40 protein-coding genes (1 of these 40 running past the window's edge) are annotated in these 42,028 nt (G+C 66.4%); 14 read left to right on the forward strand and 26 right to left on the reverse strand.

Annotation, left to right across the window (positions count from 1 at the left end):
* Positions 1–597, reverse strand: the 5' portion of a protein-coding gene (locus tag AB4Z46_RS17465; RefSeq protein ID WP_442284777.1) for an ABC transporter substrate-binding protein. The gene continues 411 nt to the left of window position 1, outside the view; 597 of the gene's 1,008 nt are visible here — the first part of the coding sequence; the start codon lies at positions 595–597; the stop codon falls past the left edge of the window.
* A 95-nt stretch (positions 598–692) separates the two neighbouring features.
* Between AB4Z46_RS17465 and AB4Z46_RS17470 the strand changes: the two genes are divergently transcribed.
* The 6 genes from AB4Z46_RS17470 (at position 693) to AB4Z46_RS17495 (ending at position 6,064) form a co-directional block, all read left to right on the forward strand.
* On the forward strand, positions 693–1,346 hold the full coding sequence (locus AB4Z46_RS17470; RefSeq protein WP_442284778.1) for a TetR/AcrR family transcriptional regulator: 654 nt from the start codon (positions 693–695) through the stop codon (positions 1,344–1,346).
* Between the two features lie 90 nt (positions 1,347–1,436).
* Positions 1,437–2,246 carry an ABC transporter permease gene (locus AB4Z46_RS17475; protein ID WP_442284779.1) on the forward strand — a complete coding sequence of 270 codons (810 nt, stop codon included), beginning with the start codon at positions 1,437–1,439 and terminating at the stop codon, positions 2,244–2,246.
* Positions 2,243–3,307 (forward strand): NAD-dependent epimerase/dehydratase family protein, encoded by a 1,065-nt coding sequence (locus AB4Z46_RS17480; RefSeq protein WP_442284780.1) that lies wholly within the window; start codon positions 2,243–2,245, stop codon positions 3,305–3,307. Before AB4Z46_RS17475 ends, AB4Z46_RS17480 begins: the two co-directional genes overlap by 4 nt.
* Complete coding sequence (locus AB4Z46_RS17485) at positions 3,294–4,145, forward strand: GNAT family N-acetyltransferase (protein ID WP_442284781.1); 852 nt, start codon at positions 3,294–3,296, stop codon at positions 4,143–4,145. The genes AB4Z46_RS17480 and AB4Z46_RS17485 overlap by 14 nt, the downstream gene beginning before the upstream one ends.
* Positions 4,146–4,172: 27 nt before the next feature.
* Positions 4,173–5,240, forward strand: a complete 1,068-nt coding sequence (locus AB4Z46_RS17490; RefSeq protein WP_442284782.1) for a dihydrodipicolinate synthase family protein — start codon at positions 4,173–4,175, stop codon at positions 5,238–5,240.
* Positions 5,237–6,064, forward strand: a complete 828-nt coding sequence (locus AB4Z46_RS17495) for an ABC transporter ATP-binding protein (RefSeq protein ID WP_442284820.1) — start codon at positions 5,237–5,239, stop codon at positions 6,062–6,064. The genes AB4Z46_RS17490 and AB4Z46_RS17495 overlap by 4 nt, the downstream gene beginning before the upstream one ends.
* A gap of 53 nt (positions 6,065–6,117) precedes the next feature.
* Here AB4Z46_RS17495 and AB4Z46_RS17500 read toward each other — a convergent pair whose 3' ends face one another.
* The 9 genes from AB4Z46_RS17500 to AB4Z46_RS17540 form a co-directional block, all read right to left on the reverse strand.
* The gene (locus AB4Z46_RS17500; RefSeq protein WP_442284783.1) at positions 6,118–7,452 is read right to left on the reverse strand and encodes a DUF5666 domain-containing protein; all 1,335 of its coding nucleotides are present in this window, start codon (positions 7,450–7,452) and stop codon (positions 6,118–6,120) included.
* On the reverse strand, positions 7,449–8,270 hold the full coding sequence (locus AB4Z46_RS17505) for a DUF6502 family protein (RefSeq protein ID WP_442284784.1): 822 nt from the start codon (positions 8,268–8,270) through the stop codon (positions 7,449–7,451). Before AB4Z46_RS17505 ends, AB4Z46_RS17500 begins: the two co-directional genes overlap by 4 nt.
* Before the next feature lie 220 nt (positions 8,271–8,490).
* Positions 8,491–11,964 carry a pilus assembly protein gene (locus AB4Z46_RS17510; RefSeq protein ID WP_442284785.1) on the reverse strand — a complete coding sequence of 1,158 codons (3,474 nt, stop codon included), beginning with the start codon at positions 11,962–11,964 and terminating at the stop codon, positions 8,491–8,493.
* A 28-nt stretch (positions 11,965–11,992) separates the two neighbouring features.
* Positions 11,993–12,625, reverse strand: a complete 633-nt coding sequence (locus AB4Z46_RS17515) for a pilus assembly PilX family protein (protein WP_442284786.1) — start codon at positions 12,623–12,625, stop codon at positions 11,993–11,995.
* On the reverse strand, positions 12,622–13,713 hold the full coding sequence (locus AB4Z46_RS17520; RefSeq protein WP_442284787.1) for a PilW family protein: 1,092 nt from the start codon (positions 13,711–13,713) through the stop codon (positions 12,622–12,624). The genes AB4Z46_RS17515 and AB4Z46_RS17520 overlap by 4 nt, the downstream gene beginning before the upstream one ends.
* Positions 13,710–14,324 carry a type IV pilus modification PilV family protein gene (locus AB4Z46_RS17525; protein ID WP_442284788.1) on the reverse strand — a complete coding sequence of 205 codons (615 nt, stop codon included), beginning with the start codon at positions 14,322–14,324 and terminating at the stop codon, positions 13,710–13,712. Before AB4Z46_RS17525 ends, AB4Z46_RS17520 begins: the two co-directional genes overlap by 4 nt.
* A 35-nt stretch (positions 14,325–14,359) precedes the next feature.
* Positions 14,360–14,887 carry a GspH/FimT family pseudopilin gene (locus tag AB4Z46_RS17530; RefSeq protein WP_442284789.1) on the reverse strand — a complete coding sequence of 176 codons (528 nt, stop codon included), beginning with the start codon at positions 14,885–14,887 and terminating at the stop codon, positions 14,360–14,362.
* A 4-nt stretch (positions 14,888–14,891) separates the two neighbouring features.
* Entirely contained in the window at positions 14,892–15,359 is a 468-nt protein-coding gene (locus tag AB4Z46_RS17535; protein ID WP_442284790.1) for a type IV pilin protein, read from the reverse strand.
* A 277-nt stretch (positions 15,360–15,636) separates the two neighbouring features.
* Entirely contained in the window at positions 15,637–16,170 is a 534-nt protein-coding gene (locus AB4Z46_RS17540) for a hypothetical protein (RefSeq protein WP_442284791.1), read from the reverse strand.
* A 186-nt stretch (positions 16,171–16,356) separates the two neighbouring features.
* Between AB4Z46_RS17540 and groES the strand changes: the two genes are divergently transcribed.
* Both groES and groL read left to right on the forward strand, forming a co-directional pair.
* A complete protein-coding gene (gene groES / locus AB4Z46_RS17545; protein WP_442284792.1) occupies positions 16,357–16,647 on the forward strand; it encodes a co-chaperone GroES in 291 nt (96 codons plus the stop codon).
* A 48-nt stretch (positions 16,648–16,695) separates the two neighbouring features.
* Entirely contained in the window at positions 16,696–18,351 is a 1,656-nt protein-coding gene (groL, locus tag AB4Z46_RS17550) for a chaperonin GroEL (protein ID WP_442284793.1), read from the forward strand.
* A gap of 64 nt (positions 18,352–18,415) precedes the next feature.
* Here the strand turns inward: groL and AB4Z46_RS17555 are convergent, their stop codons facing one another.
* Together AB4Z46_RS17555 and AB4Z46_RS17560 are read right to left on the reverse strand one after the other, a co-directional pair.
* Positions 18,416–19,882 (reverse strand): HAMP domain-containing sensor histidine kinase, encoded by a 1,467-nt coding sequence (locus AB4Z46_RS17555; protein ID WP_442284794.1) that lies wholly within the window; start codon positions 19,880–19,882, stop codon positions 18,416–18,418.
* Positions 19,879–20,595 carry a response regulator transcription factor gene (locus tag AB4Z46_RS17560; protein ID WP_442284795.1) on the reverse strand — a complete coding sequence of 239 codons (717 nt, stop codon included), beginning with the start codon at positions 20,593–20,595 and terminating at the stop codon, positions 19,879–19,881. The genes AB4Z46_RS17555 and AB4Z46_RS17560 overlap by 4 nt, the downstream gene beginning before the upstream one ends.
* A 98-nt stretch (positions 20,596–20,693) precedes the next feature.
* On the opposite strand from AB4Z46_RS17560, the gene AB4Z46_RS17565 reads away from it, so the two are divergent.
* The 4 genes from AB4Z46_RS17565 (at position 20,694) to msrA (ending at position 23,337) form a co-directional block, all read left to right on the forward strand.
* On the forward strand, positions 20,694–21,320 hold the full coding sequence (locus AB4Z46_RS17565) for a cytochrome b/b6 domain-containing protein (protein WP_442284796.1): 627 nt from the start codon (positions 20,694–20,696) through the stop codon (positions 21,318–21,320).
* Positions 21,317–22,117, forward strand: a complete 801-nt coding sequence (locus AB4Z46_RS17570) for a molybdopterin-binding protein (RefSeq protein ID WP_442284797.1) — start codon at positions 21,317–21,319, stop codon at positions 22,115–22,117. The genes AB4Z46_RS17565 and AB4Z46_RS17570 overlap by 4 nt, the downstream gene beginning before the upstream one ends.
* A 91-nt stretch (positions 22,118–22,208) precedes the next feature.
* Positions 22,209–22,460, forward strand: a complete 252-nt coding sequence (locus tag AB4Z46_RS17575) for a pentapeptide MXKDX repeat protein (protein WP_442284798.1) — start codon at positions 22,209–22,211, stop codon at positions 22,458–22,460.
* 121 nt (positions 22,461–22,581) lie between these two features.
* A complete protein-coding gene (gene msrA, locus AB4Z46_RS17580; RefSeq protein WP_442284799.1) occupies positions 22,582–23,337 on the forward strand; it encodes a peptide-methionine (S)-S-oxide reductase MsrA in 756 nt (251 codons plus the stop codon).
* 4 nt (positions 23,338–23,341) lie between these two features.
* Here the strand turns inward: msrA and AB4Z46_RS17585 are convergent, their stop codons facing one another.
* The 3 genes from AB4Z46_RS17585 to tal form a co-directional block, all read right to left on the reverse strand.
* On the reverse strand, positions 23,342–23,692 hold the full coding sequence (locus tag AB4Z46_RS17585) for a DUF805 domain-containing protein (protein ID WP_442284800.1): 351 nt from the start codon (positions 23,690–23,692) through the stop codon (positions 23,342–23,344).
* 75 nt (positions 23,693–23,767) lie between these two features.
* Positions 23,768–25,324 (reverse strand): glucose-6-phosphate isomerase, encoded by a 1,557-nt coding sequence (pgi, locus tag AB4Z46_RS17590; RefSeq protein WP_442284801.1) that lies wholly within the window; start codon positions 25,322–25,324, stop codon positions 23,768–23,770.
* Positions 25,324–26,271 (reverse strand): transaldolase, encoded by a 948-nt coding sequence (gene tal, locus AB4Z46_RS17595; protein ID WP_442284802.1) that lies wholly within the window; start codon positions 26,269–26,271, stop codon positions 25,324–25,326. Before tal ends, pgi begins: the two co-directional genes overlap by 1 nt.
* A 112-nt stretch (positions 26,272–26,383) precedes the next feature.
* Here tal and AB4Z46_RS17600 point away from each other — a divergent pair, with 112 nt between their 5' ends.
* On the forward strand, positions 26,384–27,052 hold the full coding sequence (locus AB4Z46_RS17600) for a lipocalin family protein (protein ID WP_442284803.1): 669 nt from the start codon (positions 26,384–26,386) through the stop codon (positions 27,050–27,052).
* Here the strand turns inward: AB4Z46_RS17600 and AB4Z46_RS17605 are convergent.
* From AB4Z46_RS17605 to AB4Z46_RS17620, 4 genes are read right to left on the reverse strand one after another with little or no spacing between them, the layout of a single operon-like run.
* Entirely contained in the window at positions 26,998–27,660 is a 663-nt protein-coding gene (locus tag AB4Z46_RS17605; RefSeq protein WP_442284804.1) for an HAD family hydrolase, read from the reverse strand. The two genes, AB4Z46_RS17600 and AB4Z46_RS17605, sit on opposite strands and share 55 nt — an antisense overlap.
* Positions 27,657–28,703 carry an ABC transporter ATP-binding protein gene (locus AB4Z46_RS17610; protein ID WP_442284805.1) on the reverse strand — a complete coding sequence of 349 codons (1,047 nt, stop codon included), beginning with the start codon at positions 28,701–28,703 and terminating at the stop codon, positions 27,657–27,659. Before AB4Z46_RS17610 ends, AB4Z46_RS17605 begins: the two co-directional genes overlap by 4 nt.
* Before the next feature lie 16 nt (positions 28,704–28,719).
* A complete protein-coding gene (locus AB4Z46_RS17615; protein ID WP_442284806.1) occupies positions 28,720–30,930 on the reverse strand; it encodes an ABC transporter permease in 2,211 nt (736 codons plus the stop codon).
* Positions 30,931–30,936: 6 nt separating this feature from the next.
* Positions 30,937–31,956 (reverse strand): ABC transporter substrate-binding protein, encoded by a 1,020-nt coding sequence (locus AB4Z46_RS17620; protein ID WP_442284807.1) that lies wholly within the window; start codon positions 31,954–31,956, stop codon positions 30,937–30,939.
* Positions 31,957–32,095: 139 nt separating this feature from the next.
* On the opposite strand from AB4Z46_RS17620, the gene zwf reads away from it, so the two are divergent.
* A complete protein-coding gene (gene zwf, locus AB4Z46_RS17625; protein ID WP_442284808.1) occupies positions 32,096–33,565 on the forward strand; it encodes a glucose-6-phosphate dehydrogenase in 1,470 nt (489 codons plus the stop codon).
* Between the two features lie 141 nt (positions 33,566–33,706).
* On the opposite strand, the gene AB4Z46_RS17630 is transcribed toward zwf, so the two are convergent.
* From AB4Z46_RS17630 to AB4Z46_RS17660, 7 genes are all read right to left on the reverse strand, one after another.
* Positions 33,707–34,699 carry an ABC transporter ATP-binding protein gene (locus tag AB4Z46_RS17630; protein ID WP_442284809.1) on the reverse strand — a complete coding sequence of 331 codons (993 nt, stop codon included), beginning with the start codon at positions 34,697–34,699 and terminating at the stop codon, positions 33,707–33,709.
* Positions 34,696–35,688 (reverse strand): ABC transporter ATP-binding protein, encoded by a 993-nt coding sequence (locus AB4Z46_RS17635; RefSeq protein WP_442284810.1) that lies wholly within the window; start codon positions 35,686–35,688, stop codon positions 34,696–34,698. Before AB4Z46_RS17635 ends, AB4Z46_RS17630 begins: the two co-directional genes overlap by 4 nt.
* 16 nt (positions 35,689–35,704) lie before the next feature.
* Positions 35,705–36,616, reverse strand: a complete 912-nt coding sequence (locus AB4Z46_RS17640; RefSeq protein ID WP_442284811.1) for an ABC transporter permease — start codon at positions 36,614–36,616, stop codon at positions 35,705–35,707.
* Between the two features lie 58 nt (positions 36,617–36,674).
* Entirely contained in the window at positions 36,675–38,258 is a 1,584-nt protein-coding gene (locus AB4Z46_RS17645; protein ID WP_442284812.1) for an ABC transporter substrate-binding protein, read from the reverse strand.
* A gap of 27 nt (positions 38,259–38,285) precedes the next feature.
* Positions 38,286–39,542, reverse strand: coding sequence for a M20 aminoacylase family protein (locus tag AB4Z46_RS17650; RefSeq protein WP_442284813.1), 1,257 nt, complete (start codon positions 39,540–39,542; stop codon positions 38,286–38,288).
* Between the two features lie 19 nt (positions 39,543–39,561).
* Positions 39,562–40,542: an ABC transporter permease gene (locus AB4Z46_RS17655; protein WP_442284814.1), complete on the reverse strand. Its 981-nt coding sequence runs from the start codon at positions 40,540–40,542 to the stop codon at positions 39,562–39,564.
* Between the two features lie 163 nt (positions 40,543–40,705).
* On the reverse strand, positions 40,706–41,974 hold the full coding sequence (locus AB4Z46_RS17660) for a porin (protein ID WP_442284815.1): 1,269 nt from the start codon (positions 41,972–41,974) through the stop codon (positions 40,706–40,708).
* Positions 41,975–42,028 lie beyond the last annotated feature (54 nt).

Genomic DNA, 42,028 nt, shown 5'->3' on the forward strand with positions numbered 1-42,028 from the left:
GGGGCCGAACTCGCGCACCTTGAGGTCATGCTCGTTGTAGAAGTCGCTGATGATGTCGACCGACTTGCTCTTGAGTGCGCCGACCTTGGCCTGCGGACTCAGGTTGACGAAGTTCACGGCCGCCGGGTCGATGCTGGTCTTCTTGGCGAACGCCGGCCACATCAGGCGCGCCGCATCGCCGGGGGGATTGCCGATCTTGCGGCCGGCAAAGTCCTTCGGCCCGTTGATGCCGGAGGACTTGAGCCAATAGAAGCCCTGCGGGCTGTTGGCGTAGATCACCATGATGGCCTTCAGGTCGGCGCCCTTGCCGACCGCCTGGATCGCCGTCGGAAGGTCCGCGATGCCGAGGTTGGCGCCGCCCGAGCCCACGCGCTGCGCCGACAGCGCCGAGCCCTTGCCGGCCTCGATCGTGAGGTCGATGCCGGCCTCGGTGTACCACCCCTTGGCCTTGGCGAAATAGATCGGCGCGTGGTCCGCGGTCGGCGTCCAGTTGAGCATCAGGTTCATCGGCTCGGCCGCCGTTGCGGCAGTGCCGGCGGTCGCGAGCAGCGCGGCGGCGGCCAGGGCGGAAAGAACGGCGGGTGGTCGGATTCGCATGGGCTCGCTCCAGAATGGGAAGATTGACAGAGGCGTAGAATTTATATTACCAACTGTTTGGTTGACACGCAACCTGCACGAACGAAGAACCCGCCATGGCCTCCACCTCCCGCACCGCTCCCGCCGCAGTCACCGCCCGCCGGGATGCAGCCGCCACGCGCGCGGCGCTGACCGAGGCCGCCGTCGGCGAGTTCTCGCGCAACGGCTTCGCGGGTGCGCGGGTCGACGAGATCGCCCGCGTCGCGGGCGTCAACAAGCAGCTCGTCTACCACTACTTCGAGAGCAAGCAGGGGCTCTATCTGGTGGCACTGGAGTCGGTCTACGCCGAGATCCGCGAGAAGGAACAACGCCTGTCCCTCGGCGAGCTGGAGCCGGTGGAGGCGATGACGCAGCTGATCGCCTTCTCCTTCGACTACCTGGCCGAGCACCCGGAATTCATCGCGCTGCTGACCGACGAGAACCGCAGCCAGGGCAGCCACATCCTTGGCTCGGAGCGGCTGCAGAAGATGCACTCCCCTTTCATCGAGATGCTGGAAGCGACGCTGAAGCGCGGCGTGGCGCAAGGCGTGTTCCGGCCCGACTTCGACGCCATCAATCTCTACATCTCGATCGCCGGCATCTCGTACTTCTTCTTCTCCAACAACCACACGCTGTCGGCCATCTTCGGCAAGTCGCTGGGGTCGCGCGGCGCGTTGGTGCAGCGCCGGCGGCATGTGATCGAGTTCGCGCTGAACGCCCTGCGGCCCTGACCCCTCCATTTAATCAACTGGTTGGTTGACACCTGGGGGTCGCCGTCCTATCATTTCCTCACGACCGCTCCTCGTGAGAAAGAAACCGATATGACGGCAATCGCCCCTGCGGCCACCGGCCACCAGCCCGCCGCCTCCGCCGAACATCCCGCATGGCAGCGCTGGGCCGCGGTGGTCGGCGTCCACGTCGCGTGCATCGTGCTGTGGGAACTCGCGGTGCGCGTGTTCAAGATCCAGACCTTCATCCTGCCGGCGCCGTCGCAGGTGCTGGCCACGCTGGCCAACCCCAACTACCACTGGCTGCACAACACCGGCGTGACCGCGCTCGAGGTGTTCGGCGGCTACGCGCTGGGGCTGGTGCTCGGGATCCTCAGCGCGCTGCTCTTCATCACCAGCCGCCGGCTGATGCTGCTGGCCTTTCCGCTGCTGGTGACCCTCAACATGATCCCGAAGGTCGCGCTCGGGCCGCTGATCATCGTCTGGTTCAGCTACGGCATCGGGCCCAACATCCTGATCACCTTCAGCCTCTGCTTCTTCCCGATCCTCCTGACCACGATCCGCGGGCTCAACGAGACCGAGCCCGACCTGCTGAACCTGGTGCGCGCGCTGCGCGGTTCGCGCTGGCAGCTGTTCCGCTACATCCAGCTGCCGGGCTCGCTGCCCTACGTGTTCTCGGGCATGAAGGTCGCCACCATCCTGGCGGTCGCGGGCGCCGTGGTGGGCGAGTTCATCGCCTCGGACAAGGGTCTGGGCTATCTGATGATCCAGGTGCAGGCCTCGCTCGACACCCCCGCTGTTTTCATGGCCGTGCTGCTGATCACCGGCCTCGGCGTGCTGCTCTATCTGCTGGTCTTGCTGATGGAACGGTACTTCATCACCCAGGACGCAAGAATCCAATGAACACCTCCGCGCACACCCCCGCGCTGCTCGACGAGCGCCATTTCCCTTCGCATTTCGAGACCGAAGACGCGCTGGAGGAATTCCTCGCCACGCCGTCGCGCGAACTGGTCGAGGACCTGGCGCGCCTCGAGGGCGACCTCATGATCCTCGGCGTCGGCGGCAAGATGGGCCCGACCCTGGCGCGGCTGGCGCGCAATGCGATGCCGCAAGGCCGCAAGGTGATCGCGGTGGCTCGCTTCAGCGAGCCCGGCATGCGCGAGATGCTCGAAGGCCATGGCATCGAGACCATCGCCTGCGACCTGCTGGACCCTGCCGCGCTGGCCGCGTTGCCGCAGTGCCCCAACGTGATCTTCATGGCCGGCCGCAAGTTCGGCGCCGATGCCGACAACCCGCTGACCTGGGCGATGAACGTGCATGTGCCGGCGCTGGTGGCGCAGGCCTTCAGCCGCTCGCGCATCGTGGCTTTTTCCACGGCCTGCGTGTACCCCTTCGTGCCGGTGACCGGCCAGGGCGCATCGGAAGACATGCAGCCCAGCCCGCCCGGCGAGTACGCCAACTCCTGCGTCGGGCGCGAGCGCATGTTCGAGTACTTCTCGAAGCTGCACGGCACGCCGGGCCGCCTGTTCCGGCTCAGCTACGCGATCGACCTGCGCTACGGCGTGCTGGCCGACGTGGCGATCAAGGTCTGGCGCGGCGAACCGGTCGACGTCACGATGGGCCACGTCAACGTGATCTGGCAGGGCGACGCCAATGCGCAGGCGCTGCGCTGCCTGGTGGCGGCCACCGTGCCGACCTCGCCGCTCAACGTGAGCGGCCCGGAGACCACCTCGATCCGCTGGCTGGCCGAGGAGTTCGGCCGCCGCTTCGGCAAGCCGGTCGAGATCACCGGCAGCGAGGCGCCGACCGCCTGGCTCATGAACACCGGCGAAGCCGAGCGGCTGTTCGGCTATCCCAAGGTACCGCTGTCGCGACTGCTCGGCTGGGTGGCCGACTGGATCGCCCGGGAGCAGCGGCTCTACGGCAAGCCGACCAAGTTCGAATCGCGCGATGGCAAGTACTGAGCCGAGCGCGATCGTCGTCGAGACACTGCCCGCGCTGGACGCCGGCAGCCTTGCGATGCTCGACGCGCTCGTGGTCGCCAGCGGCTGGAACCAGACGGCGGACGACTGGGCCCTGTTCTCGCGTCACGGGACCGTGCATGGGGTGCGCGATGCCGAAGGCCGCATCGTCGCGAGCGGGGCGGTGCTGCCGATGGGCGCCCGCGCCGCCTGGATCAGCATGATCCTGGTCGCCCCCGAAGCGCGCGGGCTGGGACTCGGCCGCAGCGTGTTCGAGCAGTGCCTGCAGACGGTGAAGGCCACGGGCCGCGTCGCGATGCTCGATGCGACGCCGTCCGGCGAGCGGCTGTACCGCCAGTACGCCTTCGCGCCGCTGTGGGGCCTCTCGCGCTGGCACCGCGAGGCCGTGACGGGCGCATCGACGGCGCCGATCGCGCACCAGGACCCGGCAGGCCTCGACGCCCTCGTCGCGCTCGATGCCGAAGCGCTGGGCCTCGCGCGCGGCGCCGTGCTGGGCGAGCTCATGCGCCGAGAAGACTCGCGCGTCGTGCGCCATGCGCGGGCCTTCGCCGTCGTGCGAAGCGGCCGCATCGCCCACCACATCGGCCCTCTGGTCGCGACCGACGAGGCCAGCGCGGCGGGGCTCTTGCGCGAGTTGAGCGACGGCATCGCGCAGCCGCTCTTCATCGACGTGCCCGACGACCGCCCGCTGCTGCGCCGCCAGCTCGCCGACGCCGGCTTCGTGCTGCAGCGCGGCTTCACCCGCATGGCGCTCGGCGAGCCGGTGCCCGGCGGCCAGAACGCCTTCATCCACGCCATCGCCGGTCCGGAATTCGGCTGAGGCGCCCCCCTCTCTTCAGGAGCATTCATGCCGTTGCAACGATCTGATCTTCCCGCGCAGGTGCTGGACCTGTTGGCGCAGGGCACCGTGATTCCCGCGCATCCGCTCGCGCTCGACGCAGAGCGCCAGCTCGACCGCCGGCGGCAGCGCGCCCTGACCCGCTACTACGTCGATGCCGGCGCCGGCGGCCTCGCGGTGGGCGTGCACACCACGCAGTTCAGCATTCGCGAGCGCGGCCTGTACGAGACCGTGCTGCGCGCCGCCATCGACGAGCAGCGTGCCTGGACCGAGCGGTCGATGGCGATGATCGCCGGCCTCTGCGGCCCCACCGCGCAGGCCCTCGCCGAGGCACGGACCGCGGTCGGCCTCGGCTATCACGCCGGCCTGCTGAGCCTCGCCGCCGTCGCGTCGGCCTCGGAAGACGAACTGATCGCGCACTGCGAGGCCGTCAGCCAGGAGATTCCGCTGATCGGTTTCTACCTGCAGACGGTGGTCGGCGGACCGGTGCTGTCGAGCGACTTCTGGCGCCGCTTCGCGCTGATCCCGAACGTGCTGGCGATCAAGGTCGCGCCCTTCAACCGCTACCGCACCATCGACGTGGTGCGCGGGCTGGTCGATGCGCGGGCCGAGGAGCGCGTGTTTCTCTACACCGGCAACGACGACCACATCGTGCTCGACCTCGCCCTGCCCTTCAGCGCGATGCGCGACGGCGCGCCGGTCACGGTGCGCTTTCGCGGCGGGCTGCTCGGCCACTGGTCGGTCTGGACCTCGAGCGCGGTCGCGCAGCTCGCGCAGATCAAGGCCGAGCTGTCCGCCAACGGCGGCGCCCTGAGCCCGGCGCTGCTGGCGCTCGACTCGCGGGTGACGGATTGCAACTCGGCCTTCTTCGACGTCGCCAACAATTTCCATGGCTGCATCGCCGGCTGCCACGAGGTGCTGCGCCGCCAGGGCCTGCTCGAAGGCATCTGGTGCCTGGACCCGGCCGAGGGTCTCGGCAAGGGCCAGGCCGAAGAGATCGACCGCGTGTATCGCCTGCACGGCGACCTTGGCGACGATGCTTTCGTGCGCGACAACCTGGCGCGGTGGCTGGCATGATCCGCGGGGCCGTTCCCAAGGCGAATACCGAAGCGCCGCTGCGCGAAGGTCTGGCCATGCCCGAGCCGCTGATCCGCATGCGCCAGCTGCGCAAGGTCTACCGCAAGAAGAACGAGGAATTCCTCGCGGTCTCGGATGTGTCGATGGACATCCACGAGGGCGACATGGTGTCGCTGGTCGGGCCGTCGGGCTGCGGCAAGTCGACGCTGCTCAAGATCCTGGCCGGACTGCACGGCCATGACGGCGGTCTGCTGCAGATCGGCGGCAACGACGGCGCCGCCTTCAACCCCGGCCGCGATGTCGGCATGGTCTTCCAGCAGCCGGTGCTGCTGAAGTGGCGAACCATCCTGGACAACGTGCTGCTGCCGGCCGACATCCTGGGCCTGCCGCGCAAGCCCGCCATCCAGCGCGCGCACGAGCTGCTCGAAATGGTCGGCCTGACCGGCTTCGCCGACAAGCTGCCCTACGAGCTCTCCGGCGGCATGCAGCAGCGCGCGGCCATCGCCCGAGCGCTGATCCACGACCCGAAGCTGGTGCTGATGGACGAGCCCTTCGGCGCGCTGGATGCGCTCACGCGCGAGAAGATGAACCTCGAGATGCTGCGCATCTGGGAGGAGACCGGCAAGACCTTCGTGGTGGTCACGCACAGCATCCAGGAGGCCGTGTTCCTCGGCTCGCATTGCGCGGTGCTGACGGCAGGGCCGGCGCGGATGGCGGACTTCTTCCCCATCGAGCTGCCCGCGCCGCGCCGGCTGCACATCAAGACCAATGCGGAGTTCGGCGGCTACGTGCGCCGCATCTACGACCTGCTCGGCGTGGAATAGCCAAGGCAGGTCGAGCGAGGCGCGAGCGATCGCCAGGGCCTGTTCACAGACCCCTAGTCGAAACTGACGTGGGTGGCGATCAGCACGCCATTCACGACCTGCGCGCCCAGCACGGTGACCTTCGTGCCATTTGCCAGGCCGGCTTGCGTGCCGTTGACGAACACGACGCCGGGCCTGCTGGCGTCCACCGGTTGCCCGCGCACGCGGAAACTCGCCGGCGAAGCGAAGTTGCCCACCGTGCCGATGAGCGTGTAGGACGGCAATGCGCCGCCGCCGGGGATGTGCACGATCTTGAGCTTCGTCGCGACCAGCACGCCATTGACGAGGGTCCCGCCGACCGCCACCGTGACCCCGTTTCCGATCTTGGCGGCGGCGCCGCCGGTGACCTGGGCTGCCGAAGCGTCGATGGTCGTCCCCAAGAGCTGGAACGAACCCAGCGCCGTGTAGTTCCCGATCACGCCCTCAAGCTGAATCGGCGTGCCGCCCGCCTTGGGGATCGCGTACCAGTTCTCCACCGACGTGGCGTCGAGCAGGCCGGCGGCGGCCTGGGTGTTGGCACGGACCCGCACGATGGCGCCATTTGCCAGCGTGCCGGCATCGATGCCGGCGGCGAAAGCTGCCGAACCGTACGCGACGCTCAGGGTGCCCAGTGCGAATGTGCCTCTGGCCCTGTCCAACTGCTCCACGGTGCCCGTGACGACGGGCGCGGCATTCGCGGCGGCTTGCTCCACGCGTGTCGCGCGCAGCACGCCGGGGCGCGAAGGCAAGCCCCAGACCTGAACCGTGGTGCCGGCAACCAGGCCGGCGAGGCCAGGCACGTCGGCCCAGACGGTGGTTTCGTCGATGGTCACCGTCGTGCCCAAGACCACGAAGCTGCCGCCGATCGGATCGATGGCGGAGACCGCTCCGCGCAGTTCCACCGCGGAGACCACCTGCTTGGCAACGCCATTCGCAAAGGCGGCGTCGACCGGACCCGTGACCTTGGCGGTCATCCCGATCTGCAGAGTCGCGGCATCCGCCAGAGTCACGACGGCCTGGTCGATGTCGTAGCGCAGCCCATTGACGATGATGCTGCCCATGCCATCGACTGCGCCTACGCTGGTTGCGGCATCCGCGGTGCCGATGCCGGTGCCGCCCGACCCGACGCCGGAGTTGTCTCCTCCATTCGAGGCCGTGCTCGTCGATCCCCCGGTGGAGGCTGCTCCCCCTGTGGCGCCGGTGCCGTCGCCCCCCGCATTGCCGCTCGATGGCACGGCGGCGGACGCGCCGTCCGCTCCCTGGGCCGAAGTGGCTCCGCCCACCGGGCTGCCGCCCCCGCCGCCGCCGCACGAAAGAAGCAGCGCGATCAACAACGGCGTCAGGCTGACGAGCCATGGTCTGGTCTTCATGATTTGCTCTCGGTCGCGCCCGGTGTTCCCTTGGCGTCTTCGTAATAGGTGTAGATGCCGACGCGGATCCGGCCTGATGCGCCCGGGTCCGCCGATTCGACAGCGCGCGTCATCTGCGCGGTGAGTTCGTGATGCAGGCCGCTCCACCGCTCTCGAACGATCTCGTGGATATCTTCGCAGTCCTGCATCGTCACGCCGCCTGCATACACTGCGCGTTCGAGCAGCGGCGGTCGGTTCCCCAGGATGTTGGAGACCGCCGCAAGCAAGTGATCGCGGGAGTTGTCGCCGAGGAATGCGAGCATCGACTGCAGGTCCCCCGAAGGAACGAAGCCCTCGGCCTTGAGTTCGGCGTAGCCGTCGTCCTCGGTCACCATGTTGAGCCGAACCAGCTCGTCCAGGATCGCTCGATGGTGCAGGTTGCCGCGGCTGCCCTGCCGGGCCAGTTTTTCGAACGACTGGATATCGCCGTCACCGACGATCGGCAGTCGCCGATCCTCGGGGTTGTCGGAAACCACCTGCAGCCACATCGTGAATGTCTTCGCTGCCGCCGATACGTCGGTGCTCGCGAGATGATCGTTCGGCTCCCGGACCTTGGCCGTGACCGCCTTGCGGTTCAGCCCCGTCGCGACCGAGAGCTGGCTGATGTTGGGCTCCTTCACGCCCTCGGCGCGCCACAGACGGCGCGCCTCGTCCAGGAGGAGGTCGCGCAGCAGCTCTTCGAGGTGAGGGTGCTTGAGCCCCATGGCCAACGCGAGCCTCACCACCGGACGCAAGATGCGTGAGCAGGCGGCTTGGACCCAGGCGAGTTGGTTTTCCATGGCGGGTGATCGGGACGTGCTGATCGTTCGAGCCCTGTCGAGCGGGTGCTAATCTAACAAAGGCTAACAAAAGATAACAAAGGCGCGATCATGCCTCCAAATTCGGCCGGACCGGGCCGAACGGTCTGGCCGACGTCGACTGACCTGACTGCTGGTGGCCGATTCGGGTTGACGGGATCGGCCACCGTCCATGCACCGGTGGTGACCGGCGTCGAGCAGGTCAGCTGTCGATCTTCTGGCTGCGATAGACCGGCTTGCGATCAGGTTTGACTTTGGGAACGATCTTGTTCGGAGACAAGACGGTGGGACCTGTGCATCCAATGCAGAATGGCACGGTCTTGCCATCGATGGACACCAGTCCGCCGACGGGCGAGGGTGGAATGCCCTCGGACTTGAACGTGTCCGGCAGATAAGCCCCATCCGAGTTCGGCGAGATCACGCCCGTCTGGAAATCCACCTTGTAGGCCCGCCCGGTACCCAGCGAGCACTTGTTCGTGCTGGTGCTCGATTTGGCCTGGAACGTGCTGAAGTAGGTCTGGCCGCCGATGGTCAGCGGCGTGGTCACGACTTGCTCGAACGGCGTGCTCGAGGTGGACAGATTCCTGTACCAACCATTCGGCGCCAAGGTCGTCGGTTCGATCAGCGTGGTGACGTTGGTCACGTTCGTCAATTTGTTGGCGGTGGCCAGTTCGGCATCCGTCCCGGCGCCGTTCACGACCGTGGGGGTGTTGGCCACCGCCGAGCCACTCGTGTCAAGCGCGCCAACCTTGGTGATGTCGTCCCGAATGCCGTAGAAGCGGTTGTTGACCGATGCGGCGCTGCCCGAAGCCAGGGGCTTTTCCCGGTCACCCGTGCCGACCAGAACGCTGGCCTGCGTGCCGAGCATGACGACGCTCGGTGCGTACATGAACTTGCGCCGTTCCGAGGCCGTGGTCCAGTCACTCACCGTCGCGATCTTGTGGATCGGCCAGTCTGCGACGCTGCTGTAGCCCGTGAAACCGCTGTTCGGGTTGGTGGTGTTGATGCGCCAGATATTGCCGCGCGTGTCCACCGCATACAGCAGGTCGATGATGCCGTCATTGTTGGCGTCGACCGCCGTCATGTCGGCGACGAAGCGGCCTGCCGTCGAACCCGGATCGAAGAATCGATAGTTCGCCGCTTTGCCGGTTGCTGCGTCCATCACGAAAATACCGCGCCCTTGCGTGACGCCGTCGCAGGCGTTGGCGGCGCCGTCCTCGCAGTTGTCGTAGCCGGCACCGAAGGCAACCATCGTGGTGGTTGCCGTTCCGATCTTCACGCGCATGGCGACCGGCGTGGACCAGCTCTGGCCCAGGCTCGGCTCGTCGGCGTCGCTGAACTTCCACATCAGCGTCGGTTGATTGACGCCGGTACCAGGCTTTTTCGTTGCATCGAACGCATAGACGGCGCGGCCGCCGCGGCGCATGGTCGGATAGATCCACAGCTTGCTCAGTGCGCCGCCGGTCACTTCCTGGTAGCCGCCGATGGAGCCGTCGAAGAAGTAGGTCTTCGGCGCGGCGCCGGGGACCGTCACTCCGGGATAACTGATCACCGGAGTGTTCGAATGCACCCGATCCAGCAGATTCCAGGAGCCCGTGCTGTCGGTGCGTTTCCAGTGTTCCGGCGCAATGAAGGCCCAGAGCTCGTTGCCGGCGCCGGAGCCGGTCTGATTGCCGCTGACCGCGTGCAACATGCCGTCGCCGGCGCCATAGAACACCACGACGTCGTTCGTGCTGCCCGAGCCGTAGTTCACCGCGAGGGGCCGCGAATGAACCACTTCGCCGTGCACCGTCGGCCGAGTGGTGGGCCCGGCTGTCACCGTGCCCGTGATCGGGTCCTTCGTCGAGTAATCCGTGGTGACCAGATTGCCGCTGGTCTTGTCGAAGGTGCTGTGGCCGTCGCCGACATTCTGGCCTCGTGCCCAGTTGACCAAGGTCGCGCTGGTGGTGCCCTTGCTCAGGCCCGCGGCGATCGTCACGTTCGTCGTGTTGAAGTCGACCACGGAACTGCAAGCGATGTCTGTGCAAGTCCGGATGTTGCGGGCGGCATGCCCGAGAATGCGCAGCCGCTGAGCGCTGCCTCCCCGTTCGACAAGCGGACCGTCGGGCGCATCGGAGTACTTGCTGAAGTCAGCATAAGTCGTGTTGTTTCCGCAACTCGACGTGGTCCCCGGGGTGACGCTCTGCCAATAGGTGTTGCTGTCTTCCGTCCAGTAGCTCTTCGCGCAATTCTGGATGAAGCCGCTCGACGTATCGACAGCAGGCGCGCCGACGGCATCGACGAGGGAGAGCGCGTTGCCGCTGAGCGCGAACTGGTACTGTTTCATGTTGCCGGCCCAGCGCTGATAGCCGTCTTCCTGCGGCCTGAAAACGCCCATGAACACCTGGTTCAGGAAGGTGCCCTGCGCATTCACGCTCACCGGCAGCGAGGCGGACGCAAACACGCTGTTGACCGACGCGATCTGCGTCAAGGTCTCCTTCAGTGCGTTGATCAGCGCCATCAGGTCGCCACCCACGGAATAGTAGCCGCCGGCGTAGTCGTCGGGCGCATGGCCTCGGCCGACCGCCGCCATGGTCTGAAGCAGCTTTGACTGCTGGAGGTCCTGCTTGTCGTTGAAGACGTCGATCGTGAAGGTCTGGACGTTCTGCTGGCCGTCGATGGGGCTTACGTCGGTGCTGAAGAGGAATCTGGCCCACTCGTCGGCGAAGCGGACTTCGGACTTCTGATTGCTGGGCAGGGGAACCGGGTAGATCTGGTAGCCCGGGTCATAGCCCAGCCGCGTCATCAGGGTTTCCTTCGGATACGGCGATGCGTTGGTATCCACATCGCCTTCCCGGTTGGGCATGGAATTGCCGATCAAGATGATGAAGTTCTTGCCGCAACTGTTCGAGTCGGTGATCGGGCTCTTGTATGTTGTCTTCGAGGCAGTCGTGAACGCATTGACATCCTCCAGGGAGGTCGGCTTGCTGTAGCGTATGGGGCCAAACCCGGTGGCGCCCGTTGGCGAGCCGGCCGTACCGCCGGAACCTGAAGCGATCAGACCTGGCCGCGAATGGCCGCCGAAGTACTTGAAGGCTTCGTAGAGGGCAAAGCCATAGGGGACCGATGAGCTGGCTTTGTAAGCCGGGGAGTTGGTGTTGGCGACGCTTAGATCGGCAACGATCGATGTCAACGCACTGGTGTCCTTGCACTGCACACTCAGTGGCTTGACCTCATGCCGGATATACCCCGATATGTAGCTGTTGCTGTCTACCGAGCCTTCGCTGTTGAACATCATCAGACCGACATTGATGTCCAGTGGCTTGCCGTCCGGCGGGTTGCACGCGAGTTCGTTGAGCACGAGTTGCAGAGCACGAATTTCGACGTCCCCTTGCACGAGAGTCAGCTTCGTCCCGCTGCAGGCCGAGGTCGAACCGCAGAAGACCTGATTGACATAGCGCTGGCAGGTCGTCTGCGCCGAACCGGTGTAGCTGCTGCATTTCGCGAGGACACTGGAGTACGCCCATGCTTGGGCGTTATTCGACCAGTTCGAGCTGTTGTCGAGATAGAAGAGAACATTGGGCGCTGACGCGCTCCCGCCGCCCACATACAGGTCAATGTCTTCGGCCGCTGCCCGCGAATGCAGCACGAGGGCGGCGAGGATCGCCAGGACAAGTCGGAAGGCAAGGGTGTTCATCGGTGACCTTTTTTTCTGGCTATCGCGATCAAGAGCAGCTGCCGGCGAGCGCCGTGATGTCCGTGCGAACCTCGACGCCCTGCTGGACGACCGGCACGGCGTTGAGCAGCTTCGGATCGTTTGCTTGCGCCTGCAAGTCGTACAACACGGTCGCACAAAGCGAATCGTCGGAGGGGGAACCTGCCTTCGACGGATCGACGATCGTCAGGCCGGTGGAGCCCCCGCCGCCGAAGCAGGAGACGTCCGTCGCGGCCACGTAGGAGATACCAGCCGCATCTTTCTTGATGAGCTCCGCATTCTTGAGCACGCGGGCACGTTTGCATTCGAGGCTCCTGACCGTGACCTTCGTCGAAGCGCCCTTGCTGTCGGCGGTGCTGTCGTCTGTCTGGCTCGTGCCGAGATTGACGGTGACGGTCGTGCCTGCGGCCTTGAACGGATCCCAGGTGGTGTAGGGCTGGTTCAACACCGTGTCGAGCGCGTAGTTCGCTGCCGCGACCGCCTCGGTTCGCACCTGCTCATTGCTGACAATCTGGGTATGGCGCGTGGACAGCCTGATCACGCTGACCGCGACGAGGCTGACCATCAGCAGCATCACCATGCCGATCATCAAAACGGCGCCGGACTGGGCACGGCGCGCTCGGCGGACAGAGGGCATCTTCATGATTCGCGGCGCGCCTTCGGGGTGACGAACGAGATATAGGTGCTGTAGACGCGGCGCTTCGGGTTGCCGGCGGCGTTTGCGGCAACGCTGACGGTGGTGTCCGCGCCGAGCACGAAGCTCGCGGCATTCCTGGTGTTCTGGCTCGGATCGCTGGAGCGGGCCAGCAGCCAGATTCGTACGCCGATGACTTGCGTCCATTCCGTATGAGGCGGCGGAGCCGGCGACCCGATGAGCGCAGGCGCGAACACGTCGGGTGTTCCGTCTGGGGGGGTGCTTGTGTCGAACGCGTACTCGATTTGCAACTGCTCGATGTTCTCGACCAACACCACCGGATCAGGGAGCGCGCCGCTGATCGGGATCTCTTGATAGCTCAGCGCGTTCGCGGCGCTGACATAGTAGATGCGGCGAATGAGTTTGCGCTTCGGTGCCGCCGTGCCGGCGCAGGTTTTGGTTTGAAGCGTGAAGCCTGACGAACCGCCCTGCAAGAGCTTGGTCGGCGTCGCGCTGTATTCTTCGCCGCACTCGGACACCTGCAAATAGGCATCTTTATCCGACTCGAGCGGGCAACCCGGCTCTCCGATGGCACAAGTACTGGCCCGCTGAACGAAAAGCGCATCGGTACCGGCTTTGCGCGCAATGCAAGTCGGATCGGCGTTGACATTCGCCTCTGCTGCACTGCCAAGCCCCAGGACGTAGTAGGTCAACGAGTCGTTCCAGGAAAGGCCGTTTGCGTTGGGGGCGACGAGGTTCGCGACCCCGGTCTGGCACATCGCCTCCGCAGCCAGGGCAGACGTGTTGATCGGCGTAGCGGCGGCCGCCGGTGTGACCAGCGATCCGTAGTAGCCCGTCTGCGACAATTCGCGGCTCAGAACGTCAAGGGCATAGCGCCCGTTCTCGTTCACCTCCGCACTCCGTTCGACCTCGGTTCGGGACCGGCTGCTGCCAGCAAGAAGGACACTCATTGCTGCGACGATCAGCAGGCCGATGACCAGCGCGATCATCAACTCGATGAGCGTGAGCCCTCGCTGGCGATGGCAGCGGGCTCCCGAGGTCGACGCAAAGGCTCGGTGGTGCATGTCGGTCCTCAAGATGACTTGGTCAGGTTCGGCACCAGCACACGGACCGTGACGCCACGCCGCAGCCCCTTGCCGAAATCCACATCCTTGGCGCAGAAGTTCTTGCCCGCCGGAGAATCCTCCACGGGATCGGCACTCGGCGACTTGCCTTGCCACACGACCGTGACGTAGATGTCGGCCAGTGCGTTGCCCTCCGCCGGGACGACCCGGATCAGGCAGCCGCGGGCGCCGACCATGGCGCCGACCTTCGAGGTGCCCTCCAGGGCCGCCGCGCCCTGCAGTGCTTGCCCCCACTGGCACATGTCGAACTTTGCCTCCGCCAGCGGAACGCCGGCTCCCCCGACGCAGACGGAACCGGTGCTGAAGTCCTTGGCATTCGCGCCCGAACCCACGTAAACACTGCCGTCGGTGGAACTGACGGCAGCATCGAGATAGCCGCCGATGATGGCCCGCGAATCGGTCAGACGGCCCTGCATTTCACGGACCAGCGAAAGCGCCTCGCCACGCTGGTAAGACTCGAATTCCATGACGGCCGACCTGGCTTGCATTCCGATCACGCCCAGAAGGCCCAGCAGCATCACGGCGATCGTCACCAGCACTTCGATCAGCGTGAAGCCGCGCATGTCGGTCGCTCTGGCACGGAATCGATGAAGGTCAGCTAGAACGAACATGGTGTCGATTGGGTGACGGCCCGGCCACTGGCAAAAATGCAGACCCAACGATTGACGTTGGCAGACGGGACGCTGAGCTTGATCGAGGACGAACCGCCAGAGGTCAGCCGGCCGGAAGAGTTGAAGACGAACAGCAAGTCGCCGCTCGGCGAGGTGGTGGACACCACGGAGGGGGAGCCCGACTGTTGATGGAGCGCGGTACCCGTTCCGTCGCTGCTTTGGGTGATCTTCCAGTCCCCGACTACGGTGTCGTCCCCCGAATTCGTGAATTTGAATGCCACCTTGTCATTGCGCTTGAGTGCCTCGCTGCGAGCGACCCACAGCGACTCATTCAGCGCCGAGGCGATGGACTTGATGCGCTGCGTTGCAATCAGCTGCTGGAACGAGGGCGCGGCCAGCGCCGCCAGGATGGCGACGACTGCCAGGGTCATCATCAGCTCGATGGCCGTGAAGCCGCCCTGGCGAACGCGCCGCGTGGCGCGCCGAACTGGGGTCAATGCCTCCGGGTTTGCCATCGCGTCACTTGCCCCAGTAGCCCGAGGCGTCCGGCGTCTTGACGCCGGTGTCGGTGATCGTGATCTCCTGCTCGTTCGACACCCTCTGGCTCCCTGCCGGAATGGCCTTTGCCGTGAAGCCGCCGGACTTGCAGTCAACCGGAGAGCAGACGACCTCGATCGTGTAGGCCCCCTGGATTTCGGCAGGCATCGTGAAACCGATATCCGCCTGCGAGTTGGTGTACACACGCCGGTCAAGGAGGTAGGTTTGCTCCTTGCTGACGAGGTCCATCAAGGCCGCCTGCGCGGTCGCCCGCTTCCCCTTGCGGATGTACGACGCATAGGACGGGTATGCGATGGCCGCCAGGATCGCGACGATCGCGACGGTGATCATCACCTCGATCAACGTGAAGCCGCGCACCCGCCCGCCCCAAGGGACGTTCGAGCTTGCCGACATCGACCCCATCGGCATCTGTTCCAGAGACTGAACCATCGGGCTGCATCCTTCATCGCGCGGCCCTCGACCCTTCGATCGGATCAGAGGCACGCTGCGGGAAATAATTTCAAAATGTCACAAAGTACAAGTGGATGTGAAATTATCACATTTGGTAGATATCGAGCTTTTCCTATGCCGCTGTTTCGTGGGAAAAGTGACGAAAGGCTTATTTCGACCGACAGGCGGTGTGTCTTCGTCCACATCGAGGGCGGCGGACGTACCGGGCGGAACCCGGCGCCATCGCATCAAGCCTCGACCGGCGCACCGGCCGCACTCACCGATGGATTCGCAAGGTGTCCGGCGTCCTGAGCTCGAACGCAGGCACGTCGAGATCGGCCACCCGCATCCATTCGCCCTGATCCGGGTACTGCCGGATCGCGCGCCCCGCATAGTCCCATTCGGCAAAGTGGCAAGGGTCGTAGAACCCCCCTTGCCACAGGCGCTCGGGCGCGAAGCGGAAGGCCCCCTTGGGGGCGTGCCGGGCCACGCACCCAAGGACCGGACTCACCAGGGAATAGACAAAGAACGCGGGACGATCCGCCGGGATCGGGTGCTGACTCCAGGTGTGGGGCGTTTGCGCCTGAAGGTCGTCGAGCATCTCGCCGGACGTGCGCACGAGGGCGAAGGGCACATCGTTCCAGAGGAAGAACTTGGGGACACCGGCAGGGACGTCGCCCACCCGAATGTCCAGGTAGGGCAGGTCCTTGTGCGACGTCGGCAGGGGATATTCCGTCACCAGGAACACCACGCCAACACTGAGCCCCACCCCGACCAACAGGGCGGCGAGAAGGGCCCGGCGTCTGTTCATCGAAGCAATCTAGCACCGCGCAGCCTTCAGCAGGCGAAAAGTCCGGCCCGCCTTGAAATGCCCTAAAACACCCTTATCATTAGCACTCGTTGGAGTTGAGTGCTAACAGCAGCCGCTTCACAACGAATGTGGCGTCGGCACCACGCCGTCGCCCAGACCAAACCCCCGTTCCTATCAGGAGATGCAATGAAACTTCGTCCTTTGCACGATCGCGTGATCGTCAAGCGCATTGAAAGCGAAACCAAGACCGCCTCGGGCATCGTGATCCCCGACAACGCCGCCGAGAAGCCGGATCAAGGCGAAGTTCTGGCCGTCGGCCCTGGCAAGAAGAACGACAAGGGCGACCTGATCGCAATGAACATCAAGGTCGGCGACCGCGTCCTGTTCGGCAAGTACAGCGGCCAGACCGTCAAGGTCGATGGCGACGAACTGCTGGTCATGAAGGAAGACGACCTGTTCGCAGTGGTTGAGAAGTAACTTCTCGCCCCTTCATTCCCCTATCAAACTGAATCTCGGAGAAATCTCATGGCAGCAAAAGACGTAGTCTTCGGCGGTGAAGCCCGCGCGCGCATGGTCGAAGGTGTCAACATCCTCGCCAACGCAGTCAAAGTGACCCTGGGCCCCAAGGGCCGCAACGTGGTTCTGGAGCGCTCGTTCGGCGCCCCCACCGTGACCAAGGACGGTGTGTCCGTGGCCAAGGAAATCGAACTCAAGGACAAGCTGCAGAACATGGGCGCCCAGCTCGTGAAGGAAGTGGCCTCCAAGACGTCGGACAACGCCGGCGACGGCACCACCACCGCGACCGTGCTGGCACAAGCCATCGTTCGCGAAGGTTTCAAGCTGGTGGCTGCCGGCATGAACCCGATGGACCTGAAGCGCGGCATCGACAAGGCGGTCACCGCCCTGGTCGCCGAGCTCAAGAAGGCTTCCAAGCCCACGACCACCTCGAAGGAAATCGCGCAAGTCGGCTCGATCTCGGCCAACAGCGACGAAACCATCGGCAAGCTCATCGCTGACGCGATGGACAAGGTCGGCAAGGAAGGCGTGATCACCGTCGAAGACGGCAAGTCGCTGGACAGCGAACTCGACGTCGTCGAAGGCATGCAGTTCGACCGTGGCTACCTGTCGCCCTACTTCATCAACAACCCCGAGAAGCAATCGGCGTTGCTGGACAACCCCTTCGTGCTGCTGTTCGACAAGAAGATCAGCAACATCCGCGACCTGCTGCCGACGCTCGAGCAAGTCGCCAAGGCCGGCCGTCCGCTGCTGATCATTGCCGAAGAAGTCGAAGGCGAAGCCCTGGCGACCCTGGTCGTCAACACGATCCGCGGCATCCTGAAGGTCGTGGCCGTCAAGGCGCCTGGCTTCGGCGACCGCCGCAAGGCCATGCTCGAAGACATCGCCATCCTGACGGGCGGCAAGGTCATCGCTGAAGAAGTGGGCCTGACCCTCGAGAAGGTGACGCTGGCCGACCTCGGCCAAGCCAAGCGCATCGAAGTGGGCAAGGAAAACACCATCATCATCGACGGCGCCGGCGCCGCTGGCGACATCGAAGCCCGCGTCAAGCAAGTGCGCGTGCAGATCGAAGAAGCGACCAGCGACTACGACCGCGAAAAGCTGCAGGAACGCGTGGCCAAGCTGGCCGGCGGCGTTGCAGTGATCAAGGTCGGCGCTGCCACCGAAGTCGAAATGAAGGAAAAGAAGGCCCGCGTCGAAGACGCCCTGCACGCCACCCGCGCTGCAGTGGAAGAAGGCGTGGTTGCCGGTGGTGGCGTGGCCCTGCTGCGCGCCAAGCAAGCCGTGGGCGACAAGCTCAAGGGCGACAACGCCGACCAGGACGCCGGCATCAAGCTGGTGCTCAAGGCCATCGAAGCGCCCCTGCGCGAGATCGTCAACAACGCCGGCGGCGAAGCCTCGGTGGTCGTGAACGAAGTGTTGGCCGGCAAGGGCAACTACGGCTTCAACGCCGCCAACGACACCTATGGCGACATGCTCGAGCTGGGCATCCTGGACCCGACCAAGGTGACCCGCACCGCACTGCAGAACGCAGCCTCGGTCTCCTCGCTGCTGCTGACGACCGAAGCCATGGTCGCTGACGCACCGAAGGACGAAGCCGGTGCTGGCGGCGGCGGCATGCCCGACATGGGCGGCATGGGTGGCATGGGCGGCATGGGGATGTAATTCCCCCGGCCCCGGCTCCACAGCCAAGCCAAAAAGCCCCGCAGTGCAAGCTGCGGGGCTTTTTTCATGTCAGCAGAAACGAGAACACGGCCCCCTTCTCGGGCCGGGGCAAGAGCCGGATGTCGCTGCCGTGCAGCTGCAGGATGCGCTGCACGATGACCAGCCCGAGTCCGCCGCTGCGGCCACCGGCCGACGAGAACACCGGCCGCGTGAACAGCGCCGTGCGCAGCTCGTTAGGAATACCTGGCCCGGTATCGCTGATCTCGACCCGCACGCCCTCCTTGTCCTGCCGCAGCCGCACCTCGATCTCGCCGCCGGCAGGCGTATGGCGGATCGCGTTGTCCAGCAGGTTGGTGAGCACGCGCTCGATCATGCCGAGATCGGCCGTCACGCCCGGCAGGTTCGGCGCGATGTCGGCCACCAGCCGCTGCTGCCGCGCCTCGGCCGCCAGCTCGAACTTCTGGAACACGTCCTGCACCAGGTCGGCCAGCGCGAAGCTCTCCTTCTCGGGCTTGACGACGCCGTATTCCAGCCGCGCCAGTTCGAACAGCTCCTGCGACAGCCGCGAGACCTTGCGGCTTTGCGCCAGCGCGATCTCCAGATAGCGGCGGCGTTCGACGAGGTCCAGCGTGTCGGCCTTGATCAGCAGCGTTTCGAGATAGCCGTGCAGCGAGGTCAACGGCGTGCGCAGGTCGTGCGAGATGTTGGCGAACAGTTCGCGCCGCTGCTGGTCCTGCTGCGTAATTTCGCGCCACTGTTCGGCGATGCGCTGCGTCATCCGCGCGAAGGCCTGGCCCAGCGTGGCGATCTCGTCGCTGCCGCGGCTGGCGCGCTCGAAGGCCGGCGCGGCGTCGTGCAGCGCCGCCACGCCGTCGTTCTCGAATTTGCGTACCGCGCCGGTGAGCTCGCGCAGCGGCCGCGTGATCAGATGAAATGCGGCCAGCCCGGCGATCAGGCCCAGCAGGGCCACCAGCGCCACCGACCACAGCGTCGTGCGCAGCACGTTGCTGGCGGCGGCATCGGCCAGCAGCGCATCGCGCTCCTCGCCCGACAGCACCACGTAGACGTAGCCGACCTCGCGGCCATCGATGCGCAGCGGCGCCGCGCTGAAGACCTTGCGAACGCCGTCGCTGCGCGGATCGTCGCCGACGACCGGCAACGGCGCGCCCTCGAGCAGCCGCCGGATCGGCGCCAGGTCGACCCGGTCCCGCTTCAGGTGCCCGGGCGGCGCGGCCTGCGCCTGGATCCGGCCATCGAGGCCCAGCAGGTAGACCTCGACGCTCGGATTGACGGCCATCAGCTTGTCGAACAGGTCGCGCACGGCGGCCTGATTGAGCCCGTCGCGCGCCATCAGGGTCGAGTTCTCCGCGATGTGCGCGGCCAGCCCGCTGGAAAGACGCTGCGTCACCTCCTGCTCGTAGCGCCCGGTGGCCTGCATCTGAAGCCAGATCGAGGCGCCGCAGCAGGCAAGCAGCAGCACGGCGAACACCACCGAGAGACGGCGCGACAGGCTGCGGCGAAAGAGGCTCATGCCCCACCTTCCTGCGCGGCCAGCTTGTAGCCGCGCCCCCAGACCGTGAGGATGCGGCTCGGCTGCGCCGGATCGGCCTCGATCTTCATGCGCAGCCGGTTGATGTGGGTGTTGACCGTGTGCTCGTAGCCATCGTGCTGGTAGCCCCAGACGTGGTTGAGCAGGTCGAGGCGCGAGAACACACGGCCCGGATGGCGGGCGAAGAAATGCAACAGGTCGAATTCGCGAGGCGTGAGTTCGACCGGCTTGCCGTCGACCTGCACCTCGCGCGCGACCGGATCGATGCCGAGGTTGCCGATGTCCAGGCGCCCCGCCTCCATCCGCGCGTTGCGCGCCAGCGCATCGCTGCGCCGCAGCAGCGCCCGCACCCGCGCCACCAGTTCCAGTACCGAGAAGGGCTTGGCCAGGTAGTCGTCGGCGCCGAGCTCGAGGCCCAGGATGCGATGCACCTCGCTGGAGCGGGCGCTGGTGATGATGATCGGCGTGTAGCGCGTCATGGCTCGGGCCCGGCGGCATATTTCGAGGCCGTCGACGCCCGGCAGCATCAGATCGAGGATCAGCGCATCCCAGCTGCCGCGCTCGAGCTCGCGCATGCCGGCGTCGCCATCGACCGCATGGGTGATGGCGTAGCCCTCGTCCTGCAGGTGCATGCGCATCAGCTCGGCGATGTGGGCATCGTCCTCGACGATCAGAACGCGTTTGACGGAGTCCATGGAATCGGATTGTGCGGCGATATCGACGGCGCATTTGTCACGATTAATTGAACTCTTCGTGATGAATCGGCCATCGGGTGCGGCCAACAATCCGCCCCATGCCACGCGAAATCCCGCCACCGAAGCACGCACCGATCCATCCGCTGTGGATGCGCATCACGCATTGGCTCAACGCCCTCGCGGTGCTGGTGCTGGTCACGAGCGGCTGGCGCATCTACGACGCATCGCCGCTGTTCGGCTTCGAGATACCGGCCTCGATCACGCTCGGCGGCTGGCTCGGCGGCGCACTGCAATGGCACTTCGCCGCGATGTGGCTGCTGGCGATCAACGGACTGGTCTATCTCGCGCTCAACGTGGCGAGCGGGCGCCTGTGGCGCAAGTTCTTCCCGCTCTCGCCGGCAGGCGTCTGGCAGGATGCGCTTGCGGCCCTGCGCGGCAAGCTCTCGCACGCCGACCCGCGCCGCTACAACAACGTGCAGCGCCTGGCGTACCTGTTCGTGATGGTCGACATCACGGTGCTCGTCCTCTCCGGCCTGGTGCTCTGGAAGTCGGTCCAGTTCGCGAACCTGCGCGACCTGCTGGGCGGCTACGAGCTGGCCCGCCGCATTCACTTTTTCGCGATGGCCGCGCTGGTGGCCTTCGTCGCGGTGCACCTCGTGATGGTCGCGCTGGTGCCGCGCACGCTGCTCACGATGCTGAGCGGCCACGGCAAGGAGACAGCATGAAGATCTTCAAGCGCCCCGCCTCGACCGCCCTGCTCGACGTGGACGGCGACGCGGTGCTGGCCGAGGCCCGCAAGCTGGTCGGACGCCGAATCGCGCAACCCGCGCGGCGGGCCTTCCTGCAGCGCTCGCTGACGCTGGGCGGCCTGTCGCTGCTGGGCGGCTGCAGCATCAGCGACAACGCCACGGTCGAGGCGGCGCTGGCCCGCATCTCGCGCTTCAATGATGCTGCGCAAGCCTGGCTGTTCGATCCGAACCGGCTGGCGCCGACCTATCCCGAGTCGATGATCACGCGGCCGTTTCCGTTCAACGCCTACTACGGCGAGGACGAGGTCCGCGAAGTCGACGAAGCCGGCTACAGGCTCGAAGTCACCGGCCTGGTCGCCGACAAGCGCCGCTGGACCCTGGCTGATTTGCGCGCGATGCCGCAGCGGGACCAGGTCACGCGCCACATCTGCGTCGAGGGCTGGAGCGCGATCGGCAAATGGGGCGGCGTGCCCTTCGCCGATTTCCTGCGCAAGGTCGGCGCCGACACCAGCGCAAAGTACGTCGGCTTCAAGTGCGCCGACGACTACTTCACCAGCATCGACATGCCCACGGCGCTGCACCCGCAGACCCTGCTCACGCTGACCTACGACGGCCAGCCGCTGCCGCCGAAATACGGCTTCCCGATGAAGCTGCGCATGCCCACCAAGCTGGGCTACAAGAACCCGAAGCACATCCAGGCGATCTTCGTCACCAACACCTACCCCGGCGGCTACTGGGAAGACCAGGGCTACAACTGGTTCGGCGGCAGCTGAGTCGATCCCGACTCGGCGCTGTTGAAAGCGCGCGGCCGTGTTCTCTCGAACCGTGCCCATTGAAACTTCATCCACTCACCAGGACACTGAAATGACCAAGCTCACCGCAACACTCCTCGCCGCTTTCATGGCCGTCGGCGCCGCGTCGGCCTTCGCCGCCGACGACATGAGCAAGGATGCGATGTCGAAAGATGCCATGGGCAAGGACGGCATGAAGAAAGACTCGATGGCGAAAGACTCGATGGCGAAGGACGGCATGAAGAAGGACGGCATGAAGAAGGATTCGATGGCCAAGGACGGCATGTCCAAGGATGGAATGACCAAGGACGAAATGAAGAAGTAGCCGCGCCGGCGTTTCGACCCAAGCCCGCTCGGACACGGAAGATCACGCGGGCGAGTACGATCGATCGGCCCCCGGCGGCTCGTCCCGCCGCAGCAGGCCTCCTGCAAGGAGCGACACCGATATGAACCCCCTCTCATCGACACCCGCGAACCCACGCGGCGCGCAGTTCTCCAAGCTGTCGCGACGCCCGGTCCTGACCCTGCTGGCACTCGCCGCGGGCGCGGCGCTTTGGCCCGTCGGGCCCTCGTTCGCGGCCGAGGCGGCCGTGGTGATCCCACCGGCGGCCGAGGACGCGCCAGCCGCGCCAGGCGCCGGTACGGAGACCGCAGTGATCGCGGGCGGCTGCTTCTGGGGCGTTCAAGGCGTCTTTCAGCACGTCAAGGGCGTCACCAGCGCGGTCTCTGGCTATGCCGGCGGCCAGGCCTCGACGGCCTCCTATGACGAGGTCGGATCGGGCCGCACCGGCCATGCCGAATCGGTCCGCATCACCTACGACCCGAAGCAGGTCAGCTACGCGCAGCTGCTCCAGATCTACTTCTCGGTCGCCCACGATCCGACCCAGCTGAACCGCCAGGGCCCCGATACCGGCACCCAGTACCGCTCGACGATCTTCGCGGCCAACCCCGAGCAGGCGCGCATCGCCAGGAGCTACATCGCGCAGCTCGACCGCGCCAAGGTGTTCGGCAAGCCGATCGCGACCACCATCGAGCCGCTCAAGGCCTTCTACCCGGCGGAGGCGTACCACCAGGACTTCATGACCCGCCACCCCGACCACCCCTACATCGCGATCAACGATCTGCCGAAGGTCGACAACCTGAAGAAGGTGTTTCCGGCCAGCTACCGCCCGAAGGCGGTGCTGGTGGGCGCCGGCGCCTGACGGGTCAGACGTTGGCCGGCACGGGCGCGGCGGGCGGCCCGTAGGCGTTCGATTCGGGCTGGCCCGGCTGAACCATGAAATAGAGCAGCACCAGGGTGCCGATCACCGGGATCAGCCCGAGCAACAGGAACCAGGCGCTTCGGCCGACGTCATGCAGGCGGCGCGCGCCGGCCGCGAGCAGCGGCAGCAGGAAGACCAGCACCACGAGGTAGTAGACGAACTCGTGGATGAAGCCCGCCACGAAGGCCGCGGCCACGTAGGCCAGGATGAACCACCAGTATTCGGGCCGGGTCGCCCGGCCTGAAAAGTCGGTGTACTTGCGAAAGCAGGTCTGGACGGCCTGTTGAAAGTTCATGAACAACTCCTCTTGATGGTCCCACGGGAAAATCCCGTGGTCATCATAGCCAGAGGATGGCGCTCCTCGATGACCCTATGCGCGCGGGCGCAGTCGCGCCAGCAGGCCGGCCGTGGAGGCATCCAGCCCCGCGACATCGCCCGAGGCCAGGCGCGGCTCGATGTCCCTGGCCAGCACCTTGCCGAGCTCGACGCCCCACTGGTCGAAGCTGTTGATGCCCCACAGGGCGCCGCTGGTGAACACGCGGTGCTCGTAGAGCGCGAGGAAGGCGCCCAGCGACTCCGGCGTCAGTTGCTCGAAGACGAAGAAGGTGCTCGGCCGGTTGCCCGGGAAATCCTTGTGGCCGCCGGCGTCGGCCTGGCCGACCATCAGTGCCTGTGCCTGCGCCAGCGCATTGGCCAGCAGCTTGGCATGGTGGCCCGGCAGGTCGTGCGCGGCGTCGCGCACCGCAATGAACTCCAGCGGCGTCACGTCGGTGCCCTGGTGCAGCATCTGGAAGTAGGCGTGCTGGCCATTGGTGCCCGGTTCGCCCCACAGCACCGGCGAGGTGCCGAAGGCCAGCGGCGCGCCGGCCATGTCGACCCGCTTGCCGTTGCTTTCCATCTCGAGCTGCTGCAGGTAGGCCGGCAGGCGCTTGAGCGCACTGTGGTACGGCGCGATGCTGCGGCTCGTGAACCGGTGGAAGTTGCGATACCAGACATCGAGCAGGCCAAGGCGCACCGGCAGGTTCTGCGCCAGCGGCGCGGTGCGGAAGTGCTCGTCCATCGCGTGAGCACCGGCGAGCAGGCCGCGAAACCCCTCGGCACCGATCGCCAACGCGATCGGCAGCCCGATCGCCGACCACAGCGAATAGCGCCCGCCGACCCAGTCCCAGAAGCCGAAGGTGGTCTCGATGCCGAAGGCCCGTGCCGCTTCGACGTTGGTCGTGAGCGCGGCGAAATGGCGCGCCACGTCGACGCCGCCCGACTGCTCGAACCAGCGCCTGGCCGACTGCGCGTTGGTCATCGTCTCCGCGGTCGTGAAGGTCTTCGAGGCGATCAGGAACAGCGTGTGCTCGGGCGCCAACCCGCGCAGGATGCCCGCGAGCTCATGGCCGTCGACATTCGAGACGAAATGGAAGCGCTTGCCCGGCGCCGCGAACTGCTCGAGCGCCAGCACCGCCATCTGCGGCCCGAGGTCGGAGCCGCCGATGCCGATGTTGACCACGTCGGTGATCGTGTGGTCGGCGCGAATCTCCTCGGCATAGGCAAGCATCGCGGCCAGCGTGGACTGCACGTCGCCGAAGGGGCTCGCCAGCGCCCCGGTCGCCGGCTCGGAAGCCGGCCTCCGGAGCAGTGTGTGGAGCACTGCGCGGTCTTCGGTGGCGTTGATGTGCCGGCCTTCGAACATCGCGTCCCGGTGCGCCTCGAGCCCGCACTCGCGCGCCAGCGCCAGCAGCAGCGCTTCGGTCCGGGCGTCGACGAGGTTCTTCGACAGGTCGGCGAAAACGAAGGGCGCGGACTGGCTCAGCGCCTCGAAGCGCTTCGGGTCGGCGGCGAAAGCCTCGCGCAGCGTGAAACGCCGGCCCGCTTCGTCGTAGTGCGCCTGCAGCGCACCCCAGGCCTTCGTCTGGTCGCAGCGAACGCGGGTCATCACGCCTCCATCAGTTTTTCGAGCTTCACAGCGTCGGCGGCGAAGGCCCGGATGCCTTCGGCCAGCTTCTCGGTGGCCATCGCGTCCTCGTTCAGGGCGAAGCGGAAGGCTGCCTCGTCGAGCAAGATCTTCGGCAGCTCCAGGCGTTTCGCAGCTTCGGCGTCGAGCGCATGCACGAGCGGCGCCTCGCTGGCGGCCAGCTCGGCCAGCAGCTCGGGGCTGATGGTCAGCAGGTCGCAGCCGGCCAGCGCGGCGATCTGGCCGACATTGCGGAAGCTGGCCCCCATCACCTCGGTCGCGATGCCGTTCTTCTTGTAGTAGTCGAAGATCTGGCGCACCGACTTCACGCCCGGATCGTTGGCTCCGGCGTTGGCGGCCTCGTCCCACCGGCCGCCCTGCGACTTCTTGTGCCAGTCGTAGATGCGGCCGACGAAAGGCGAGATCAGCTGCACCCCGGCCGCACCGCAGGCCACGGCCTGGGCGAACGAGAACAACAGCGTCAGGTTGCAGTGGATGCCCTTCTGCTCGAGCTGGCGAGCCGCCTCGATGCCTTCCCAGGTGGAGGCGATCTTGATCAGCACGCGCCGGCCGACATCGATGTCCTGCGCCCGGTAGAGCGCCACGATGCGCTCGGCGCGGGCGATGGTGGCCTGCGTGTCGAAGCTCAGCCGCGCATCCACCTCGGTCGACACCCGGCCCGGGATGATCGACAGGATCTCGGTGCCGAAGCGCACCAGCAGGCGGTCGATCACCTCGTCGATCGGCGCACCCTGGTGCTTCTTCACCACCTCGTCCAGCAAGGGACGGTAGTCGGCCTTCTGGACCGCCTTCAGGATCAGCGACGGATTGGTGGTCGCGTCCCGTGGCTTGAACTGGGCGAGCTGGCGGAAATCACCGGTGTCTGCGACCACGGTGGTCCATTGGCGGAGGGCATCGAGTTGGTTCATCCGGCCATTATCCCGCCGCAGCACTACGTGGCGTGTGGTCCCCGGCTGACGCGGCGCCGGCCGGCAGGCGTCTAGGCTCGCCTTTCGATTGGTTACCTCCCGGAGGAATCCCATGCCTTTTCGCACCCACCGTGCACCACCCCCCGCCGCTTTCGACGATCGCGCCCGCAGCGCCTCGATCGGTACCCTGGCGGCGGCCTTTTGCGCCGGTGGCGCCCTGACGCTGCTGGCACTGTCCAGTGCCCGCACGGCGCGCGCCGGGACGATCGCCGGCCCGGCAGACGGCGCGCCACTGATGCGCGCGCCGCTTCAGGTGGTCGCCCCGGTCGATCTCAAGCGCTATGCCGGCCTGTGGCACGAGCAGGCACGCCTGCCCAACCGATTCCAGGCACGCTGCACCGGCCCCGTGACGGCCGAATACACCCCGCTCGCCGACGGCACCATCGAGGTGCGCAACCGCTGCATCCTGGCGGATGGCCGTTTCGACGAAGCCGTGGGGTCTGCGCGGGTGGTGCCGGTCGCCGGCCAGCCCGGCGCCGGCCGATTCGAAGTGCGCTTCGCGCCCGAGTGGCTGGGCTGGCTGCCGCTGGTGTGGGGCGACTACTGGATCCTGAAGCTCGATCGCGACTACCAGGTGGCGCTGGTCGGCACGCCGAACCGCCAGTACCTGTGGGTGCTCTCGCGCGAGCCTCGGCTCGACGACGCCACCCTCCAGGCCGAGCTCGACTACGCCCGCACGCTGGGCTTCGACGTCGACAAGGTCGAACTGACCGGCAGGTAGGCGGCGAGCTGCCCCGGCAAGGCGCTCGGCCGCTCGCAATGGATCGCCCGCCAGCCGAGTTCCCGCGCCGCGAGCACGTTGGCCAGCGAGTCGTCGATGAAGATGGTCTGCGGGGCCGCCAGCCGGTACCGCGTCGCGAGCAGCTCGTAGATCTCGCGCTGCGGCTTGATCATGCGCACATCGCCCGAGAAGATGCCACCGTCGAACCACTGGAAGAACGGATGGCGGTACTCCAGCACGCGCGCATAGGGCGAGGGCATGTTCGACAGGTAGTACAGCCGCAGGTCCTCGCCAGCATCCCGGCGCGCCCGCAGCCCCGCCAGCAGTTCCACCGTGACCKCGATCGGTTCGAGCCGCTCGCCCATCGGCGCCAGCACCTCGCTGAGCCGGTCGGCCGGCAGCGCGAGGCGCAGCGCCATGCGGCCGATGGCGTCGTCGAGGCTGTGGGTGCCGCGATCGAAGCCCAGCCAGTCCTCGTGGTGGAACATCTGTCGCGCCAGCGCGTGCGCGGCTTCCGCCGTGGGGGCGTGGTGCGGCAGTTGGGATTGAACCAGGGCCACGGGCTCCCAGCTCAGGAGCACGGCTCCCAGATCGAAAACGACATTCATGCGGTCACGGGTACGACGGAAACGCCATGGCTGGCGAGGGACAGGGTGGTCTGCGCGCCGGCGGCCAGGGGTCGAGCGAGGTCGCTCGACACCACGAACACCGGGCCCAGCGCGGTGTCGAAAGCATATTCGTAATAACTGCCGAGGTAGGCCGCCTTGCGCAGCGTCGCGGGCAGGCCGATGGCGGCGCCGATCAGCCAGGCCTCGGGCCGCACCGCGACCTTGACGAAGCCCGGCGGCAGGTCGTAGCGCGGCGTCAGGGTCAAGGGGCCCAGCTCGACCCGGCCGTCGGGCTGAGCGAGGGCCGGGAACACCATCGCCTCGCCCATGAAGCCGGCCACGAATTCGCTCGACGGGTGGCCGTAGAGCTGCTCGGGCGTGCCCTGCTGCGCAATCACGCCGTGGTCCATCACGATGATCTGGTCGCTGACCGCAAGCGCCTCGCTCTGGTCGTGCGTGACGTAGGCGACGGTCAACCTCAGGCGCTGCTGCAGGCTGCGGATCTCCTCGCGCATTTCGCGCCGCAGCCGGGCGTCGAGGTTGGAGAGCGGCTCGTCGAACAGCAGCACGGCCGGCTCGAGCACCAGCGCGCGCGCCAGCGCCACGCGCTGCTGCTGGCCGCCCGACAGCTCGCTCGGCAGGCGCTCGTCGAAGTCGACCAGGCCCACGCCCCTGAGCGCCTCGCGGGCGCGCGCGGCGGCCTCGGCCTTGCGCACGCCGCTCATCCTCAGGCCGTAGCCCACGTTCTCGATCACGTTCATGTGCGGGAACAGGGCATAGCTCTGGAACATCATGCTGACGTTGCGCTCGGCCGGCCCCAGCGTGGTGACGTCGCGGCCGCCCATCAGGATCGCGCCCGAGGTCGGCGACTCGAGCCCGGCGATCATGCGCAGCGTGGTCGTCTTGCCGCAGCCCGAGGGCCCGAGGATGGTGGTCAGCGTCCCTTCGGGGACCTCGAAGCTGATGCCCTTGACGGCCAGCGGTGCGCGCGCGTCGCTGCCGTAGCGCTTGGTGACGTTGCGCAGTTCGATGCCTTCGCTCATGTGCTTGTCCTTGTTTTCAGTGCGCCGCCACCGCAATGCTCGGCACGCCCGCCCTGCGTCGCCCCAGCTTGCGCTCGCCCACCAGCATCTGCACCGCCGCGATCGCGACCGACATCAGGATCATCAGCACGGTGCAGTAGGCCAGTGCGACGCCATAGTCGCCGTTGCCGACGCGGCCGATGATGTAGGTGGTGGCCAGTTCGTTCTCGGCCGTGACCAGAAAGATCACCGCGCTCACCGTGGTCATCGCGCGCACGAAACTGTAGACCAGCGCGGCCACCAGCGCCGGCTTCAGGAGCGGCAGCACCACCTTGAACAGCGTCTGCGAGGTCGAGGCGCGCAGCATCAGCGAGGCCTCGTCGAGCGAGCGGTCGAGCTGCTTGAAGGCCGCCGTGCCGGCACGCACGCCGACCGGCAGGTTCCGGAACATGAAGCACAGCACGATGATGAGACCGGTGCCGGTGAGTTCCAGCGGCGGCACGTTGAAGGCCAGGATGTAGCTCACGCCCAGCACGGTGCCCGGAATCGCGAAGGCCAGCAGCGCCGCGAACTCGAAGGCGCCCTGCCCCTTGAACTCGTTGCGCGCCAGCAGCCAGGCGATCAGCAGGCCGAGTCCCGCGGTCAACGGGGCCGAGATGCCGGCCAGCTTGACCGTGGTGATCAGCGAGTTCCAGGCCGTTCCCGCCCACACCAGCCCGAACTGCCCCCATTCGAGCGCGAACGCGGTCTTGAAGTGGTTGAGCGTGAAGGTGTAGTCACGGCCCCAGGTCTGGACGAAGCCGCCCGCGAAGGCGAACAGGTAGACCACCACCGTGAATGCGATCCACGGCAGCGCGATGCAGTAGATGGTGCGCCGCACGCCGTCGGGCAGCGCCATCGCGATGCCGGCGTCGCCCTTGCCGCTGACCGTGGTGTAGCTCTGCTTGCCGAGCACCGCGCGCTGGAGCGCGAAGACGCCGAGCGCGAAGATCGTCAGCACCCAGGCCAGCGAGGCGGCGCGGCCCTGGTCGTACTGCGCGCCGACGATGGCGAAGAAGATGTCGGTCGACAGCACCGAGAACTGGCCGCCCACCACCACCGGGTTGCCGAAGTCCGCGATGCTCTCGATGAAGCCGACCAGGAAGGCATTCGCGAGCCCCGGCTTGATCAGCGGCAGCGTGACCGTGAAGAAGGTGCGGCGCCGGTCGGCGCGCAGCATCTGCGCGGCTTCCTCGAGGCTGGGCGAGACGCCCTGCACCACCCCGCGCATGATCATGAATGCGATCGGCGTGAAGGCGAAGAGCTGCGCCACCAGCACGCCCGGCATGCCGTAGAACCAGCGCGTCGGTTCGATGCCGAAGGCGCTCTCCAGCAGCTGGTTGACGACGCCGGCGCGCCCGAACAGCAGGATCAGGCCGAGCCCGACCACGAACGGCGGCGTGATGATCGGCAGCAGCGCCAGGATCCGCAGCGGTCCCTGCCAGCGGCGGCTGCCGCGCTCCGCCATCAACGCCATCAGGGTGCCGAGGAAGGTGGTGCCGGCGGCGGTGAGCAGGGCCAGCACCAGCGTGTTCCAGGCCACGCCGCAGCGCACGCCGCCCGCCAGGCAGCCCAGGCCCCAGACGCGCTCGGTGCCGATGCGCGCCAGGAAGGCCGCCACGGACGCGCGGCCGTCCTCGTCGAGGAAGGCGCCGCCCAGCGCCTTGCTTACGGGGTAGGCAATGAACAGCGCCATCAGCACGCCGCAGCCGATCACCGCACCCGACACGAACAGGTCGCCCTTGAAGAAGCCCAGCCGCGCCAACCCGAAGGCGGCCAGCAGGATCAGCGCCGAGAGCGCGATGAAACCGCCCGCGCCGATGCCGAACTGGTTGACCGGCAGCTCGCCGAGTTGCGCGTTGAGGAAGGGAAGGCTCCAGCCGCGGGCGCCGATCAGGAAGCCGCTGAGAGAGAGTCCGATGGCCCCCACGGCGCCGCCCACGAGCAGCAGCCGGCCCTGGGTGCGTCCGGCCTGCAACAGGCCGCCGAGGGCACAGATCCCGAGGCCGACGAGACCGATCCAGAGCCAGCTGCGACCCTGCAGCAGCGCCTGCATCACGCCATTGGCGCCCTCGGCGGACCCGAAGACCTGCGGGATCGCTTCGTACCAGCCGGTGTCCTGGATCGCATACCAGGGCAGCGCAAGATAGCCCAGCAGCCCCGCCGCGATGCAGGTCCAGACCGGGGCGTTGGGATGGCGCGACTGCATGCAACCTCAGCGCGGCAGCGAGTTGACGTCCTTCTCCCAGCGAGCGATCAGCCGCTTGCGTTCGGCACTGGCGCCGTACTTGGCGTAGTCGTAGTCGATCATCTTGATCTTCTTGAAGTCCGGTACGTTGGTGTCGACCGGGGTCGCCTTGTTCGACGGCAGCTGGAACTGCTTGGCCGCGGCGCCGAAGGTCTGGGCCTGCGGCGTCAGCGCCCATTCATAGAACTTCTTGGCCTCGGCCAGGTTGCGCGCGCCCTTCACGATGCTCATCGATCCGATCTCGGCCCCGGTGCCTTCGGACGGCGTCACCGTCTCCACAGGAAAGCCCTGCATCCTTTCCTGCGGCGCATCGTGGACGAAGCTGATCGACACCGCGGTCTCGCCGCGCGCCACCGCCTTGATCGGGCCGGTGCCCGAGCGCGTGTACTGGCCGACGTTGCGGTGCAGCCCCTTGAGATAGTCGAAGGCCTTGTCCTCGCCCATCAATTGCACCAGCGTCGCGATCATGGTGTAGGCGGTGCCGCTGGAGGCCGGATTCGCCACCTGGATGTCGCCCTTGTACTCGGGCTTCAACAGGTCGGCCCAACTGCGCGGCACGGCCAGCTTCTTCTTCGCCAGCAGCTCGGTGTTGTAGCCGAAGCCCAGCGGGCCGGAGTAGATGCCGACCGTCTTGTAGCCCGACTGCTGGGCCTGCTGCTGGGCCCATGGGTAGAGCTGCGGCAGGCTGGGCGACTTGTACTCGAGCGTCAGGCCCGATTCGGCGGCTTGCAGGTGCGGGTCGCCGGTGCCGCCGAACCAGACGTCGGTCTTGGGGTTGTCCCGCTCGGCGATCAGTTGCGCCAGCGCCTCGCCCGAGCCCTTGAGCGCCATGTTGAGCTTGACGCCCGTGGTGCGCGCATACACCGTGGCGATCATGTTGCACCACTCGGCCTGCACCGAGCAGATGACGTTGACGGTCTGGGCCGACACGGCACCCGAAGCGCCCAGCAGCGCAGCCATGGTCGTCATGGCGAAAAGTTTCTTCATCAGCACCTCGTTCAGGAACAAAAAAGGCCCCCCGGGCCACATTTCAGCTTAGCGCGTACGCGTCGCTGCCGGATCGGTACAAGTACCATTCGCTGGCAAGCTTCATGCTCGGCTCTCCCCCAACCACACGGATGTATCCATGAGTTTCGACCTCGTCCTCTTTGGCGGCACTGGCGACCTCGCTTGGCGCAAGCTGATGCCGGCCCTGTTCCAGGCCTTCCGCCACGGCAGCCTGCCCGAGGGCGGACGCATCATCGGCGTGGCGCGCGACGACCTCACCGACGATGCCTACCGCGAGCTGATCCAGTCGCGCTTCGCCGCGGTCGAGGGCGCCAAGCGGCCGACGCCCGAGGAGTTCAAGAAGTTCGCCTCGATGCTGTACTTCCTGCGCATGGACCTGTCGAAACCCGAGGACTACGGCCGGCTTGCCGAACTGCTCAAGGCGCGCAATGCGGGCACGGTCGTGATGTACCTGGCCACCGCGCCGGGGCTCTTCTCGCAGGTGGTCGAGCAGATCGCCGCCGCCGGACTCAACGGCCCGCAGACCCGGCTGGTGCTCGAGAAGCCGCTGGGCCATGACCTGGCGTCGAACCGCGCAATCAACAAGGCGGTGCGCGAGGTGCTGTCCGAGCAGCAGGTGTTCCGCATCGACCACTACCTCGGCAAGCCCTCGGTGCAGAACCTGTTCGCGATGCGTTTCGGCAATGCGCTGTTCGAGCCGATCTGGCGCCGCGAGTACATCGCCAACGTCCAGATCACGATCGCCGAAGACCTCGGGGTCGAGAAGCGCGGCGCCTTCTACGACCAGACCGGCGCCCTGCGCGACATGGTGCAGAACCATGCGCTGCAGCTGGTCTGCGCGATCGGCATGGAACCACCGATCAACGCCCACGCCGACGCGATCCGCGACGAGAAGCTCAAGGTGCTGCGGGCGCTGAAGCCGTGGACCGCCGAGTCGATCGGGCTGCACGCGATCCGCGGCCAGTACGTGGCCGGCACGGCCTACGGCGAACGGGTGCCCGGCTACCGCGACGAGCCCGGCGTCGACCCCGAGAGCCGCACCGAGACCTTCGTCGCGCTGCGCACCGAGATCGCCAACTGGCGCTGGGCCGGCGTGCCGCTCTACATCCGCACCGGCAAGCGGCTGGCCTCGCGCGATGCGCGCATCGAGGTCAACTTCCGCGAGACGCCGCACGCGATCTACCGCGCCCCCACGAACGCGGTCAACAAGCTGGTGATCAACCTGCAGCCCAAGGACGGGCTCGAGTTGCACATGCTGGCCCAGGCCCAGGACAATCGCCAGCGCAACGGCAACCGGCATGCCGGTCCGCAGCTCGCACCGGTGCAGCTCGACCTCGACTTCGACAAGCGCTTCGGCACCGAGCGCGTGGGCGCCTACGAGCGGCTGCTGCTCGACGTCATCGACGGCCGGCTGAACCTGTTCGTGCGCAGCGACGAGCAGGAAGAGGCCTGGCGCTGGGTCGAGCCGCTGATCGACAGCTGGGCTTCGGATGGCGCGCCACGGCCGTATGCGGCTGGCACCTGGGGACCCAGCGCCTCCAGCGCAATGATCGCCAGGGACGGCTACGCCTGGGGCGAAGAACAGTAGCTCGCCCCCAGGTTGCCCTGCACTTCGTGTCAGGGCGCCCACCCCCTACCGGGGGCAACACCAGCGGCCCGGCGAAGCCGGTTCCGCGGTGTTTCACGAAGGGGCCTTGCTTCGCAGGCCACGGCGCGGCGTGCCGCCCGCTCAGTCCCTTCCTTCTTCGACGGCGTGGCAGGCGACCTGCACGCCGCGCAGCATCTGAAGCGGCGGCCGCTCGGTCCTGCAACGCTCGTTGGCCAAAGGGCAGCGCGGATGGAAGGTGCAGCCGGTGGGCGGGTTCAACGGGTTCGGCACCTCGCCCTGCACGGGCGTGCGCCGGCGGCCGGTGTGCTTCATCTGCGGGATCGCATCGAGCAGCATCCGCGTATAGGGATGCTGCGGCGAGGCGAAGAGCTGCTGCTTGTCCGCCACCTCGACCAGCCGCCCCAGGTACATCACGCCGACCTGGTCGGCCACATGCCGCACCACGGCGAGGTTGTGCGAGATGAAGAGATAAGTCAGACCCTGCTCGCGCTGCAGGTCCTTCATGATGTTGAGCACCTGCGCCTGCACGCTGACGTCGAGCGCCGAGGTCGGCTCGTCGCAGACCAGGAACTCGGGCTGGGTCGCCAGCGCCCGCGCGATCGAGATCCGCTGCCGCTGGCCGCCCGAGAACTGGTGCGGGTACTTCACCATGTCGAGCGGGCTCAGGCCGACCGACTTCAGCAGTTCGCCCACGCGCGCCTTGAGCGCCGGCCCCTCCTTCAGGAGGCCGTGCTCGCGCAGCGGCTCGCCGACGATGTCCTCGACGATCCAGCGCGGATTGAGGCTCGCATAGGGATCCTGGAAGATCATCTGGATGCGCCGGCGCAGCACTCGCCCCTCGGCGGCCTTGAAGGCCGCATGCGCGTCCTGGCCATCGAACTTCATGCCGCCGCGGCTGGGCTCGTACAGGCCGACCAGCAGCCGCGCCACCGTGCTCTTGCCGCAGCCCGACTCGCCGACCAGCGCCAGCGTCTTGCCGCGCTCGATCGAGAAGCTCACGCCGTCGACCGCCTTCAGCAGCACCCGCGGCTTGCGCTCGAGCACCCGGTTGAGCCAGGGCGGCGAGACATCGAAGCTCTTGGCCAGGTCGTAGGCCTGCACCAATGCCGTCATGGTGCACCTCCGTAAGCAGGCGAGGCGCTGTGCGCCTCGTGCAGCCAGCAGGCCGCGCGGGTCGCGCCGGCGTTGAACAGGTCGGGACGCTCCACCAGGCAATGGTCGAACACGCGCGGGCAGCGCGGGTTGTAGGCGCAGCCGCGCGGGATCGCATTGAGGCGCGGCATCGCGCCGTCGATCTGGTTCAGCCGTTCGCGGTCCATCGACATGTCAGGGATGGCGGCCATCAGGCCCGAGGTGTAGGGATGGGCGGGCTGATGGATCACTTCGTGCACCGGTCCGATCTCGGCCACCCGGCCCGCATACATCACGGCCACGCGGTCGCAGGTCTCGGCGATCACGCCCATGTCGTGCGTGATCAGCATCACGGCGGCGCCGCGCTCCTTGCAGATGCCCTTGAGCAGCTGGATGATCTGGGCCTGGATCGAGACGTCGAGCGCCGTGGTCGGCTCGTCGGCGACGATCAGCTTGGGCTCGGCCGCCAGCGCCAGGGCGATCACCACGCGCTGGCGCATGCCGCCCGAGAACTGGTGCGGGTAGTGGTCGATGCGCTGGGCCGCCGCCGGAATGCCGGTGTCCTGCAAGAGGCTGATGGCGCGCCGCCGCGCCTCGTCCTCGCTCACCGGCAGGTGCGTGCGGATGGTTTCGATCAGCTGCCGGCCGATCGTGTACAGCGGGTTCAGCGATGTCAGCGGGTCCTGGAAGATCGCGCCGATCTTGCGCCCGCGGATGTGGCGCATTGCCTCGTGGCCCAGGTTGTCGATGCGCTGGCCTTCGAGCAGGATCTCGCCCGCCGCCACGCGGCCCGGCGGCTCGAGCAGGCCGATGATGGCCGCGCCGGTGAGCGACTTGCCCGCGCCCGACTCGCCCACCACGCCGAGGATCTCGCCCGGAGCGATCTCGAAGGAGATGTCATCGAGCGCACGCAGGGTGCCGCGGCGGTGCGGGAATTCGACAACCAGGTTCTTGACTTGCAAAAGACTCATGTGCGGTGCCCCACCTTCAGCGCAGCCGGGGGTTCAATGCGTCGCGCAGCCAGTCGCCGAGCAGGTTCACGCTGAGTGCGATGAGCACCAGCATCGCGCCCGGAAACACCGTGATCCACCATTCGCCCGAGAACAGGTAGTCGTTGCCGACGCGGATGAGCGTGCCCAGCGACGGCGAGGTCGGCGGCACGCCGACCCCCAGGAAGGACAGCGTGGCTTCGGTGATGATCGCGGTCGCGACCTGGATCGTCGCCAGCACCATCACCGGACCCATCACGTTCGGCAGCACGTGGCGCACCATGATGCGCCAGGGCGAGACACCGGTCACGCGCGCCGCCTGCACGTATTCCTTGCTGCGCTCGACCAGCGTCGAGCCGCGCACGGTGCGCGCGTACTGCACCCAGCCGGTCATCGAGATCGCGACGATCAGCACGCCGAAGGCCACCGAGGTCGGCGCGTCGGGAAACAGCGCGCGACCGACGCCGGCCATCAGCAAGGCGATGAGGATCGGCGGAAACGACAGCATGACGTCGCACACGCGCATCAGGAAGGCATCGAGCCAGCCGCCCCAGAAGCCGGCCAGCAGTCCGAGCAGCACGCCGACCACGACCGAGAGCACCACCGACACCAGGCCGAAGATGAGCGAGATGCGTGCGCCGTAGATCACGGCCGAAAGAATGTCGCGGCCCTGGTCGTCGGTGCCGAGCAGGTATTTGGAAGTACCCTCCGCGCTCCAGGCCGGCGGCAGGCGCGCGTCACCGAGCTCGAGGACCGCGAGATCGAAGGGATTGTGCGGCGTCACCCAGCCGGCGAACACCGCAGCGAACAGACAGGCGAAAGCGATCGCAGCGGCCAGCATTGCGACCGGCGAACTGCGGAAACTGTGTCCGACATCGCTGTCGAGCCAGCGGGCTAGAGTTTTTTTCATCGAGGAGCGGAAAGAAGGGACCCGCTGACGCGGGCCCCCGGTCAGGCAGACGCCAGGCTCAAGGCTTGATGCTCATCCACTTGAAGTACATGAAGTTGTCGGCCAGCTGGGTCAGCTCGACCTTCTTGCTCACGCCCCAGGCCAGCGACTGCTGGTGCAGCGGCAGGTGGCCGACGTCGTCGGCATGGATCGCGAAGGCTTCCTTGATCAGTTCGTTGCGCTTGCCCTTGTCGCTCTCGGACTGGATCTTCTTGGTCAGCTCGTCGAGCTTGGGATTGCAGTAGGCGCCCAGATTGAACTGCCCGGTGCCCTTGTCGTCCGGGCACGCGGTCAGCGAGGACAGCGCGTTGTGCGCGTCGTAGGTGGTCGGGGTCCAGCCCAGCATGTAGAAGCTGGTGTCGCGGCGCAGGATCTTCGGGAAGTAGGTGCCTTTGGTCTCGGTCGCGAGATTGATCTTGACGCCGATCTTGGCCAGGTTCGACGCGATGCTCTGGCAGATCTGGCCGTCGTTCACGTAGCGGTCGTTCGGACAGTTCATCGTGACCTCGAAGCCGTTCGGGTAGCCGGCGTCGGTCAGCAGTTTCTTGGCGGCGTCGACGTCGTAGGGCAGGCGCTTGTCCTGCTCGGCGGTCCAGCCGTTGACGCCGGGGCCCACCAGCAGCGCCGTGGGACGCGAGGCGCCGCGCATCACGGTCTTCTGGATGCCGACGATGTCGATGGCCTGGTAGAAGGCCTGGCGCACGCGCTTGTCCTTGAACGGGTTCTTGCCCTTGACGCTGGAGTACTGCAGTTCGTCGCGCTTCTGGTCCATGCCCAGGAAGATCGTGCGCAGTTCGGGGCCGGTGATCACGCGTGCGTTCGGGCTCGCCGTGATGCGCGCGATGTCCTGCACCGGCACCGGTTCCATCACGTCGACCTGGCCGGACACCAGGGCAGCGACGCGGGTCGCGGGATTGGAAATGGGCGTGAAGATGACTTCCTGCGCGTTGCCTTCGATCTTGCCCCAGTAGGTGGCGTTGCGGGTGAACACCGTGCGAACGTCGGGCTGGCGTTCGCGCACGCGGAACGGCCCGGTGCCATTGGCCTTGAACGAGGCCGTGTTCTCGACGCCCTTTCGCTTGTCGACCGGCTTGGCGGCGCCGTTCTCCTCGCACCACTTCTTGCTCATGATCATGGTCAGGGAGATCACGTCGGGCAGGATCGGGAACGCGCCGGCGGTCTCGATCTCGACCGTATGGCTGTCGACCTTGCGCACTTCCTTGATGTCGCTCAGCGTGGCCTTCATGTCGGAGCCGTCGCCCTTGGCGCGTGCGAAGCTGAAGACCACGTCGTCGGCCGTGAACGGCGTGCCGTCGTGGAACTGGACGCCCTTGCGCAGTTCGAAGCGCCACACGTTCGGCGAGGTCTGCTTCCAGCTCGTCGCCAGCAGCGGCGCCAGACTGAGGTCCTTGTTGCGCCCGGTCAGCGTCTCGTAGACGTTGGCGGTCACGCTGAGCTGCAGCGATTCGTTGAGCGAGTGCGGGTCGAGCGACAGTGCATCGCCCTGGTTGGCGATCCGGATGGTTTGTGCGCCGGCCATCAGGCTCGCGGTCGCCAGCAAGGCCAGGATCGCGCCGGCGACCGTATTTTTCTTCAGACTCATGAGAAGCACTCCTCGGGTTGAAAAGACTCAGGATGCCGTCGACGAGACGGTCCTGGTTTCTGTTTTGCCGGCCTTGGCGGCCAGCGGCATGCCCTGCTCGACCAGGCCCGCGTGCAAGGCGGCACCCAACGGCAGGATCTCGTCGTTGAAATCGTATTTGCTGTTGTGCAGGAAGGCGCCGCCCCGGGCGTCCTGGCCGATGCGCAGATAGGCGCCGGCCTTTTTCTGCAGCATGAAGGAGAAGTCCTCGGCGCCCATGCTCGGCTCCATGTTGCGCTCGACGTTGTGCGCGCCCACCAGGGACTGCGCGACGTCGCCCGCGAACACGGCTTCGGGCGCGGTGTTGATGGTGGCCGGATAGATGCGCTCGAACTTCACCTGGGCCGTGGCGCCGAAGCCCGCGGCCACCGCGCTGCACAGTTCCGCCAGCCGGCGCTCGACCTGCTCCTGCACGCGGGAGCTGAAAGTGCGCACCGTCCCGACCAGCGTCGCCTTGCCCGGCACCACGCTCATCGCCCCGAGGTCGCCGGCCTGCACGGCGCAGATGCTGACGACCGCAGCGTCGATCGGCCGCACGTTGCGCGACACGATGCTCTGCACCGCCGTGATGATGTGGGCCGAGACCACCACCGGATCGACCGTCAGGTAGGCATGCGCGCCATGGCCGCCCTTGCCCTCGACCTCGATCGTGATGCGATCGGCGGCCGCCATCATCGCGCCGCGATTGATGCCGACCGTGCCGGCCGGCATGCCGGGCCAGTTGTGCATGGCGTAGACCGAGTCGACCGGGAAGCGGTCGAACAGACCATCCTCGATCATCACGCGGGCACCGGCGAAGCCCTCCTCGCCGGGCTGGAAGATGAGCACCGCGGTGCCGTCGAAGCTGCGGGTCTCGGCCAGGTAGCGCGCGGCACCGACCAGCATCGCGGTGTGGCCGTCATGCCCGCAGCCGTGCATCAGGCCGTGCTTCGCCGAGCGCCATTCGAAGTCGTTGTCCTCGCACATCGGCAGGGCATCCATGTCGGCCCTGAGGCCGATCATGCGGCCGCTGGCCGTGGAGCTGCCGCGGATCACGCCGACCAGGCCGGTCTTGCCGATGCCTGTGTGGATCTCGTCCACGCCGCAGGCCTTCAGGGCCTCGTGGACACGGCCCGCGGTGTAGATCTCCTCGAAGCCGAGCTCGGGATGCGCATGCAGGTCGCGCCGGAAAGCGGTCAGCTCCGGATAGAAGCGCGCGATGTGCGCGAAAGGCCTGCCGGCCGCCTGGAGTCGGGATTCAGTCATTTCGAAATTCTCTGCACATCTAGTGACCTCCCGCGTTGCCGATCCGCAACCGGGGGTCGACCACGAAGTAGAGCAAGTCGACCACGAGATTGATGATCACGAAGATCAATGCGATCAGGCACAGGTAGGCGGCCATCACCGGGATGTCGGCGAAGGTCACGGCCTGGATGAACAAGAGCCCCATGCCCGGCCATTGGAAGACCGACTCGGTGATGATCGAGAAGGCGATCAGCCCGCCCAGCTGCAGGCCGGTGATGGTCATCACCGGCACCAGCGTGTTCTTGAGCGCGTGGCCGAAGTGGATCGCGCGGTCCGACAAGCCGCGCGCACGCGCGAACTTGATGTAGTCGGCGCGCAGCACCTCGAGCATTTCGGCGCGCACCAGCCGCATGATCAGCGTGAGCTGGAAGATCGCCAGCGTGACCGCCGGCATCACGATGTGCATCCAGCCATCGGACTTCAGCAGGCCGGTGCTCCACCAGCCCAGTTGCACCGTCTCGCCGCGACCGAAGCTCGGAAACCAGCCCAGGTGCACGGCGAACACCAGGATCATCAGGATGCCGATCAGAAAGGTCGGCAGCGAGACACCGAGCAACGAAAGCGTCATGAAGACCTGGCTCATGAAGCTGCCGCGCCGGAGTGCGGTGTAGACGCCCATCGGAATGCCGATCGCAAGAGCCAGGACGGCGGCGACCAGCGACAGCTCCAGCGTCGCCGGGAAGCGTTCGCCGATCAGGCGCGAGACCTTGGCGCCCTGACGCAGGCTGAGGCCGAATTCGCCTTGTGCGGCATTGACCAGAAAGTGCCAGAACTGAACGAAGAAGGGCTTGTCGAGCCCCAACGCGGCGCGAAGCTCGCGGATCTGTTCGGGCTTTGCGTCCTGCCCCAGCAGGAAAACAACGGGGTCGCCCACGTACTGGAAAAGCAGGAAGGCGAAGAAGGCAACCGCGACCATGACGATCACGGCCTGAATCAGGCGGCGCAGTACGAAAGCAATCATTCAGCAGACGAAGTGTTCAACGATGCTAGCAGAGCAATCTGCGTGCCCGGGCGGGGGTTCCCCGGGGGTGCGGCTGTGCATTGCCGAAATGAAAAAAGCCACTCGACTTTCGTCGAGTGGCTTTCAAGACTTCCCATTGATGCTGGCTTACGCCAGCGTCAAATCAGAAAGCGTGACGGATACCGAGGTCGTAACCGGTCGAGTTCTTCGGGGTCGTCGGAACGTTCGTGGCCGTGTAGAAGGCCGGGCTGCCACCCATCGTCAGGTCAGCGCCGTCCTTGTTGTTGATGCGAGCCACCGTTGCGTACAGAGCCGTGCGCTTCGACAGGTTGTGCACGTAGCCGAGAGCGAACTTGTCAGCCTTCGGGTCCGGGAACACCTGGAAGAACTGGTTGCGCGCGCCCAGGGTGTCCTTGTACTTGACAGCCGAGTAGGCAAAGCGGATCAGGCCAGGACCGACCGGCACGGTCGCGCCGAGCAGCCAACCTTGTGCGCTGGGCTCAGACACGCCGAACACGCCGTTGATCGTCAGCGGAGCCGACTGGTCCAGCTTGATCTTCGCGTTCGAGTACTCACCGAACAGCTTCACAACGCCGAAGTCGTACGAAGCACCGAGGTTGAACGTATCGAGGTTTTGCGTGTTGCCGACGAAGAAGTTGCTGGCCACGGTGGACACACCGTAAGCAGCTGCGACATCGAGCGGGCCATTGGCGTAGCCAACGCGACCACCGACATAGCGGCCGGCACGACCGTTGATGGCGGGGACCGGAGTCGTCGTCAAAGCACCCGGATCGAAGGTCGTCTTCTCGTTGAAGGCGTACATGACCTGACCGTAGAAACCACCCAGGTTCGGCGGCAGGAAGTAGCCGACCGAGTTGCTGGCGCGGCTGTACTGGTTGTTGGCCGTGAAACCGCTGCTGGCGGCGCCGGCGCTGCTGTAACCATTGGCGGTCGAGATCAGGTTGGTACCCACGCCGTTGGTGCCGAACGGATCGAACACGGTGTCGTTCCAGAACGTCGGGGTGTAGTCGCGACCGAGGCGGACTTCACCGAAGTTGCCGGACAGGCTGACGGTCGAACGACGGTTGAATTGCAGACCACCGCCGGTAGCCGTGCCGGTGCCGTCGTCGTTGTTGATGCCGGCTTCGAGCCAGAAGCTGGCAGCCAGGCCACCACCGAGGTCTTCCGTACCACGGAAGCCCAGACGGCTGGAGTTGTAGCCCGAGCTGGTCAGCGCAGTCTTGCTGGTCGTGATGCTCTGGGTGCCGAAGATCGGCACGCCATTGATCGTGCCCACCTGCAGGGTGGCGTCGGTCTTGTTCGAGTAGCCGCTGATCGCAGCGTCAACCACACCGAACAGGGTGACGGACGACTGAGCCGAGGCAACACCGGCAACAGCCAGAGCAGCCAGGGCAACTAGAGATTTTTTCATTGCAAGTTTCTCCAAGGTTAAACATAGGGCTCCGGTGCGAAGGGCTCACCGTGA

Source organism: Variovorax sp. M-6, from assembly GCF_052114385.1.
GTDB lineage: Bacteria > Pseudomonadota > Gammaproteobacteria > Burkholderiales > Burkholderiaceae_C > Variovorax.

Coding starts and splice junctions, on each gene's coding strand:
- AB4Z46_RS17470 (WP_442284778.1), top strand. CDS start 693: ATGGCCTCCACCTCCCGCACCGCTCCCGCCGCAGTCACCGCCCGCCGG.
- AB4Z46_RS17475 (WP_442284779.1), top strand. CDS start 1,437: ATGACGGCAATCGCCCCTGCGGCCACCGGCCACCAGCCCGCCGCCTCC.
- AB4Z46_RS17480 (WP_442284780.1), top strand. CDS start 2,243: ATGAACACCTCCGCGCACACCCCCGCGCTGCTCGACGAGCGCCATTTC.
- AB4Z46_RS17485 (WP_442284781.1), top strand. CDS start 3,294: ATGGCAAGTACTGAGCCGAGCGCGATCGTCGTCGAGACACTGCCCGCG.
- AB4Z46_RS17490 (WP_442284782.1), top strand. CDS start 4,173: ATGCCGTTGCAACGATCTGATCTTCCCGCGCAGGTGCTGGACCTGTTG.
- AB4Z46_RS17495 (WP_442284820.1), top strand. CDS start 5,237: ATGATCCGCGGGGCCGTTCCCAAGGCGAATACCGAAGCGCCGCTGCGC.
- AB4Z46_RS17500 (WP_442284783.1), bottom strand. CDS start 7,452: ATGAAGACCAGACCATGGCTCGTCAGCCTGACGCCGTTGTTGATCGCG.
- AB4Z46_RS17505 (WP_442284784.1), bottom strand. CDS start 8,270: ATGGAAAACCAACTCGCCTGGGTCCAAGCCGCCTGCTCACGCATCTTG.
- AB4Z46_RS17510 (WP_442284785.1), bottom strand. CDS start 11,964: ATGAACACCCTTGCCTTCCGACTTGTCCTGGCGATCCTCGCCGCCCTC.
- AB4Z46_RS17515 (WP_442284786.1), bottom strand. CDS start 12,625: ATGAAGATGCCCTCTGTCCGCCGAGCGCGCCGTGCCCAGTCCGGCGCC.
- AB4Z46_RS17525 (WP_442284788.1), bottom strand. CDS start 14,324: ATGCGCGGCTTCACGCTGATCGAAGTGCTGGTGACGATCGCCGTGATG.
- AB4Z46_RS17530 (WP_442284789.1), bottom strand. CDS start 14,887: ATGGCAAACCCGGAGGCATTGACCCCAGTTCGGCGCGCCACGCGGCGC.
- AB4Z46_RS17535 (WP_442284790.1), bottom strand. CDS start 15,359: ATGGTTCAGTCTCTGGAACAGATGCCGATGGGGTCGATGTCGGCAAGC.
- AB4Z46_RS17540 (WP_442284791.1), bottom strand. CDS start 16,170: ATGAACAGACGCCGGGCCCTTCTCGCCGCCCTGTTGGTCGGGGTGGGG.
- groES (WP_442284792.1), top strand. CDS start 16,357: ATGAAACTTCGTCCTTTGCACGATCGCGTGATCGTCAAGCGCATTGAA.
- groL (WP_442284793.1), top strand. CDS start 16,696: ATGGCAGCAAAAGACGTAGTCTTCGGCGGTGAAGCCCGCGCGCGCATG.
- AB4Z46_RS17555 (WP_442284794.1), bottom strand. CDS start 19,882: ATGAGCCTCTTTCGCCGCAGCCTGTCGCGCCGTCTCTCGGTGGTGTTC.
- AB4Z46_RS17560 (WP_442284795.1), bottom strand. CDS start 20,595: ATGGACTCCGTCAAACGCGTTCTGATCGTCGAGGACGATGCCCACATC.
- AB4Z46_RS17565 (WP_442284796.1), top strand. CDS start 20,694: ATGCCACGCGAAATCCCGCCACCGAAGCACGCACCGATCCATCCGCTG.
- AB4Z46_RS17570 (WP_442284797.1), top strand. CDS start 21,317: ATGAAGATCTTCAAGCGCCCCGCCTCGACCGCCCTGCTCGACGTGGAC.
- AB4Z46_RS17575 (WP_442284798.1), top strand. CDS start 22,209: ATGACCAAGCTCACCGCAACACTCCTCGCCGCTTTCATGGCCGTCGGC.
- msrA (WP_442284799.1), top strand. CDS start 22,582: ATGAACCCCCTCTCATCGACACCCGCGAACCCACGCGGCGCGCAGTTC.
- AB4Z46_RS17585 (WP_442284800.1), bottom strand. CDS start 23,692: ATGAACTTTCAACAGGCCGTCCAGACCTGCTTTCGCAAGTACACCGAC.
- pgi (WP_442284801.1), bottom strand. CDS start 25,324: ATGACCCGCGTTCGCTGCGACCAGACGAAGGCCTGGGGTGCGCTGCAG.
- tal (WP_442284802.1), bottom strand. CDS start 26,271: ATGAACCAACTCGATGCCCTCCGCCAATGGACCACCGTGGTCGCAGAC.
- AB4Z46_RS17600 (WP_442284803.1), top strand. CDS start 26,384: ATGCCTTTTCGCACCCACCGTGCACCACCCCCCGCCGCTTTCGACGAT.
- AB4Z46_RS17610 (WP_442284805.1), bottom strand. CDS start 28,703: ATGAGCGAAGGCATCGAACTGCGCAACGTCACCAAGCGCTACGGCAGC.
- AB4Z46_RS17615 (WP_442284806.1), bottom strand. CDS start 30,930: ATGCAGTCGCGCCATCCCAACGCCCCGGTCTGGACCTGCATCGCGGCG.
- AB4Z46_RS17620 (WP_442284807.1), bottom strand. CDS start 31,956: ATGAAGAAACTTTTCGCCATGACGACCATGGCTGCGCTGCTGGGCGCT.
- zwf (WP_442284808.1), top strand. CDS start 32,096: ATGAGTTTCGACCTCGTCCTCTTTGGCGGCACTGGCGACCTCGCTTGG.
- AB4Z46_RS17630 (WP_442284809.1), bottom strand. CDS start 34,699: ATGACGGCATTGGTGCAGGCCTACGACCTGGCCAAGAGCTTCGATGTC.
- AB4Z46_RS17635 (WP_442284810.1), bottom strand. CDS start 35,688: ATGAGTCTTTTGCAAGTCAAGAACCTGGTTGTCGAATTCCCGCACCGC.
- AB4Z46_RS17640 (WP_442284811.1), bottom strand. CDS start 36,616: ATGAAAAAAACTCTAGCCCGCTGGCTCGACAGCGATGTCGGACACAGT.
- AB4Z46_RS17645 (WP_442284812.1), bottom strand. CDS start 38,258: ATGAGTCTGAAGAAAAATACGGTCGCCGGCGCGATCCTGGCCTTGCTG.
- AB4Z46_RS17650 (WP_442284813.1), bottom strand. CDS start 39,542: ATGACTGAATCCCGACTCCAGGCGGCCGGCAGGCCTTTCGCGCACATC.
- AB4Z46_RS17655 (WP_442284814.1), bottom strand. CDS start 40,542: ATGATTGCTTTCGTACTGCGCCGCCTGATTCAGGCCGTGATCGTCATG.
- AB4Z46_RS17660 (WP_442284815.1), bottom strand. CDS start 41,974: ATGAAAAAATCTCTAGTTGCCCTGGCTGCTCTGGCTGTTGCCGGTGTT.